Here is a 56,684-nt window from a genome sequence, read left to right as displayed (position 1 = left end):
CGCCGACAGCAGCCGAACCATAACGGCGCATCCGGCCCTCAAGGAGCTTTTGCATGACCCTGCCCCGCCCTTGCCTGCCGCTGAGCCTGCTCAGCCTCAGCCTGGCCCTGCACACCACCCACAGCCTGGCCGAAACAGGCATCGTCCTGGACCCGCTGCAAGTCTCGGAGGCCTACGGTGATGAGGGCTATCAGGTGCGCCAGGCGTCCGTGGGCGGATTCCAGGCAGCACCCGTGCTCGACACTCCAGCCTCTATCAGCGTGTTCAGCCAACAGCTGCTGCAGGACCGCCAGGTGCGCAAGCTCAGCGAAGTGCTGCAGAGCGATGCGTCGGTGGGCGAAAGCTACGCGCCGATCGGCTACTACGAGAACGTCAATGTGCGCGGCTTCGCGCTCGATGCGGCAAACAGCTACAAGGTCAATGGCCAAACCATCGCAGGCGAACAGAACGTAGCGCTGGAAAACAAGCAGCAAGTGGAACTGCTCAAGGGCCTGGCCGGCTTGCAAAGCGGCATGGCGGCGCCCGGTGGTTTGGTCAACTATGTGACCAAGCGTCCCGAAGAGGTACGCAGCCTGAGCATGGCCACCAATGAACAGGGCGAGCGCTACATCGCCACCGACCTGGGTGGTTGGTTCGGCAGCGAACGACAGTTCGGCCTGCGAGCCAACCTGGCCCATGAAGACATCCGCACCTATGTCGAGCATGCCGATGGCAAGCGCGACTTCGCCTCCCTGGCCTTCGACTGGCAGATCAATCCCGATGCCACCTTGCAGTTGGATGCCGAGTACCAGCAGCGCGAACAGCGCTCGGTACCCGGTTATCAACTGCTCGGCGGCAACAGCCTACCCCACGGGGTCGACCCCGAGGACCGCTTGGCCTACCAGCACTGGGCGAAACCGGTACGAATCGATTCGCTGAACCTCGGCGGACGCTTCGAGTACCGCTTCAGCGATGCCTGGACCGGCATCCTCAGCGCCTCTCGCAGCAAGGTGGTGATCGATGACTACAGTTCGTTCGCCTGGGGCTCGAGCGAAGGGGCGTACTTCGGCAGCAACGGTGACTATGACATCTATGACTATCGCAGCCCCGACGACACCCGGCGTACCGATGAAGCGCAAGCTGCGCTCAAGGGCCGCTTCGACGCGCTGGGGCTGGGCCATGACCTGATCGTGGGTGCCAGCGCCCAGCGCCGTACCCTCGACCAACGCCCGTACTACAACGAGTGGCTGGGCAGCGGCAACATCAATGAGGAGGCACCGGCGCTCGATCCCTCGGACAGGGCTATCGGCTCCAGCAGCCGTCGCCTGGACAGCCGCCAGTACGGCCTGTTCATCAACGACCTCATCACCTTCAATGAGCAATGGCAGACCGTGGTCGGCGCCCGCGAAGTCCGCCTGGACGAAAAAACCTGGGACGAAAACCGCAACGCCGGCCGCCACACCCGTGGCTACCAGTTACTGCCCAATGCCGCGCTGATCTACAAGCCCCGGCCGGACACCACCCTCTATGCCAGCTACAGCAAAGGCCTGTCTGCGGGCGGGACAGCGCCCTGGTTCGCCAGCAACGCCGCCGAGATCCTCGCCCCGACCCTGTCGCGCCAGCTTGAGTTGGGCATCAAGCGTGACTGGCAGGGCCTGAGCCTGAGTGCGGCGCTGTTCCAGATTCGCCAGGCCTACCAGTACGCACGCCCGGACGGTGCTAACGGCTTCACCTATGTGCAGCAGGGTCGGCAAAAGAACACCGGGCTGGAACTGGGCGCCAGTGGCTGGCTGACCTCGCGGTTGCAAGTCCATGCCAGCGCCGCCGCCATCCGCGCCCGGGTGCAGCACAGTGGCACCGATGCCTATGAAGGGCATCAGGCGCTCAATGTGCCGAACCTGCGTGCCGCCGTGCAGGCCGACTACAGCCTGCCGATCCCCGGCCTGGCCCTGCTCGGCGGTGCCCGCTACAGCGCGAGCAAGTACGCCAACCTGGCCGGCACCGTGGAAGCCGGCGGCTACACCGTGTTCGACCTCGGCAGCCGCTACAGCACCCGCATCGCGGGCTATGACACGGTACTGCGACTGACCGTCGACAATGTGTTCGACAAGCGTTACTGGCGGGATGTGGGGGATTACCTGGGCGACAACTACCTGTTCCAAGGTGCGCCGCGTACAGCGCGGTTGTCGGCGTCAGTGAGCTTCTGATTAGCCTGCCCCGGCCTATTAGCGGGCAAGTCGGGACACCGACCGCCGCTTCTACCATCCCCCTGCAAAACCATAAATCCGGGCATGTAGGAGCGGGCTTGCCCGCGATGGCGCGCGCAGCGGCCCTGAATACAGGCATTACGGCTTAAGCAAACCAACACCGCAACAGCACCGCCTGGACACGGAAAAACAAAAAGCCCCCGGACCTTTCGGCACGGGGGCTTTCGTCGAATGTGGCGGTGAAGAAGGGATTCGAACCCTTGATACAGTTTCCTGTATACACACTTTCCAGGCGTGCTCCTTCAACCACTCGGACACTTCACCGGATCTCTTCAAGCTGTTCAGCCTGTCGAGGCGCGCTAATGTAGTCGAATCCTTTCCGGATGGCAAAGGTTTTTTTCAGAATTTTCATGCGCTTAAGCCAATGCGGTGAAAATCCAAGGCTGATAAGGCAATGCTGCCAATCTATCCAGCGCTTTTGCAGCCGCCACAGGCCGCCGCCCAGCCGGCAAGGCGTGGGGGGCGATGGCTGACCAGCCAGTCAGTCTTTGCGCTTTACCTGACGTCGAGGGCTAAGTAACGTCAGCACCACGCACCTAAAGGACTCTGTCATGAGCGAGCTGATTACCTACCACGCCGAAGACGGCATCGCCACCCTGACCCTGAACAACGGCAAGGTCAACGCCATCTCCCCGGATGTCATCGCGGCCTTCAATGCCGCGCTGGACCGCGCCGAGCAAGACCGCGCAGTGGTGGTCATCACCGGCCAACCGGGCATTCTCTCCGGTGGCTACGACCTCAAGGTGATGACTACTGGCCCCAAGGAAGCGGTCGCCCTGGTCACAGCCGGCTCCACCCTGGCCCGGCGCCTGCTCTCGCACCCCTTCCCAGTGATCGTCGCCTGCACCGGCAACGCCGTGGCCAAGGGCGCCTTCCTGCTGCTCTCGGCCGATTACCGCATCGGTGTCGAAGGTCCTTACAAGATCTGCCTGAACGAAGTGCAGATCGGCATGACCATGCACTATGCCGGCATCGAACTGGCCCGCGACCGCCTGCGCCGCTCGGCCTTCCATCGCTCGGTGATCAATGCCGAGGTCTTCGACCCGCATGGCGCGGTGGATGCCGGCTTCCTGGACAAGGTGGTGCCTGCCGAGCAGTTGCAGGAAGCGGCCCTGAACGCCGCCCGCGACTTGAAGAAACTCAACATGCTGGCCCACAAGAACACCAAGCTAAAGGTGCGCAAGGCCCTGCTGGACAGCCTCGACGAAGCCATTATCCGCGACCAGGAACACCTGGGCTGACATTGCCCATCACAGCCCCGGGTAGGCGCCAGCGCCCCATCGCCAGCTGACGCTGGCGCCTACCCGGTTGTACCAGTAGCGGTATAGGCCATGGCCACCGCATCAAGGGTTTGCCCCCACGAGTGCACACCCGTACACTGCGCCGCGACTGTCTGGTGTGAGTCGTATCATGCTTTATCTGATTCGCATGCTGCTTCTGGGGCTGCATTTTCTTCTCGTTGGTGCGCTGGGCCTGGCAATCGGCCTGTTGCGCCCATTCAATCCGGATAACAGCCGCATCTTCGCCCGGCTCTACAGCCGGCCCGCGACCTGGCTGATGCGCCTGCAGGTCAAAGCCGAGGTCGGCCCCTTGTGGGACCAGCCGCCGGGCTGCGTGATCGTCGCCAACCACCAATCCAACTTCGACCTTTTCGTCCTCGGCCAAGTCGTGCCACAACGTACCGTGGCCATCGGCAAAAAGAGCCTGGGCTGGATCCCCTTGTTCGGCCAGCTGTTCTGGCTGGGTGGCAATGTGTTGGTCGACCGCAGCAATGCCTACCAGGCCCGCCGCGCCCTGCAAACCACCACGCGGATCCTGCGCAACGACACCTCGATCTGGATATTCCCCGAAGGTACGCGCAACCCGGGCAACCAGTTGCTGGCGTTCAAGAAAGGCGCGTTCCACATGGCCATCGAGGCTGGCGTGCCGATCGTGCCGGTATGTGTCAGCCGCTATGCCCGGCGCCTGAGCCTGAACAGCTGGCGGCGGCGCAAGGTGATCGTCCGCTCCCTGCCCCCCATCGCGACCGCGGGCCTGAGCCAGCAGGACATCCCGTCCCTGATCGAACAGTGCCGCACGCAGATGCAGCACTGCATCGAGCACATGGAAAACGAATTGCGACACGAGTGATGTATTGCGGGTGCCAGCCGCAAAATTGAGAAGGCACTGGCGAAGTTGCTCTCTTGCCGTCTGCAGCCCAAGCTGTATGCCGTGATCAACCGAATAAGTGAGCAACCATGGGTCGAGTCGTCGCAGCGGCGGTGTACAGCGCCGGCAGAAAGGTCACCAATATCCGCCTCGACGAAGGCAGCGAGTGGGCGAGCAAGCCCGGGCACTTCGTCTGGATTGGCCTCGAGGAGCCCAACGCCCAGGAACTGGCCAACCTGCAACGTCAGTTCAACCTGCACGAACTGGCAATCGAGGACGCGCTGGAAAAGCACAGCCGGCCCAAGCTGGAAACCTTCGGCGACGCCCTGTTCATCGTCACCTACTCGCCGGTGCGCCATGAGGGCAAGCTGGAGTTCATCGAAACCCATATCTTCGCTGGCAACGGCTACATCATCACCTGTCGCAACGGCCACTCCAAGTCCTACGCCCTGGTGCGCCAACGCTGCGAAGCCCGACCGCTGCTGCTGGAGCATGGCGAAGATTTCGTGCTCTACGCCCTGCTCGACTTCGTCACCGAGAACTACCAGCCGGTCAGCGAAGCGATCCATGGAGAGATCGAAGAACTGGAGCAGAGCGTGCTCAGCGGATCGCTCCAGGAAGAAGACATCCGCCGCCTGCACAGCCTGCGCCGCGACATCCTGCGCCTGCGCCGCTATGTGGCGCCGATGGTGGAGGTCAGCGAAGAACTGCAGCGCCTGAGCTTCCCCTTCATCGACAAGAACATGCGCCCGTACTTTCGCGACGTGCAGATCCACGTCACCCGGCAGATGGAAGACCTGGTCAGCATCCGCGACATCGCCAGCCAGACCATCGAGATCGGCATGCTGCTGGAGTCGTCACGCCAGAGCATCGTGCAGCGCAAGTTCGCCGCCTGGGCGGCGATCCTGGCCTTCCCGACCGCAGTGGCCGGGATCTACGGGATGAATTTCCAGAACATGCCGGAACTCGGCTGGCACTACGGCTACTTCGGCGTCCTCGGCGTCATCGCCGTGGGCTGCTCCGCGCTGTTCGCCAGCTTCAAGCGTTCCGGCTGGCTCTAGGCCACACTCTGCTTGCTGGCGGCCTGGCCGACGAAACGCAGCATCCACTCCCCGACCAGGTCACCCTGGTGCGCCTGGTCCAGGCTGGCCACGGCCTTCTGGTAGACCTCCTCGCCCAGGTTCTGCTGACGCAAGTCGAGCAGCGCCCGCGAGTAATCGTGGACGAACTCCGGGTGCCCCTGGAAGCACAGGACCTGGTCGCGGATGTGATATGCCGCATAAGGGCAGAAGTCACTGGAGGCAATCACGGTGGCCTCTTCCGGAAGGTGGGTGACCTGGTCCTGGTGGCTGATGAGCAAAGTCAGTTCGGAGACGCTCGGGTCCATCCAGGGGGCATGGGCCGCCAGTTGGTAACGGTGAACACCCACGCCCCAGCCTTGCGCGGCGCGCTCGGCCTTGCCGCCCAGCAACAACGCCAGCAACTGGTGCCCGAAGCACACGCCCAGCAACTTGTCGCCGCGCTCATAGCGCTCCAGCAGGTAGGCCTTGAGGGTCTGGATCCAGGGGTCGGTACCGAACGAATCGGCCTTGCTGCCCGTCACAAGGTAAGCATCGAAGACTTCATCGTCTTCGGGGTAGTCGCCATTCATCACGTTGTAGACATGAAATTCGGCGGCGATCGGCTGACGCGAGAACAACTGCTCGAACATCCTTCCATAGCCGTGGTACTGCTCGACCAGCTCAGGTCGCAGGACATCGGTTTCCAGGATGCAGATGCGTAACGACATAGGGATAGTCCTGAACGACATTGACGGGATTACGCTGTAGAGCCTGCCGCGAAAGGGCCGTACAAGCAAGTAGGATGCTCTGACGAACGGTCGCCGGTCACGGATTGAGGCATGGAAGGGCCGCGCCTCTCTAGACAGAGGGATGCTCAGAGGGTGGCCCTTTGCCTCATGCCAATATGCAATCAAAAGCAAAGCAACTAAAACAAAGGGTTCTAAAACATGGATGACCTACGCCCTACTGTTGGTTGTATACCCACACATAAGAGGCAGGCAGTTCGGGCGCCCGGGGGCGCCGCTGCAATCGACCCGCACCATGACAAGGAAGCCATCAGGCATTCAGGAATAACAACAAAAAGGCGGTTTGCCATGTTCAGACAACCCAAATTACGTCAAGCCGGGCTCATTCTCTTCGCCACGACCTTGCTGCTGATACTGCCGAACCTCTCGCGCCTGTTCGGTTGAAAGGCATGTGGCCTATCCAGGCGGACCACAGGTAATCTGCCGACCCTGACGGTTGGAGATTACCTATGCGCGCAAGCCTCGCCCTGCTGCTCACCTTGCTTTGCCTGCCCTTGTCGGCGGCACAACTGACCCTGGAGCTGGGCCAGGGCAGCCGCCAATGGCAGACCGAGGCCCTGCTCGTACATCCCGCTGCCCAGGATATCCGGGTCGAGCAGGATGTCACTTACAAGCGAACCATGCACTACCGCGCCATCCCCCTGTCCACCTTGCTAGAAGGCGTTAGCGCCAACGATCACCTGCAAGCGGTGGCGCTGGATGGCTTTGCCGCCGAGATGCCTGCCGGCCCGCTGTTACAGAAAGGTCCCGCCCGCGCTTGGCTGGCCATCGAAGACCCCGCCCAGCCCTGGCCCACCTTAGGCAAGGACAAACCAGGAGCCGGCCCCTTCTACTTGGTCTGGACCAACCCACAGGCAAGCAGCATCCGCCCGGAGCAATGGCCCTTCCAGGTCGCCAGCATTCGTCGCCTGGCACCGGTGGCCGAACGTTTCCCAGTCTTGCGCCCAGCCCCTAACCTGGCCACGAACGACCCGATCCGCCAGGGCTTTGCCCTATTCCAGAAGAATTGCATGGCCTGCCACCGACTCAACGGCGCTGGCGACGCACAGTTCGGCCCGGACCTGAACCTGCCCTACAGCCCCACCGAGTATTTCCAGCCGGCCTTTCTGCGCCGCTATATCCGGGACCCGCAGAGCCTGAGGCAATGGCCCCAGGCAAAGATGCCGGGCTTCGCGGAAAACGTGCTCAGCGAACAGGAACTCGATGCCCTGCTCGCTTACCTGGCGCACATGGCGGGACGCAAGCCCTAGTGGTCACTAGGCGACCTGTCGCTCCTGCTTGACGCCCCAACCCTCGACCTCGCCCCCCAGGGGGACGATCACCGACTCGAAGTCCTGTTCGAAGGCGCCAATGCCGCCCTGCGAGGCGTACATCACCTTGCTGAGCTCCAGATGCCAGGCGCCGTCGTCCAGTTCACGGACCTGGGCCTTGAGGGATTCGCCACGGAACTGGCCAGCGGCCCTTCGCGCGCCGGCCTCATCAGGAAACACGGCATAAAACTCAATGGGATGGATGCGGGTGAAATCGAAACCGCCAGCTTTCATCTGGCGAAGGACACTGCTGCTGATGTCGTCGTTCTGGCTGCTCATGAATCGTCCTCCGGCAAAGCAATGGATAGACTTTCAGTGCACTACGCACCTGCAGGGCACGACAGGCGTGCCAGGCAGTTAGAGCGGATGCAAGACGCGAATTGAAACCGACGCGGGCCCGCAGAAAAGGCCCGTGCCTTGCTGCAGCGTAGCGCCTTGGGCTGCGCCACGCCAGCAATCCTTGGGTCAGGGCAATTGCTCGATAGCGGTGATGCAGATGCCGTTCTGCTCTTTGAGCCAACGTGCCGTGGGAGATGGGCTGCGGCCCTGGAAATCATTGAGGTCCAGTTCGTCCATCAGGGGGAACAGGTGCGAGCGGATCAGCCGCGCCGCCTCTTCCTCGCTGGGGGGCTGCTCCGACGCCCATAGCAATGAGGCTGGCTCGCCTTTCTGGTTGGCGAAAGTGACTTCCCACGCTTTCATTGAATAGCCCTCACTCAAAGAACATCGGTGGTGACCTGTACTTGCTTGACCCCCACCTTGCCCGATTGTTCAGCCCGACGGCTCGGCAACAGCAAAAAAAGGTTCTTCACGGATTGCTGGGGGAATCAGTGGGCAACCGGGTACATGCCGGAAGTCCTATGGCGCTCTTGAGATCCCGCGCGGCGCATCGCGACACAAGGCCGCTCCCACATCGATTGCAACGTGCCATGGCCTGATGGACCGAAGTTTTAGTCTTTGTTTGTATGACAGAGGTATCGAGGTGGGCGCAACAAGCCCCTACACAATCTTTCGCCCAGCACCAAGGCTACTGTGGGAGCGGCCTTGTGTCGCGATGCGCCGCGCGGGCGGCGCGGGATCTAAAGAACAGCTCCCGCTAGCCATAAAAAAGAGGCCCGCCGGTCATCCGGCAGGCCTCTGGGTGGTGCAATGACGCTTACTGCGGCGAGCCGTGAACGACCCCGGCAGTGTTGTCCAGCAGGCTCTTGGTCGCCGTCTGGATATAGGCCTCGAGCTTGTTCAACAGCTCGGGCTGGTCCGGGCTCTCGATCAGCTCGGCCTTGAACTCACTGCCCAACTGGTAGCGGTACAGGCGCGGGCTCATGTCCTTGGACTCGATCAGAATACGGTCACCCTCGACCAGGCCCACGATCTGTTCGCTGCCCGACGGCTTGATCATGCCCACGCCAGGGTCGCCCGCCGGCAGGTTGAGCAGGTCGCGGCCCCAGCACTGGTGACGAGTGTCGCCCCCAAGGCGGCCCATGATGGTCGGCACAATGTCGACCTGGGTGCCGACCGTGTGGCTGACCGCACCGAACTTCTCTTGGATGCCCGGCGCGATCAGCAGCAGCGGCACGTTGAAACGGCCCAGGTCCAGCTCGGTGACCTGCTGGTGGTTGCCGAAGCCGTGGTCGCCGACGATCACGAACAGGGTCTGGTTGAAGTACGGCTGCTTGCGCGCCTGCTCGAAGAACTGGCCCAGCGCCCAGTCGGAGTAGCGCATGGCGGTCAGGTGCTCGTCCAGGCGTCCCTGGCCAGTGACCGGCTCGACCGGCAGGTCCTTGGGCAAGGCGTAGGGGGTATGGTTGGAGAGGGTCTGCAGCAGCGCGTAGAACGGCTTCTTGCCGTAGTTGTGCGCCAGCTCCTCGGCCGCGCGGTTGAACATATCCTGGTCCGACACGCCCCAGGTCGGGTCGGAGAACACCGGATTGACGAAGTCCTTGCGGCCGATGAAGGTGGTCATGCCCTGGTTGCCGAAGAACCCGGACTGGTTGTCCCAGGCGAAGTCGCCGTTGTAGACGTACACATCGTCGTAGTCGCGGGCGCTGAGCAGCGCCGGCAGGCCCGACAGCTTGTGCCCGCCCTCGGGGGTCTGCATCAGGTATTCGAAGCCCGGCAGATTGGGAAAACAAGCCATGGTGGCGAACATGCCCTGGTGGGTATGGGTGCCGTTGGAGAAGAAACGGTCGAACAACAGCCCCTCCTTGGCCAGCTTGTCGAAGTACGGGGTGATATTGCCCGGGCTGCCCAGGGCGCCCACCGAGTGGCCGGCGAAGCTCTCCATGAGGATCACCACCACGTTGCGGATCGGCAGGGTATGTTCGGCCGGCGGGGTGAAATCGCGGCGGATGGCAGCGCTGTCGGCATCGACCAGCTTGTCGTTGGGAGTCAACAGCAGGTCGCGTACGCTCTGCTGGGCCACAGCCGGGTCCTGGGTCGCCTTCCAGATGTTCGCGCGGTCCTCGCCGAAGCGGCTCTTGGCAGCGTCGATCAGGGTCAGGGTGCCGTTCAGGCCCAGCTGGTTGACGAAATTGGAGTCGGTGGTGAAGGCATCGCCCCAGCGCATCGGCGGCCCCTGGCGCAAGGTGCCACGAGCGGCTACCACAGCGACCAACAGGATGACCATGAACACCGCCAGGCGGTTGTACCAAGGCGTGCTGACGCGGGTGCCTGCGGGCAGGCTGTAGGCATTGCCGCTACGGGTCAGGCGGTCGATACCCTTGAACAGCAGGCTGAGCAACCAGGTGCCGAAGGCCCAGGCCAACAGGTAGCGGACCACCGGGAAACCGTACCAGAGCATGCTCAGGACGGTCTTGGGGTCTTCCTTGACGTACTGGAATACCAGGCCGTTCAAGCGCTGGTGGAACTCACGGTAGAAGTCCATCTCCATCAGGCCGAGGAACATCACCAGGCTGGAGGTCAGGGTCAGCCACAGGCGGAAGAACCCACGCGCGGCCATAGCCCAGGGAACGAGTGTGGCGAGCAGCAGCGGGATGCTGATGTAGACCACCACCCGCAGATCGAAGCGCAGCCCGTTGAGGAAGCCTTCGGCCACGGTCGCGTAGGGCGTGTCGCCGATCATGTCGCTGTTGTAGGCCAGCAACGCCAGGCGAACCAGGCTGAGCATCAGCATGATCACCAGGCCGCACAGCAGGGTGTAGGCCAGGTGCGATTTGAGGGTCGGCGAGAACGGGTGCAGCACGCCCCGTTGCTTCAAGGCATCCGTGTTAGCCATGAATGGATAGATCCTAGGATTCGGGTTTGCGAGGGGGCGAGAACGCCCAACAGCCTAATGTGCCCAACCGCCATGCCGTGGCATGACAATTAGGCGAACGCAGCATTGCGCGGCGCGGATTGTGGGCAATCGGGTGTGAAAATTTTGTTCACGAGGGCCCGGCGGGCTGAGGCCAGCGAGCCGCAGTACTGGCGTACGCGCATCCTCTTGGTGGCTTTACAAGCGCACATTTCCCCGCGGCCCGGCGATGGCCCAGATGATCAGCCCCAACACCGGCAACAGGAGGATCAGCAGGATCCACAAGACTTTGATGCCCAGGCTGGCGCCGCTTTTCAGAACGTTGATAATCGCCCAGATGTCCAAGACAAGGATGATCAGGCCTACCAGGCCGTTGAAAGTGGAACCCATGCCGCCGCTCCCGCAAGGTCAATTTGTTGATCAGCATAGTCTGCTATCGGCGTGATAGAGGGAATCCTTGGTGACTGGGGAAAACAGCTGGTTACACTGTAGCCATGACATTGTCGATGAGGTCCGCATGCCCCCTGCACACACTCAAAGCACCGCCCCCACCGCCCCCGTTTCGCTCTGGAGCGCTTGGCGGCAACAGGCGCTGAACACCCCCTGGCTCAGCGCCGGCCTTGGCTTGAGCCTGCTGGCCGTGCTGGTCCTGTTGCTGGCCAGCGCCTGGAACGCGGTCCATGGCGAGAATGCCGACAACTTGCGCCTGGCCGTGCTCGGCGGCCTGTCGGGCTTCGCCGCCACCGCCTTGGGCGCGGTGCTGGCTGTCGTACTGCGCGAGGTGAGCGCGCGCAGCCAGGACGTGATGCTTGGCTTTGCCGCCGGGATGATGCTGGCCGCCAGTTCCTTCTCGCTGATCCTGCCGGGCCTGGACGCTGCCCGCGAAATCACTGGCAACGGCCCCGCTGCGGCGCTGACGGTGGTTATCGGCATGGGCCTGGGCGTGCTGCTGATGCTCGGCCTCGACCGCTTCACCCCGCACGAGCATGAAAGCACTGGCCCTTGCGGCCCGCAGGCCGAGCGGATCAGTCGGGTCTGGCTGTTCGTCCTGGCGATCACCCTGCACAACCTGCCCGAAGGCATGGCCATCGGCGTGAGCTTCGCCAACGGCGACATGAGCATCGGCCTGCCCCTGACCAGCGCCATCGCCATCCAGGACATTCCCGAAGGCCTGGCCGTGGCCCTGGCGTTACGCGCCACCGGGCTTTCGACCCTGAAAGCAGCCCTGGTGGCCATTGGTTCCGGTGTGATGGAACCACTGGGCGCGGTGATCGGCCTGGGTATTTCCACCGGATTCGCCATCGCCTACCCGGTGAGCATGGGCCTGGCGGCGGGCGCGATGATCTTCGTGGTGTCCCATGAAGTCATCCCGGAAACCCACCGCAACGGTCATCAAACCGCCGCGACCCTCGGCCTGATGGGCGGTTTTGGCGTCATGATGTTCCTCGATACCGCACTGGGCTGAGAGTGGCGACAGGCTTGCGGGCCCACTCACAGGCTTCGCCAGCGCCCACGAGTTCAGCGTCGACCGTAAGAATCGAGGTATGCAGGAATGCCGCTGGCGATGGGGCCAACCTAGCCTCCCAGATCGTCAGACGTGCACCGCGACCCGCAGCGCCTCCAAGGCCGGCGCTGCGGCAATACCCACCTCACCGCACAGCTCCAGCACCCGTGGCAGATCGTTCTGGCCAACCATCACCATCTGCAACTCGTCATCCAGCAACTGGCTGAAGTTCACCAGCACGTAACCGCCGGCTTCCTTGTTCAGTGCGCTCATCTGTACCTGGATACGGTTCAGCGCGGTCAGCGCTTCGGTTTTCGCCAACTGCTTGGGCTTGAGGTTGAAAGCGATGCTCTTGTCGAAGGAGTCGACGATGCGTTCGAACAGCTCCTGATAGCTGTCGGCCTGGAACAGCACTGTGTCCGGCAGGCTGCCGACCACTACCCACTCCCCCAACGGGATCGGGAAGCTGTCGTCGTAGTTGATGTCGGGGTTGGCGGCGAGAAAGCCTGCCGGGTCGGCGTAGGCCTGGGCGGCCTCCTCGGCGATGCGCTCGATGTCGGCGTCCGGCATGCAGCCGGCACCGATGAGGCCGATGAGTTCGAGCAACTGGTTTTTCATGAAGGGGCCCTGCGACGTAAAAAAGTCGCCAAGGATAGCCGCAAAAGCCCCGCAGCGGTTAGCCGACCAACGCCTGCAGGCGTGCAGCGGTGTCGGCGGCCCCCATGGTCTGGGCAGCGGCAAGGGCGGTGCTGCCACGGGCATCCTGGCGCGCTGGGTCTGCGCCCTGGGCCAGCAGGTAGTCGAGAATCTCGGTGCGGTTGAACATGGCCGCCAGCATCAGCGCCGTTCGTCCATCGGCCGCGGCGGCATCCACTGGCACGCCCTGCTCCACCAGTAGGCGGATCATCTCCAGGTCGCCCTTGAACGCGGCGCCAGCGATTGGCAACTGACCGTTGTCGTTGGCGATCAGAGGGTCGGCGCCATGCTCGAGCAATACCCGTACCGCCTCATGGTGGCCGTGATAGCTGGCCAACATCAGCAGCGTGTCGCCCTTGTGGTTGCGCAGGTTCGCTGCCAGGCCACTTTCCAGCAGGCGCCCGAGCATTTGCGCATCTCCCCGCCGGGCACGGTCGAAGACTTCCTCAGCAAAGGCCGCGGCTTCTTCATCGGTCATGGGAGCGGGTTGGCGTTGGTCGGACATGAGGAACCTCCTGGCATCTTGGAAGGCCCAAGTCTCAATCAGGCAGCACCAGGCTTCAACGGTTCAAAATCAATGACGCCAACAGCCTGAGGCTATGACCTTGCAAAATGCACTGTGCAAAATGCACGACCATGCACAATGCACGGCGGGTCGTTTCCAACAAATACATAACCTATTGATTAAAAAGCAATTTTCAAACAATAAAAGCTGGCACGGTCGCTGCAACCCTCAGTTCATGTCTGCAATCAAACAGTCAGGAGCTGATATGGACCTCATCCAGGAAAAATTCGCCTCGGTCTTCGCCGCCTACCAGGTCACTACCCAGTCTCGCCCTGACGGCGGCATCCTGCTCACCTTGCGCGCCGCCGATGACAAGGTCACCCGCCGCGTCCTGTCCTACGCGCAACTGCACAATGCCGAGCAACTGTCTTGGGCCATCAGTGCCATTCGCCGCGACCTGGCCGAACAGGCCAGCGATCTGCCCGTGATCTCGATGCTGCAGAGCCAGCAGCGATTCGCACTGCCGACGTATCGCTGAGCGGACCTGAGGCCGATAGAAGCACGAGGGCGTTGCCCTCGATTCGTAGGGTGCGCCAGCTCCTACAGAGCCCCTGCATACCTCGGTTCTTATGCTCGACGCAGAGCAGAACTGTAGGAACTGGCTTGGCCAATATGGGCCTTAACAATCATCCAAGCGCGGGAACCGCTCGGCAATCTTGTCACCGGTGAAGGTGGCAACCTCACCTGCTGGCGTACTGAACAGACGGATCGCCACACAGCGCGGATTCTCCCCCATATCGAACCTGCGCCGTACGCCCGCCGGCACGACGATCACGTCATGCTTCTCGCACAGTACGGCGTACACATACTCGCCCATGCGCAAGCTCAGTTGCCCACGCCCGGCAACGAACCAGCACAGCTCGCTGGCATCATGGGTGTGTTCAGCAAGCAGCGCCTGGTGCTCACTGTCGTGGCTGAGCACTGCGTGACTCATATAACCATTCCCTGTCATCAGCGTATCGACCTGCTCCCGGTGGGCCGCGACCGCATCCTCCTGGAAGGCAACGGCCTGCCGGCGCTCGAAGCGCACGCCCTGTTCGGCCAAGGTCGCGGCGATGTCATCGAAGTGGGTCAGCACCTTGTTCGGCAGGTCTGGGCTGGACTGGTGGTAAACGCTCAGGATGCTCATCAGGGGCTGTTCCTAGTTTCTTTCATTCGGGTCGCAATGATAACGGCTGCGGCCAAAGCTGCGACGCTGGCAATACCAAAGGTGAAGTCCGGGCCCAGCCACTTCCAGCTGTAGCCCGAGTACAAAGCGCCCAGAGCGCCACCGGTGCCGGCCAGGGCGGCATACAGGGCCTGGCCCTGGCCTTGCTGGCGGGCGCCGAAGCTGGCCTGTACGAAGGCAATGGCCGCGGCATGGAAGCTGCCGAAGGTGGCCGCGTGCAGGAGCTGGGCGAACACCAGTACGCCAGGCAGGTCGGCGAAGTTGCCCAGCAAGATCCAGCGCAGGGCCGCCAGCAGGAAACTGGCCAGCAGCACCCGGCGCACCGAGAAGCGCGCGAAGATCCGGCTCATGACCAGGAACATCAGCACCTCGGCCACCACCCCCAAGGCCCAGAGCATGCCGATGGTGCCGCGGCTGTAGCCCAAGTGCTCCAGGTGCAGGGTCAGGAAGGTGTAGTACGGCCCATGGCTAAGCTGCATCAACCCCACGCAGACATAAAAGGCGGCGACACCCGGCCCAGCCAGTTGCTTGAGAAAACCGCCGCGGCCGCTGCGCCCGGCCTGCTCCGACGGTTGCGCATTGGGCACCCAGAGGCTGGCCGCGACGATGCCGGCCATGATCACCACCAGCGCCACCGGGTAGATATCCAGGCTCAACCACTCGAACAGGCGGCCCAGGCCGACCACGGTGAGAATGAAACCGATCGACCCCCACAGGCGGACCTGGCTGTAGCGCGAAGTCTGGCCATGCAGGTGAGCGAGGGTGATGACTTCGAACTGCGGCAGCACCGCATGCCAGAAGAAAGCATGCAAGGCCATGACCAGCGCCAGCCAGGCATAGCTCTTGTCGACGAAGATCAAGGAGAAGGTGGCCAGGGTCGCCAAGGCGCCCAGGCGCACGATCAGCAGGCGCCGGCCACTGCGGTCACCGAGCCAGCCCCACAGGTTGGGTGCGACACAGCGCATCAGCATAGGGATGGCGACCAGCTCACCGATGCGCGCCGGGGAAAAGCCCAAGTGATCGAAGTACAACGCCAGGAACGGCGCCGTAGCGCCGAGCAAGGCGAAATAGAACAGGTAGAAACTGGACAGCCGCCAGTAAGGAATCGGCGCCATGGTTCAGCGGCTACCGCGAGAGCGGGCTGGCCCGCGATGGGTCGTGCCGCAGCTCCCGGAGCCTCCCGTCAACGCAGCACCGGCGTAGTCACCCTGACGTCGGCGTTTTGCGCACGGTGGCGCAGGAGGTGGTCCATCAGCACGATGGCCATCATCGCCTCGGCGATCGGCGTGGCCCGGATACCCACGCAGGGGTCGTGACGGCCCTTGGTGATCACGTCGACCGGATTGCCGTCAATGTCGATGGAGCGGCCCGGGGTGGTGATGCTCGAGGTCGGTTTGAGTGCCAGGTGGGCGATGATGGGCTGGCCGGAAGAAATGCCGCCAAGGATGCCGCCAGCGTTGTTGCTGAGGAAGCCATCCGGGGTCAGCTCGTCACGGTGCTCGGTGCCACGCTGGGCGACGCTGGCGAAACCGGCGCCGATTTCCACCCCCTTGACCGCGTTGATGCTCATCAGGGCATGGGCCAGCTCGGCGTCCAGGCGGTCGAAGATCGGCTCGCCCAGGCCCGGCATCACACCTTCGGCCACCACGGTGATCCGCGCGCCGACCGAGTCCTGGTCACGGCGCAGCTGGTCCATGTAGGCCTCCAGCGCCGGCACCTTGTCCGGGTCGGGGCTGAAGAAGGCGTTCTCTTCCACCGAATCCCAGGTCTTGAACGGGATCTGGATCGGGCCCAGTTGGCTCATGTAGCCGCGCACACGGATGCCTTGGGTCGCCAGGAACTTCTTGGCGATGGCGCCAGCGGCCACGCGCATGGCGGTTTCCCGGGCCGAGCTGCGGCCACCGCCACGGTAGTCGCGGATACCGTACTTGTGGTGGTAGGTGTAGTCGGCGTGGGCCGGGCGGAACAAGTCCTTGATCGCCGAGTAGTCCTTGGACTTCTGGTCGGTGTTGCGGATCAGCAGGCCGATCGAGCAGCCCGTGGTGCGGCCTTCGAACACACCGGAGAGGATTTCGACCTCGTCGGGCTCCTGGCGCTGGGTGGTGTGCCGGCTGGTGCCGGGCTTGCGCCGGTCGAGGTCATGCTGCAGGTCGGCCAGGGACAGCTCCAGGCCTGGAGGGCAACCATCGACAATGGCGACCAACGCCGGGCCATGGCTTTCGCCAGCGGTGGTGACAGTGAACAGCTTGCCGTAGGTATTGCCAGACATGCAGGACGCTCCGCGAATCAGCCTGATTTGAACAAGGCCGTCAGTATACGCAGGCGCACCGGGCAGTTCATCCCCGATAACGAACCTTCTGCCTGGGGATGAGTCCAACAGGCATCCTTCCGATAGTGGCTCAATGATGCTGCGCTTCGCCGCCCTGCTCCTCCTGCTCTGCACAAGCCTCGCCCAGGCCGCCGCGCCCACCGTCCTGCAACGTCCGGTCAGCCTCGACACCGGCCAGGGCATGCTGTACGGCAGCCTGCTGCTGCCGCGTGGCGACAGCCCGCCGCCGGTGGTGCTGATCATCGCCGGTTCCGGCCCCACCGACCGCGATGGCAACAACCCGGCGGGCGGGCGCATCGACAACCTCAAACGCCTGGCGCTGCTGCTGGCCCGCCAGCACATCGCCAGCGTGCGTTACGACAAACGCGGCGTGGCCGCCAGTCAGCCCGCGACCCCGGACGAACGCGACCTCAGCGTCGAGCGCTATGTAGCCGATGCCGTGGCCTGGGGCCAGAAGCTCAAGGCCGACCCGCGCTTCGGCCCAGTGATCCTGCTCGGCCACAGCGAGGGCGCGCTGATTGCCAGCCTGGCCGCGGAACAGGCCGGTGCCAGCGCCGTGATCACCCTGGCCGGCAGTGGCCGGCCGGTAGACCAGGTGCTGCGCGAACAACTGGCCCAGCGCCTGGCACCTGCCGAGCTGGCCCGGGGCAACGTGGTGATCGACCGGCTGCTGGCGGGCCAGACCAGCCTCGACGTGCCCGCACCGTTGCGCCAGGTCTTGCGCCCCAGCGTGCAGCCCTACCTGATTTCCCTGTTCCGCCAGGACCCGGCAGCGGCCTTCGCTCGCCTCAAGGTGCCAGCGCTGATCGTGCAGGGCCGCAACGACGTGCAGGTGGAAGTCGAGGATGCCCGCCGACTGCAAGCGGCCAAGCCGGACGCAGAACTGGCGCTGATCGACGGCATGAACCACATGCTGCGTATCAGCCCGAGGGGCATCAGCCAGCAACGCGACAGCTACAGCAATCCCGAGCTGCCGCTGGCCAGTGCGTTGGGAGAGCGGATCGTCGACTTCATCCGGCGCTTGCCGCCGACGTGAAGAGATTGTGCTCAGGTCCTGGCCGTTTCGGCCGATAAGGCGGTATTGAGGGCGATTCGCTGCGGGGCTGTTCGGGGCTGACCCCATCGGCCCAGCTCGATCGCCTGCCTTGCATTTGAGGACCGCTGTGATGAGTGATGCCCCCGCCGCTGCCGAGTCGACCGAAGAGCCGCAAGCACCGGAAACCGCCCCCCTGCCCTGGGCCGATGTAACTGCCGAACATTTCCAGTTGCTGCGCCTGACGCCCCAGCCCACCGACCGCACCAGCGGCGCGAGGCCACTGCGCTTCGTGCAGTTCGGCTATGCCGAGCGGCACAGCAAAGAGCGCAGCCTGCTGCGCCTGGAAATACGCCTGCCGGGGCAAAAGGTGCGCAAGGAGCAGAACCACCTGGATGTCTGGGTCGACCATGCCACGCGCCAGGTTCGGATCGGCGCCGACAACGGCCTGCAGCTCGAACCGCTGAACCGTGGCCTGGGCCGCTTCCTGATCAACCAGGCCGTGCAATGGGCCCAACGCAGGTGGTCGCACTATCGCGTCGAAGGCATCGCCCTGCCGAGCAAGGATGCCCTCAATGAAGACTCCCGCCTGCGCCGCGACCATGTGCTGCACAGCCATGGCCTGGACGTCGAATACTCCGATGCCCAGCACCTGAAGGCGCGTTGCGTGGAAGTGCCTGTCGGGCAGCTCAAGGGCGGCTGGAACAGCGAAAAGGTGCAGCGCATCGACATCATCGATGCCGCGAGCATGCTGCAACAGGCCGAGCAGAACCTGCAGGAGAAGGAAGCACAACTGCGCGAGCGTGATGAGCGCGTGGCCAAGTACCGCCGTGAAGACAGTGGCTTGCGGTTCACCATCACCTGCCTGGTGGCCTTTGCGGTGTTCCAGGCGGGGTTGCTGATCTGGATTGCGACACGCTGATCGGTGAGGTTCGCAACCGGGCAGGAGCCAGCGTCAGCTGGCGATGGGCTGCCCGGCGCCCCCGCTCTTGGCAAGGCGGCGCCTAGCATCGCCAGCTAACGCTGGCTCATACACGCATGCGCTGCCCGCAGGCCCAGGCTCAACTCAGACCCGCGCGGCAAACAACGCCTGGTGCTGCCGGCACTGCTCGGCGGTCAGCATGAACACGCCATGCCCGCCGCGCTCGAACTCCAGCCAGGCGAAATCCACCTCGGGGTAAAGGGCTTCGACGTGGACCTGACTGTTGCCCACTTCGACGATCAGCAACCCCTTCTCGGTCAGGTGGTCCGCCGCTTCGGCGAGCATCCTGCGCACCAGGTCCAGGCCGTCGGCACCGCACGCCAGGCCCAGCTCAGGTTCGTGTTGGTACTCCACCGGCATGTCGGCGAAATCCTCGGCGTCGACATACGGCGGGTTGGACAGGATCAGGTCGAAACGCTGCCCCGGCAGGCCGGCGAAACCATCGCCCTGCACGGTGTACACACGCTCTTCAAGACCATGGCGCTCGATGTTCTTGTTGGCCACTTCCAGGGCCTCGAAGGACAGGTCGGCCAACACCACTTCAGCCTCCTGGAACACCTCGGCGGCGACAATGCCGATGCAGCCGGAGCCAGTGCACAGGTCCAGGATGCGCTCAGGCTCGTTGGCCAACCAAGGTTCGAAGCGCTTCTCGATCAGTTCGCCGATAGGTGAGCGCGGCACCAGCACACGCTCGTCGACCAGAAACGACATGCCGCAGAACCAGGCTTCGCCGAGCAGGTAGGCGGTCGGTACACGCTCTTCGATACGACGCTTGAGCAGGTGCTGCAAGCGCACCCGCTCATCGTCTTCGAGCTGGCAGTCCAGGTAGCTGTCCGCCACCTCCCAGGGCAGGTGCACGGCGCCCAGCACCAGCAACCGCGCCTCGTCCCAGGCGTTGTCGGCGCCATGGCCGAAGAACAGCTCGTGCTCATGGAAGCGGCTGACCGCCCAGCGGATATGATCGCGCAGGGTGCGCAGGCGAGATGTGATCACGACAGACTCCTTTGAAAACAGTCCGAAAGTCTAACAGCCCCGCCGAGGAAATGTTCTCCCAGGCGCACCCTTGGGGCGCCACAGCCCAGCAACCATGCACTTTGCACTGTCAACCATTCACATCGGCGCCAAGGCAGAGGACAATAGGCGGCAAAAGCCCTATCCAAAGGAGCCCTTGATGTCCGTTCCAACGACGATGTTCCGCCTCAGCGGTCGCGACTATCCGCCGGCCAAGCTGAGCCAAGCCAGCCTGGTGATTATCGATGCGCAAAAAGAGTACCTCAGCGGTCCCCTTGCGCTGTCAGGCATGGACGAGGCCGTGGCCAACATCGCCAGGCTGCTCGATGCCGCGCGCAAGGCCGGGCGCCCGATCGTCCACGTGCGCCACCTGGGCACCGTCGGCGGCCTGTTCGACCCCCAGGGCAGCCGCGGCGAGTTCATTCCGGGCCTGGAGCCACGCGAAGATGAGGTCATCATCGAGAAGCGCATGCCCAACGCCTTCAAGAACACCAAGCTGCATGAAACCCTGCAGGAGCTGGGGCACCTGGACCTGATCTTCTGCGGTTTCATGAGCCATTCCAGCGTCAGCACCACCGTGCGCCGGGCCAAGGACTACGGCTACCGCTGCACCCTGGTCGAGGATGCGTGCGCCACCCGTGACCTGGCGTTCAAGGGTGGAAGCATCCCGGCCGCACAGATCCAGCAGAGCGAAATGGCGATCATGGCCGACAACTTCGCCTGCGTGGCCCCCACCGCCAGCCTGATCTGACCGTCCGGCGGCCGGGCGGAACCTGCTGGCAGGCGATGGGTCGAATTCCGGATATCCACTGAGGAAGTCGGGATGAAGCTCTCCGATAGTTTCGATGCCAAGCGCCTGCGACCGCGCGAACCGCGCAACTGGGGTGCGCGCCTGGCCGCCGCCCTCTCAGCCCTGCTGGCCACGCTCGGCGTACTGCTGGCCATGGCCGGCATCGCTGGCCTGCTGGGCAACTACGAGGCGCTGGCCGAAATCAATGCCAACCGCCCTGTCGCCGTGACCCTGACGGTGATCGGCCTGCTGATGCTCTACCTGGGCGTGCGCTTCTGGCGCCGCAGCCGCATCCGCCTGCGCCGTGGCCGCGAGTTGAACCTCTCGCCCCACCTGATGAAAAAGCACGATTGACTGTACGGCGCCAGGGAGTCGCGTAAAATACGCCGCCCACGTGGAGGCCTGCATGCAAGACGACGATTTTTCCCTGTTCCGTAGCGAGGTGCGCGGCGTCAAGCCGATCAAGCACGACCGCGCCGATGTCGGCAAGCCCAAGGCCGACCGCAAGCAACTGGCTGGCCTGCGCCAGGCAGCGACCTTGCGCACTGACCAGGCATTGGTCGTCGATGGTATGTCCGATCAGTTCGTCATCGATGTCGGTGCCGAAGATGCCCTGGAATGGCGCCGCGACGGCGTGCAAGAGAGCCAGATACGCAAGCTCAAGCTTGGCCAGATCGCCTTCGAAGGCAGCCTGGACCTGCATGGCATGACCGTCGAACGGGCCCGCGAAACCCTCTGGGCCTTCATCGCCGAAGCCACCCGCCTGGAAGTGCGCTGCGTGCGCGTCACCCATGGCAAGGCCGCGCGCCTTGACGGCAAGCGGCCGATGATCAAGAGCCACGTCAACACCTGGTTGCGCCAGCACCCCCAGGTGCTCGGTTTCACCTCCTGCCAGGCCCGCCACGGCGGCACCGGCGCGGTGTACGTGATGCTCAAGCGAACCATGCTCGAAGGGCGCGACGAGTAACGCCGCGCTTGCAGCGCCGCCATTGCCGCCGTACCCTTCGCCTTTGCGATTATTCCCACAGGTTAGATCCATGTCCCTGGAACAGAATTACACCGAGATTCTCGGCCAACTCGGCGAGGACATCTCCCGCGAGGGCCTGCTCGATACGCCCAAGCGGGCCGCAAAGGCCATGAAGTACCTTTGCCGCGGTTATGAACAAACCCTGGAAGAAGTCACCAACGGCGCCCTGTTCAGCTCCGACAACAGCGAAATGGTCCTGGTCCGGGACATCGAGCTGTATTCGCTGTGCGAGCACCACATGCTGCCGTTCATCGGCAAGGCGCACGTCGCCTACCTGCCGGCCGGCAAGGTCCTGGGCCTGTCGAAGGTGGCGCGGATCGTCGACATGTACGCACGCCGCCTGCAGATCCAGGAGAACCTCAGCCGCCAGATCGCCGAGGCGATCCAACGGGTGACAGGAGCCGTGGGCGTGGCCGTGGTCATCGAAGCCAAACACATGTGCATGATGATGCGCGGCGTCGAAAAGCAGAACTCGACCATGATCACCTCGGTGATGCTCGGCGCATTCCGCGAGAACGCCGCCACCCGCAGCGAGTTCCTCAGCCTGATCAAGTGATCGGCCTGTTTCCCGAGCCGACCCTATGGGGTCGGCTTTTTTCTGGCTCTTTGCAAACCAGGAGTTGCCCATGATCGTCAAAGCCTTGCGGGTTGGCCTCGGCCAGCTCATCGTGTTCGGCGACTGGATCAGCCGCCCGGCCAAGCGCAAGCGTGATCCGGCGGCCCAGGCCCATGTCGAACAACAAGCACGCAACCTCAGCCTGTACCAGTTCCATGCCTGCCCCTTCTGCGTGAAAACCCGCCGCGCCCTGCACCGCCTGAACGTGCCCGTGGCCCTGCGCGATGCGAAGAACGACCCGGCTCACCGCCAGGCGCTGCTCGAAGGCGGCGGCAAGATCAAGGTGCCGTGCCTACGCATCGAGGAAGCGGGCAAGACCACCTGGATGTATGAGTCCAAGGACATCATCGCGTACCTGGACACGCGGTTCTCGGCGGCCTGAAGATCCTGGGGCTGCTTTGCAGCCCATCGCGACACAAGGCCGCTCCCACAGGCGGATGAACTGCGCCCCGGATGTTGGACACTGATCCAGCTTTTCGGAGGCGTCCAAGGGGCTGAAGCAAATTTCTGTGGGAGCGGCCTTGTGTCGCGATGGGCCGCGCAGCGGCCCCACCGACACTAACTGGCCTCAATCCACCATCGGCACATGCCGTGGATGGCTCGCCACCCGTGCCAGCCAGGCCTGCACCGCCGGGTACTCCTTCAGATCGAACCCACCCTGGTGCGCCACATGGGTGTACGCATACAGCGCCACGTCGGCAATGGAATAGCGGTCCCCAACCAGGTACGGCGTCAGTTGCAGTTGCTTCTCCATCACCTTGAGGGCCTTGTAGCCGCCCTTGTGCAAGCCGCGATACTCCTCCACCCGCTCCTGCGGCAGCCCCAGGTAGAACTGGATGAACCGCGCCACGGCGATATAAGGCTCGTGGCTGTACTGCTCGAAGAACTGCCACTGCAGCACCTGGGTACGCAAGCGCGGCTCGGTTGGCAGGTAGTCGCTGCCATCGGCCAGGAAGTTGAGAATCGCGTTGGACTCCCACAGGCAGGTGCCGTCCGCAAGCTCCAGCACCGGCACCTTGCCGTTGGGGTTCTTGGCCAGGAACTCGGGCGTTTCGGTATCGCCCTTGAGAATATCCACCGGGTGCCATTCATACGGGAGGTCGAGCAGGTGCAGCATCAGCTTGACCTTGTAGCAATTGCCCGACTGGTAATCACCGTAAACCTTGTACATCGCTACTCCCTACCGTGCAGTTGCAGATTCGAGCCCAATAGTTGGCGACTGTACGGCTAAATGCAATGGCTGCTGTATGGCAAGGGTCAAGCTTGTGGGCGGTAGTCTGAAAAAATTGCTTACACCCGTACAAGGATTGACCCCATGACCGATACCACTTCCGCACGCTTGCGGCCCCTGGCAGACAGCTCCCCCTCGGCAGTGGTCGCAGGCTTCATCGCCATGCTCACCGGCTACACCAGCTCCCTGGTGTTGATGTTCCAGGCTGGCCAGGCCGCCGGCCTGACCAGCGCGCAAATTTCCTCGTGGATCTGGGCGCTGTCGATCGGCATGGCGATCTGCAGCATCGGCCTGTCGCTGCGCTACCGCACCCCCGTCACCGTGGCCTGGTCGACCCCGGGCGCGGCGCTGCTGATCACAAGCCTGGGTGGCGTCAGCTACGGCGAAGCCATCGGCGCCTATATCACCTGTGCCGTGCTGGTGCTGATCTGCGGCCTGACGGGCAGTTTCGAGCGCCTGGTCAAGCGCATCCCCGCCTCGCTGGCTTCGGCGCTGCTGGCAGGCATTTTGTTCAAGATCGGCAGCGAGATCTTCGTCGCCGCCCAGCACCGTACCCTGCTGGTGTTGGGCATGTTCTTCAGCTACCTGCTGGTCAAGCGCCTGTCGCCGCGCTACTGCGTGCTGGCGGCGCTGCTGGTGGGCACGGCCCTGTCCGGTGCCTTGGGCCTGCTGGACTTCAGCGGCTTCAGCCTGGAGGTAGCGACCCCGGTTTGGACCACGCCGAGTTTCTCCTTGGCCGCGACCATCAGCATCGGCATCCCGCTGTTCGTGGTGGCCATGACCTCGCAGAACATGCCAGGCGTTGCCGTACTGCGCGCCGACGGTTACCAAGTGCCGGCTTCGCCGCTGATCTCGGCCACCGGCTTCGCCTCACTGTTGCTGGCGCCGTTCGGCTCCCATGGCATCAACCTGGCCGCCATCAGCGCGGCCATCTGCACCGGCCCACATGCCCACGAAGACCCAGCCAAGCGCTACACCGCCGCCGTCTGGTGCGGGATTTTCTACGGCATTGCCGGGGTGTTCGGCGCGACCCTCGCGGCGCTGTTCGCCGCCCTGCCCAAGGAGCTGGTGCTGTCGATCGCCGCGCTGGCGCTGTTCGGCTCGATCATGAACGGCCTGACCGTGGCCATGAACGAAGCCAGGGAGCGGGAGGCAGCGTTGATCACCTTCATGGTCACGGCGTCGGGGCTGACCTTGTTCTCGATCGGGTCGGCGTTCTGGGGGATTGTGGCAGGGGTGTTGACCTTGATGATCCTCAATGGGCGCAAGGCGGGGTGATCGATAGGGCTCTCCATCACACCCTGAAGTGCCCCACCATCCCCTTCAGGTTCGTCCCCAACTGCGCCAGCTCCACGCTGGAGCGGGCGTTGTCCTGCATGGCCAGCGCGGCCTGATCGGCGCTGCCGCGGATCTGGGTGACGCTGCGGCTGATCTCTTCGGCTACCGAGCTCTGCTGCTCGGCCGCCGCGGCGATCTGCTGGTTCATCTGCTGGATCAAGGACACCGCCGCGGCAATGCTGCCCAAGGCGCTTTCTGTCTGTAGCGCATCGGCCACCGCCAGGCGCACCAGTTCGGTACTGCCACGGATCTGCGTCACCGACCGCTCGGCATTGCCACGCAGGCTGCTGACCAGGCGCTCGATCTCCTCGGTCGATTGCCGGGTGCGTCGCGCCAGCGCGCGCACTTCATCGGCCACCACGGCAAAACCACGCCCCTGCTCACCTGCCCTGGCCGCCTCGATAGCCGCATTGAGTGCCAGCAGGTTGGTCTGTTCGGCGACGCTCTTGATCACCTCGAGCACATCGCCAATGGTGTGAATCTCGGCGCTGAGGCTGTCGATACCGTCGCTGGCAGCCTCTGCAGCCGTGGCCAACTGCTCGATACGCTGCATGCTCTGGCGCACCACCAACTGGCCGCTGTCGACCTTGTCATCGGCGGCCTGGGCCGCCTGGGCCGCTTCTTCGGCATTGCGCGCCACATCGTGCACCGTAGCGGTCATCTGTTGCATGGCCGTGGCCACCTGCTCGGTCTCTTCCTTCTGGCTGCCGACTTCGCGGTTGGTCTGCTCGGTCACCGCCGAGAGGGACTGCGCGCTGCCGGCCAACTGCTCGATGCCCTGTTGCAGGCCACTGACGATGCCACTCAAGCCATCACCCATTTGCTGCATGGCCTGCATCAACTGGCCGACTTCATCGCGCCGCACGTGCTCGGTTTCGCCAGTCAGGTCCCCCGCCGCGATACGCTGTGCCCGGGCGATCACACGCTTCAAGGGCATCACCACGGCCCGAGTGATCAACCAGGCCGCCAGCACGCCCACCAACAACGCCAGGGCCGTCGCCAGCGCAATCGCCAGGGCATCGCGAGCCAGCTCAGCCTGCATGGCCTGCTCCTGCTCGGCATAGGCGTGGTCGACCCGTGCCGTGACCTGCTCAGCGCTGGCCTGCAACTGCGCCTTGATGTCCTGCTCCTTGGCCAGCAGGTCGGTGTACTCGTTGAGCTTCTCGGCGAAGCTGGCGATATGCCCGCCCACCTCGCCGAGGACGCTCTGGTAACCGCTGTCGCTGACCACTGCCTTGAGCTGATCGACCAGCTGCGCAGCATCGACCGCCTGGGCGATGCGCCCCTCGGCGACCGGCTCGACACCCTTGCGGCTCTGCTCCAGGCGCACCCGCGCCTCGTCCATGGCCTGCAGCATCAGCCGTGCGACCTGGGCCACCTGCCCGGCCTGCTCGAGAAACTCGGCGCCCTGTTGCCCCTGGGACTGCTTGAGGGTGTAGGTGCCATCATCGGCAAGGCCTGCCTGCAGCACATCGAGATTGTTGGCCACGCTGGACACCGACCAACTGGCCATGTCCAGCGCCAGCTCCTTGCCTTGGGTCAGCTCGACGAACTGCTCGAAGGCCTGGCCATAGGCGCCCAAGTCCTGTTCAGCCTGCGCCAGGGCGGGCATCTTGCGGGCGCGCTCGAGCAACCCCGCCAGGCCCTGGCGCAGGGCCTCGGCTGCCTTGGTATCCGAACGCAGCGCAAAGACCTGCTCGTGCTGGCGCAAGCCGAGCAGCTCAGCATTGAACTGAGCCATCTGCTTGAGAGCATCGAAACGCTGGCTCACGCTCTGCAGCGCCACGACACCGATCACCGCCACCACAGCCGTGAGCAGCAATACCAGAGCAAAGCCCAGGCCCAGCTTGCGGGCCATGCCCAGGTTGGACAGAACACCACGCTTGCTTACCCCCATAGCCTCGCCCTCTCACCGCGTCAGGATGCTTGAAAAGACAAGAGTGGCAATGGCGCCGCCCCCTTCACAAGGGCCTGAAGCCAGAATGATGGCAAATTGATATGCTCCAGTCGTTTTCAGGACGCTCCAGGTCGCCCTCCGTACGCGAAAAAGGCTTGGGCCCGCTGGTCTTGTGCGTAAGCGACATTGATCCGCAACCAGTCGCAAGCGGTACCTTCCGGATCGAAGGCACTGCCCGGCGACAGCAGCACCGAACAGTCCAGGGCAAGCCGGTTGAGGGTGGCGAAATCCCGCCCCGGGGAGTGCGCCCAGATAAACATGCCGCCATAGGGTTCGCTGAACACCTCCCATCCCAAAGCTTCCAGTTGCCCGAGCGTCTTGGCCATGTGCTGCCCCAAACGCAGGCGCATGCGCTGCACGCTCTTGCGGTAGACACCATTGGCCAGCATCTGCGCGACCACCTGCTCGATGAAGCGCGAGGTGCCAATACCACTGACCATCTTCAACTCGGCCAGATGGGCGACCAGCGCAGGCTCTGCCACCAGGTAACCGACCCGCAACGAACTGCTCAATGTCTTGGACAAGCTGGCCAGGTAGATCACCCGCTGTTCGCTGTCGAGGGTCGCCAGACGCGTCACCGGGCCGTCCTGGAAGTCCGCGTAGATATCGTCCTCGATGATCCGCAGGTCATGCTCCCGGGCCAGCTCCAGCAGCCGGTAAGCGACCTTGGGTGTCAGGCTGGTGCCGGTGGGGTTGTGGTACAGGCTGTTGACGAACAGGCAACGTGGGCGATGCTCGACCAGGAGCGCCTCAAGGGCGTGCAGGTCTGGGCCACTGGGGGTACGCGGCAGCGCCAGCATGCGCACTTGATGCTGGCGCAACAGGTTGTACAGGTTGTAGTAACCCGGGCTCTCCACCAGCACCAGGTCACCGGGTTTGAGCAAGGTACGCACCAGCAGGTCCAGAGCATGGCTCGCGCCCTGTGTGGTGAGGATGCACTCCGGTTCGGCCGCAATGCCGATCTGTGTAAGGCGCTTGTGCAGTTGCAGGCGCAAGCTGGCCAGCCCCAGCGGCGGACAATAATCGAACAGATCCTCCAGCCCGCCGCGGCTGACCTGCCGCACCGCCTGGGCCAGCTCCGTGCCTGGCCGCCAGGAGGCCGGCAACCAACCGCAGCCCAGCTTCAGCAAGGCCTCATGGCCTTCACGGAACTGACGCCAGGCGCCATCGTCCGACTCGCCCCAGGGCTGGCGATCGTCCTGCTCCAGGCCAGGCTTGCGTTCAGCGACGAAAAACCCCGCGCCATGCCGCGCCACCAACCAGCCACCCGCGACCAGCCGGTCGTAGGCCTCGATCACACAGGAAGGGCTCACCGCCTGGGCCTTGGCCAAGGTACGGATCGACGGCAACCGGGCGCCGGGGCGCAAGCGCTGCTGCTGGATCCAGGCTTGCAGGCTGTCGGTCAGTTGCTGCACCAGAGGCGTGCTGCTCTGGCGGTCTAGGTCAAGATGCATACGGCAAGTGTTCGCTGATTTTATGCAAACAGTTAATCACAAAACCGGCTGGAGTGTGCCTTGTTGCACTGACAGGCGCGGTGGATAGTCCGGGTATCCCGGCGTGCGGCGGGTGCCTAGCAGATACCTGCACACGGTGCTCCATCACGCCGCCTGACGAAGCAACCCCTGGAGCCCTCCATGCCTACCCGCTACGCCCCGCCCAGACTGGCCTTCGCCCTGTGCCTGATCACCCTGGCGGTGAACCTGCAGGCGCCCTTGTACACCGCCTATGCCGAGCTGTCCGGCCGTGGCGCGGCGGCTACGGCCATGGCCTTCTCCGCTTATGTGCTGGGCGTGTTGCCGGTACTTCTGCTGCTCGGCGGCCTGGCCGACCGGGTCGGACGGCGACCGCTGATTCTCATCGCGCTGGGCCTGTCGATGCTGGCCACCCTGCTGACGATTCTCGCCCCAGGGCTGGAAACCCTGGGGCTGGCACGGCTCCTCCTCGGACTGGGCACCGGCCTGGCCACCGCCACCGCGACCACCTACATGAGCGAGCTGATGCCCGCGAGCGACAGCAGCCAGGCCGCCCACTGGGTCACCGCCAGTACCTCCCTGGGCTTCGGCCTGGGCGCGGCATTGACCAGCCTGTTCCTGTTGCGCGGGCCAAGCCTGACGCCAGGCAGCTTCTACCTGCAACTGCTGCTCGCTGCCCTGGCCCTGGTGGCGGTCTGGCGCCTGCCTGAACGGCGCCCAGCCCGCTCCAGCGCCATGCTGCGCCTGCCCTTTTACCCTGCCGGCAGCCTGGCCTACGGCCTGGCCATTCTGCTGGCCTGGGCCTGTACCGGGCTGGTGATCGCCCTGCTGCCGGGCATTCTCAAACAGCACGGCCTGAGCGACTGGTCCGGCTTCTCGACCTTCTGCGTGATCAGCTGCGGCCTGCTCTTCCAGCCCATCGCCCGGCGCATGCACCACGCCCAGGCCACTCTGCTCGGCCTGCTGATCCTGCCTTGCAGCTACGCCCTGCTGGCCTGGGGCGCCAACAGCGGGCAACTGCCGGCTGTACTGCTCGGGGCCGTGGCCGCCAGCAGCGCCTGCTATGGCTTCATCTACCTGGGCGGTTTGTCGGCGGTGAACCAATTGGCCAGCACCGAGAAAATCCGTGCTAGCGCAGGGTTCTTCCTGATGGCGTACCTGGGCTTCAGTGTGCCGGTGATCCTGGCCGGGTTGCTGAGCGACCGACTGGGGGCCGGCATGGCGCTGATGGTGTTCGGGGTGGCGGTGCTGCTGGGGTGCGCGGGGGTGGCGGCGATGCTGCTGCATACCACGCGCACGGGCAGGCTGGGTGTCCAGCGCTCAGCGTCGGTCCGTTGATATTGACTGCAGGCGGGACCGCTGCGAACACGGGCTCAGATTGCCGTAGCCCCGCCATCCACCGTCAAAGCATGCCCGGTGGTGAATGCCGCACCATCGCTGCATAGATAAAGGACCGCGCTGGCAATCTCCTCGACCTTGCCGATCCGTCCGACCGGGTGCATCGCCGCGGCGAACTCGGCCTTGCGCGGGTCGGCCTCGTAGGCACGGCGGAACATATCGGTATCGATCACCGCCGGGCACACGGCATTGACGCGGATCTGCTTCTTGGCATATTCGATCGCCGCCGACTTGGTCAGACCGATTACCGCATGCTTGGAGGCACTGTAGATACTCATCTTCGGCGCAGCGCCCAGGCCCGCTACCGACGCGGTATTGACGATGGCGCCACCACCCTGGGCGAGCATCAGCGGCAACTGGTGCTTCATGCATAGCCACACGCCCTTGACGTTGACGCCCATGATCGCGTCGAACTCCGCTTCGCTACCTTCCGCCAGGCGGCCCTGCTCGATCTCGATCCCCGCGTTGTTGAAGGCGTAATCCAGCCGACCGTAGGCCTCGACCGTACGGGCCAGCAGTCGCTGCACCTCGGCCTCGCGGGTGACATTGCAGGCCACGAACAGCGCTTGGCCACCCATCTGGCGGATCAGCGCCACCGTCGCCTCGCCGCCAGCCACGTCCACATCCGCCACCACCACGTTCAGCCCTTCGGCGGCGAAAGCCTGTGCCGTGGCCCGGCCAATGCCCGCGCCGCCACCGGTGACCAGGGCGACCTGGCCGGAAAAGGTCATGCTCATCGCTAGCTCCTGCAACAAAGTAATGAAGTCGTGGCTGAGTCTAGTCAGCGCGCCACACGCTTGGGCAGCATCATCAGAAGAGCGGTTGGGCCCTTATCGGTTGCAGTGATTATTCACCTAACGACGGATCACCCCTGTGGATTGCCGTCCATTCGCCGCACAGGAGAACCTTGCCGGCTGGCCGGTAAGGGACTATCAACAAGCAGTGCCTGTCAGTTCGCAGCCCATCGCAGGCTTCGCCAGCTCCCGCAGGATCAGCGTCGATCACAAGCATCGAGGCATGCCGGAACCCTGCAAGAGCCAGCACCAACTGGCGATGCAAGGCACAGCCTTGCCAAGTGCCCCACTTTACGAGAGCCCACCATGACCCAGACCAACCGCCGCTTCCTGCTTGCCAAACGTCCTGTCGGTGCCGTGCGCCGGGATGACTTCACCTTCGAGGAAATCCCCGTCAGCGAACCCGGCGCAGGCCAAGTGCAGGTCAAGAACCTCTACCTCTCCCTCGACCCGGCCATGCGCGGCTGGATGAACGAGGGCAAGTCCTATATCGCACCGGTCGGCCTGGGCCAGGTCATGCGCGCCTTGGGTGTCGGCGAAGTGATTGCCTCCAAGCACCCGGACTACAAGGCAGGCGACCATGTCAGTGGCCCGCTCGGCGTGCAGGACTACTTTGTCGGCGAGCCCCAGGGCCTGCACAAGATCGACCCCAAACTCGCCCCCCTGCCCGTCTACCTCTCAGCCCTGGGCATGACCGGCATGACCGCCTACTTCGCCCTGCTCGAGGTTGGCCAACCCAAGGACGGTGACACCGTGGTGATCTCCGGCGCCGCCGGCGCGGTCGGCAGCATCGTCGGCCAGATCGCCAAGATCAAAGGCTGCCACGTGGTCGGCATCGCCGGCGGCGCGCAAAAATGCCAATACCTCAAGGATGAACTGGGCTTCGACGGCGTCATCGACTACAAGGCCGAAGACGTCTTGGCCGGCCTCAAGCGTGAATGCCCCAAGGGCGTAGACGTGTACTTCGACAACGTCGGCGGCGACATCCTCGACGCCGTCCTCAGCCGCCTCAACCTCAAGGCCCGCGTGGTGATCTGCGGCGCCATCAGCCAGTACAACAACAAGGAAGCCGTCAAAGGCCCGGCCAACTACCTGTCGCTGCTGGTCAACCGCGCGCGCATGGAAGGCTTTGTGGTGATAGACCATGCCAAGGACTACGGCAAGGCCGCCCAGGAGATCGCAGGCTGGCTGGCCAGCGGCAAGGTGAAAAGCAAGGAGGATGTGGTGGAGGGGCTGGAGACCTTTCCTGAGACGCTGTTGAAGCTGTTCAGTGGGGAGAATTTTGGGAAGTTGGTGTTGAAGGTTTGAGGAAGTGAACAGGCCCCAATACCGGCCAGTCAGGTATTGGGGCTATGTTTAAGCCATCACTAGTAAAGTGCCACCAATAGTCGAACTTTAGGTAATTAATAGTAAAACGCCATTGTTTCACCCCTCCTCCAATTTACGCTCTATCAGCCCAAAGTCGACGAACGCGACGCAATTGCTCTGATTCGCGAAATAAGCCTTAATTAGCCACGTTCCCCCCTTTTCAGGTGCCGTTCCTGCCAGAGTACGTAGGGCAAATCCCCTCGAGAAGTGAGGCACCTGTAGGAATCTACCTTGACGCTTATAGGAGCCAACGATTAATCTCGCGGGCTTTAGAACATGGAAGTCTCAGAGCCCGCCAGATTGTCAAGTGGAATCCGGGGCTTTCGTGAAGATGAATTCACCGGCGTGCTTAGGTCTAGGCAGGCTGCTTTGCCTTGCGGTAACCATCTTGAAACCTCGTTCTTCTTTCCAGATCCAAAAATCAGTCATCTTTGCCCTTGTCCTGCGCGAGGCTCGCGCGCGGATCGGCAACCGCCGTATGGGAGCGATCTGGACACTGATCGAGCCTATCTGCCATCTCCTGATCTTCAGCGTTCTGTACACCTACATACGTGGCCGCACAGTCTCTGACGTGGAGTACCCAGTATTCGTCCTCGTCGGCATGGCCCCTTTCCTGCTCTACCGCAATACAGCCTTGCGCTTGATGGACAGCCTGAGGGAAAACCGCTCGCTGTTCGGCTACAAGCAGATCAAGCCACTGGATACCTACGTTGCCCGGGTGATGGTGGAGACCTGCATCAGTGTCACGGTATACGCGATCCTCGTGTTCGGCTTCGCCTGGTATGGCTTCGACATGTCGGTGCACAGCCCTCTGCAATGGGTCGCGACCTTGGCACTCGGCCTATTGTTCGCCTTCGGCCTTGGCATGCTGCTCGCATTGATCACCCATGCTCTTCCCAGCCTAAAGTTAATCATCCGCATGGCCTTCTTTCCCCTCTACTTCATTTCTGGCGTACTCCTGCCAGCGTCATACCTACCGCAAGCAATGATGCCGGTGCTGCTAATCAACCCGTTCCTGCACCTGACCGAACTGATACGCGCCGAAGTACTGCCCCACTACACCCCGGTCAATGGCGTATCCGAAACCTATGTGATCGCGTTCACGATGGTGTTGCTGTTCATCTCCCTGGGCAGCTACCGCGCGCGCCGGCTGCACCTGATTTCCACTAAAAACGGATGAGAGCAGGCCCCCGTGTTCGAACTTAAAAACGTCACCAAGTCCTACCTGACCCCCAAAGGGCGTAGGTATGTCTTCCGCAACCTGTCGCTAGCGATCCCGCCCGGCAAGAACATCGGCCTGATCGGCCGTAACGGAGCCGGCAAATCGACTCTAATGCGCCTACTCGGCGGCGCCGATATTCCCGACTCAGGCACGATCGCCACTGACCGCAGTATTTCCTGGCCGGTCGGTCTGACAGGCGGCTTCCAAGGCAGCATGACCGGTCGCGAAAACATCAAATTCGTCTGCCGCGTCTATGGCGCCGTAGGCGAAGCCATGCGCGAGAAGGTCCGCTATGTCCAGGAGTTCGCCGAAATCGGCGACTGGATCGACGAACCGATCAAGACCTACTCCTCGGGCATGCGCTCACGGGTGGCCTTCGGCCTGAGCATGGCCTTCGACTTCGATTACTACCTGATCGATGAAGTGATGTCGGTGGGTGATGCGCAGTTCAAGCGTAAATGCGCCGAAGTTTTTAAGGAGAAATTGCAGAAATCGAATGTCGTACTGGTCTCCCACTCCATGTCCGAGATCAAAAAACTGTGCGACATCGTCCTGCTAGTACGTGATGGCGGTATCCAGATCTTCGATGACGTCGCCGAAGGCATCAAGGCCTACAACACCTGACCACACACTCACTTTTATCGCAGCACCGTTCCACTTCAAGGATGCATCACATATGAGCAGTACGGGTAAAAACAAAGGCTGGCGCCTGGCGATTGGCATGGTGGTCCTGCCACTGGCCCTGGCCGCGATCTACTACGGCGTATTCGCCATCGACCGCTACGTCAGCTCCGCCCAGGTGGTGGTCCGCCAAGACGGCACTAATCAGGCCGCTCAAGTGCCTGGCCTAGCGACCCTCCTGACCGGCACCAACCCGGCCTCCCGGGAAGAAACTCTCTACCTGCGCGAATACATCGTGTCGATGGATATGATGCTGCTGCTGGAAGAGCGCCTGCACTGGGTCGAACAATACGCCGCCCAGCACAGAGACATCTTTTTCTGGCTGGACAAGGACGCGGAGCGCGAAGACCTGCTCGCCTACTACCAGCGTATGGTATCTGCACACTACGACGAAACCACCGGCCTGCTCCGTGTTGAAGTACAGGCCTTTACCCCCGAACTGTCGGAACAGATGCTGCGTACGATCCTCCAGGCCAGTGAACAGTTCGTCAACGAAGTCAGCCACAGCATCGCACGTGAGCAAATGAAGTTTGCTCAAGGGGAACTGGAAACAGCGCGTATCAACTACGCCGAACGCAAGACTAAACTGCTTGACTTCCAGAACGACAACAAGGTGCTAGATGGCGGCAATACGGCCCAAAGCCGCGCCACGATTATTGCCGACCTGGAAGGTCAATACACCAAAGAACAGGCCGTGCTCACCGAGATGCTGTTCAAACTGCGTGCCGACTCGCCGCAGGTCAAGCAGCAGAAGCAGAAAGTCAATGCGATCACCCAGCAGTTGGCCAAGGAAAAGCGCCTGCTGGTCTCCTCGCCCAACGGCTCGCAGTTGAACGTGGTCGCCTCGCGCTTCCAGCAACTGACGCTGGACGCCGGCATCGCCGAAGAAAGCTACAAGAGCGCAGTGGCCGCCGTAGACAATGCCCGCATCGAGGCCAGCAAGAAGATCCGCACCCTGGTCACCGTGGTCAGCCCCAATAGTCCGCAACTGGCCCTATACCCAGAGCGTCTCTACAACTTGGCAACTATTTTGCTTGGCCTACTGATGCTATACGGCATCACCCGCTTCATCCTGGCTTCGATCGAGGATCATCGTGATTAAATCCATAGCTGTCCCCCACAAGCTCAACCTGAAACTGGCCGCGCTGGCCTTGGCGACCTTGGGGCTGGCCGGATGCGGCGGCACCTTGTCGGGCGCCGGCCCCTACAAGGGCGAGATCGAAAGCAAGACCGAGGCCTATAACCTCGTCGACATCAATGCCAGCACTATCGGCCCGTACATGCGCGGAGCCGTACGCCCGCCACTCGCCAGCGTGACCAAACCCTTGTCACCGGAAGTTCGGCTAATGCCCGGCGACACCCTCAACGTGCTGATCGCCGACACCGCACCAGAAGGTTCGGCGCTGTTTGCACCGCTGGCCACCGGCGGCACCCAGCTCAAGTCCCGTATTGATGCAAAGGGCATGCTATCGCTGCCTTATGTCGGCCGCCAGTTCGTCGCGGGCATGACCCTCAACCAAGTCGAGGACATGATCCGCAGCCAGCTCAAGGGCATCACCACTGACGTGCAGACTCACGTCGAACTGGTCGGCGATCTGTCTGGCTCGGTGCTGGTAGCTGGTGCCGTCAAGGCCCCGGGCCGCTTCAGCACCCTTCAAGGTCCTCTGACCCTGCTGGATGCTGTGAATCAGGCCGGCGGCCCGGTGATGGAACCACACTTGGTCAATGTCACTGTACGTACTGGCAGCCAGGTCCAGCAGTTCAACTATGAGGACGTCCTGGCTGGCAACAACATGGTGCTTCGCCCGAACTCCGAAGTTGTGCTGGACCGTGCACGTCAGCGCTTCGTCGCCATGGGCGCAATTGGCGAGCCAGGCCTGAAAGACCTGCCAAGCCAGCACACCAGCCTGCTGGACGCCCTCGGTAGCGTCGGCGGCCTGCGGGAAGCGAACGCTAACCCCGAAGGCGTGTTCGTATTCCGCATGAGCGAGGGCGCCGACTCAAAACCAACCGTTCTCCGCCTGGATATGCGTGATCCGGCAGCCCTCTTCTACGCTCGCCAAGTCATGATCAAGCCGGACGACACCATTTACGTAACAAATGCCGCCGTTTACGAATGGCAGAAAATTATTTCACCCATCGTTCAAACGTTGATACTTGGCCGCGCACTTTCCAACTAGCTCACGGACAACAATCGCTACGCGATTCACGATCAGGGACTATAAATCAGTATGAAAATAGAATTCCTTACATCTTCAATTGAATTGATCCGCAAAAGCATCACCAATGGAAAAAAAAGCCTCAGCTCTCCACCGACCTATGTAGTTGGATTCAGCAACTGGAAGCAATATCTTCGCAAATACTTCCCTGATCGACACATGTACTTCATCCCCAAGGAAATCACAGAGGAGGAGTTCAGGCGTGAATGGGAAGGGAAAATCCTACAACAGAAGAAAGCTGAGTTTTTTGTCTGGGGATTTAAAGCACCTCAGTTCATTAAGCAGTTCGCAGAGAAAAATTCGAGAAAAATATCCTACGTGGAGGATGGGTTTGTCCGGTCAGTTCAACTAGGAGCATCGCTAACGCCTGCCCGCTCCCTAACAATTGACTCCAAAACACCTTACTTCAACGCTCAACAGGCTTCCGAGCTAGAAGACATACTAAATTCATACGACTTCTCCTCGAACAGCGCACTAATAGCGCGCGCCGAAAGCGCGATATCCAAACTAATAGCTTCAGGCGTTAGCAAATACAACAAAGCAGCCAAAGTCGATATAGCATCGATTTATGGGAAGAAAACCAAACGACGGGTGTTAGTTATCGGCCAAGTGGAAGATGACGCCTCGATCATGCTTGGCTGCGACAAAGCGTTTACCAACAACGATCTGGTAATGCTTGCTGCTGCAGAAAACCCAAATTGCGACATTATCTACAAGCCTCACCCCGATGTAATGGCGGGAAAAAGGCCAAAGCAGTCAAACCCTAATGATGTTAAACACATTTGTCGAGTAATCACTCAAGACATGCCTCTTCCACAGGCATTTCATGAGGTAGATCACGTATATACCATCACCTCTCTTTCTGGCTTTGAGGCCCTGATTAGAGGGATAAAAGTGACAACTATTGGCTGCCCATTCTATTCTGGCTGGGGTGTTACAGATGATCGTCAAAAGAACCCCCGCAGAAAACGGACTCTAACTGTCCCACAAATTTTTGCCGCAGCATACTTGATTTACGCCCAGTATTTCGATGTCGAGACCGGAAAGAAAGTTTCTCTCGAAGAAGTTATAGATGGTATTCTCCACGAGATTGCAAACCCTCCGGTTAAACCTCCAAAAAAGCCAAACAATCCAGTCAAAGCAACCACCCCAGCTAAAGACAAAACAGCTAAACCAACTGCCTCTACTAAAGCTGCAGTCCAAACCAAAACAGCCAAACCGACTGCCCCGACTAAACCTGTAGTCCCACCAGCCAAAGCAGTTAAGCCAGCTATCCCGACTAAAGCTGCAACTCCAGCCAAAGCGACCAACCAGATTAAAGCTAAGATAACTAAACCTACAGCGATACCTTCTCCGCAAGAGCTAGAGCCCCATAAGCCGACAGCGGGCGAGGCTAACAATGGCGCAACGTTGCCAGACTGGTTTAACAGCCGTCCAGGGCATGAGCTCAAGGCGGCGCTAAGCTCTAGCAAACCACTTTATCTATATATACCGTGGATCGCAGGGCATGGCGACTCGTTGATAGATAAGATCGAGCACCCCGAGGCATACCGGATCGCACCATTTGACTTCGTATCAAACCTTGACCAAAATGGAACACGCTTGCAAGTTCTGGGTTTTGCATCTAAAAACCCAGCCCTATACCGCAGGATGCTTATAAACCGTCTAGTGCCGTTAAAAGGAAAAATCAAAGGGATCATTTTCACCTTTGATTGGTCCCCTGTAATGCGCATGATCTCATTCGTCTGTGAAGAACTGGGCATTCCTAGAATTTTGGTCCCGCACGAATCCGTTTTTGTGGATCGGGATAAATACTATTGGGATGTAGCATCAAAAGCCTCAACACCCAAGGCCGATGTAGTACTTGGCTGGGGAAGTCTTCAGCGCGATATTTTTGTTGAACGAGGCTTTCCCGAAAACCTGTTCAAAGCAGTCGGTGCACCAAAGTTTGACGTGCACGTAAACTATCAACCTCTTCTTTCTCGCCCCCAATTCTGTGCACTTTTCGGCCTGGACCCGGCAAAGAAAGTATTAATGTTTGCTTCTCAACCTTTAGATTCACAGCTTAACAAGAAAGAAGCTCAAACATCACAGCGAGCAGCAATAGATGATCTACTAACTGTCGCCAAGGAGCAAGAACACCAAATTCTAGTCCGGCTACCGCCAAATAAAGCCGACATCTTGGATCCCGTTCTAAGAAACAAACTAGCTGAAAGCGGAATAGCTGCTGTAGATGATGGGCAGTGCTACCTAGCCCCCCCAGAAGAAGCGCTCTATCACTCTGACCTAGTGACATCAATAAATAGCACCATGCTATTTGAGTCAACCCTTATCGGTAGGCCTTCACTGTCGTTGAAATATGTATCCTTTGATCAAATTTGGGAAAAGGCCTCTATCCCCGCGGTTGCAAATTTAGAAGAGTTACGGTTGACTCTGCCAACCTTATTGGACCCGGAGTGGAAGCCTTCCGAAGTGGGAATGGTATGGGCCGCGGACATGTTCGGAATCGGCTCGTTCGATGGCCAAGCATCCAAGAGAGTTAAAGAAAATCTAGCTCAGCTGGCAGAGTCCGAAACACCTATTCGGATGCGAGCAACGGCTAAAGAACGTATTTTCAATCGGCAAAGCGTGGATGTAGTGGCGATACCTTCGACCCTCTCGACACTTTCGTCCGTCCAAAAACATTTACTCCCCATGATCGGTGGGCGTACCTGTATTAGTACCTTCGGCGAGCACTATAATGTCAAATCATTAGTGTCTGTTGACGTATTCTTACAATGGGGAATAACTGAGTCCGTCCATAAATTTCGCCAACGAGAACTAGCAGAAGAGCTTGGTCGCCCCGTTCTATTTATTGAAGATGGATTCATTCGCTCCGTCGACATAGGACTTTCAAAGGACCCTGCTCTTTCCATTATCCTAGATGATACAACCGCATATTATGATGCAACAAAAACTTCTCGACTCCAAAGGCTTCTCGCAGGTGAAGGAAAGCTTTCTAGTACGGAGTGGAACCGGGCACACACAGCTATTCAAGCAATAGTTAAAAATCGTATTTCAAAATACAACCACGCACCAGACTTAAAACTCCAACTCGGCCAACCTGGAAGGAAAAAAGTCCTTTTGGTTGATCAGAGATATGGCGACCAGTCCATTACGTCAGGACTAGCATGTGACGAGACCTTCGACATCATGCTGAAAGACGTCCTTGCAAGCAGATCGGACTGTGACATCATCATCAAGCAGCACCCAGACGCCGTAAAAGGCGGAAAGTCAAGTTACTTTAATAATGAGAAACTCGCTTTTGCAAAATACTCGGACAACGTTCACCCTATCCTGTTTGACATAAACCCCCATGCTCTTTTTGATTTAGTGGATGAGGTTTACGTTGTCACGTCGGGCATGGGCTTTGAGGCGCTACTAGCAGGTAAAAAAGTGCATTGTTACGGCGTGCCCTACTATGCCGGCTGGGGGCTAACAGAAGATAAGCATAAGGTTCCATCTCGAAACCGTACCAGATCGCTCGAGGAGGTATTCCACTATGCATACATTGAAAGCAGTCGCTACTATAGCCCAGCTCTTGGTCGGCAAAGTGAAATCGAGGACGTTATCGACTACATAATAAAAAATAGGTAATTACTCTTCTGCGCACCGTTGCATGCTTCATTCTTGCATGCAACGGGCCAGGCCTAGCTTGACCTGGCTAGCATGTTCGCTATTGGTTTTGACCTAATGCCATGATGGCATTATACTACCACCCGAACATCCTATGCACACACCAGGATATAAAGATGTCGATAAATTTTCCGAGCCACGGAATCAAGTACAACCCGGGCAACATTAAAGGCTCATTGCTTGCAGAATCTCCAAGTAGCATGGCAGCAGTAGTCAAGTCAAATTGCTCTATTGGTTATTTATCTTATACCGGCAGAGACTCTGAGATCTATAACACACAAATAGGTCGTTTTTGCTCTATTGCCCCTGGTTTTGTCGCAGGCCCCACGAATCATCCAACAGACCGACTTTCATCTCATTTATTTACTTTTGCTAACAATGGCCCATTTAGCGGCTGCGACGAGTTTTTAGATTGGCGACGAGATCCCCCTCTAGACTCTAATGACGAAAAAGTTGTCATTGGACATGATGTCTGGATTGGAAGAAATGTCACTATTAAACGAGGAATCACAATTGGAACCGGCGCGATTATCGGCGCGGGCTCAATCATCACTAAAGATGTAGAACCATACTCAATTGTTGCAGGCGCTCCGGCCAAAACAATACGAAAGCGTTTTTCGGATGACACCATTGAAACTCTTCTAGAGTTAGAATGGTACAACTATGATCTTAGAAAGTCCGTAATCCCTTACTTCGACCCCAGCGATGTAGCTTCATCGATCCTCATCCTAGAAGATCTTATATATTCCGGCTCGATCAAAACATTGAACTGCGCCACATACAGAATAACATCATCAGGAATTTACGAAATTGCCGAGGACTGACCTTGATCACCGGCAACAACCATGAGAACCCTAGGCATTTTAAGATGATAAAACTTTGGCACACTCTATTTCGCGAGGAGAAATACTCTAACATCGTCGACGATGCAAAAAACCATCCACTAGAGTCACTTTCAAAAGCCGACTTTAACTATTTGGGTTTAGCAGCGCTTGCATCAGAGTCCAGTCAATGGTTCGATGAAATGAATAGCGCCTCAATCCCTGCGGCCTTACAGCCTTACTACAACCTTTATTACGGAGCATCTCTTTACCAATTAAAAGAGTATGAAATCTCATCTAAACTTATCCAAAGCTGCAAAGATATAGTTATTCGCGACGGGTACATTTTTAATGGGACAGGTTGCTCTTGGCTCAGAGGGGTAAACTCTTATATATACAATCTAGATTACTCTCCTCCCCTTTCTCTACCCCCCCCAAAAATACTATTTGACACACCAATTCCAGACCTGTTTGGCAAGTCTATTTATTTTTTGGCCTCAGCGGATAGCGATTACTTCTCAAAGTTTGGCGGAGGCCTAATTAAGAGCTTTACCGAAAACAGAGACGATACATCAATATTGACCATAAGCATTATCAACCCGTCAATCGAAGCAAAGAACTGGGTATCAAAAAATCGAAAAGACCTCATCAAATCCGGAGTTCATTTTCTTTATACATCTGGCCCAAAGAACAAAGCTTATTATGCCAGTAGCCGCTTTCTTCTAATGCCACAGCTATTAAAGACACTAAAAACTGGAATTCTCTCGCTGGATATCGATGCATTATTTGTATCTCGGACCAGCACATTAAGCTTGGCACTGAAAACTCTTGATGCCGCACTTGAGCAGCAAGAGCATAGGTTGCCATGGCAAAGATGCCAAGCCGGCAGAGTTTACTTTGGATACACAGATGCAGGGAAGCACATGTCTGATGTTATATCCAATTTCTGCCGCCGAGTTTACAATGAAACTATTGATCAGTGGTTTCTTGATCAAAACGCACTTGAGTACTATAGGCGCACCCAAGAGCCCCCCCTTACAGCAAAAATCGTTAATTTTTATAAAATCCCTTCAGTTCGCAATGCTATATTCTCACCACCAGGCAGTAAAAAGAAACAGCTTGAGAATAGCCTCTACTGAACTTTTTAAATCTGATTAGTAGCAGCCAGCTGGATGACAGGACCAATTATGTGGCACATTATAAACGCTGTGGTTTTGAGTTTCTTCACCACTCACACCCTGGCTACGGAGCTTGATAGCCCCAGCAAGCACAACAAGCTGTGTCCACTCCCCCATATCAACAGCTCAGATACCAGAATTATGCTAGACGCCAACTGCGAGTACAGTGACACTATAAACATTACAAATAGCAACTCCATACTTGACTGCAATGGCGCAATACTTAACGGACAAAAGAAACTAAAGGCAGGAATAACGATAAATGGACATGGAAAAAAAATAGAAAATGTAACAGTTAAAAACTGTACACTATTAAACTTCACCCACAACGCTGTCGTTATTACAAATGGCGTCTCTCCAAAAAAATATGACTACGACCCTTCAAGACTATATCCTATCTCCCCAAACAACATATCCCTCAAAAACTTAAACATTTATAACAGCGGCTCTGGGGCCGTTTATTTCTACGCCTACACCCACAACTCATCTCTTCGTAATTCCAAAATAGTACGTTCCAAGGAGGCTGGAGTTTACCTAAGCCAAAGCACAAAGAACATAGAAATCTCCGATAATGTGATCGCACATAATGGCCGAACCCCCAAGGAAGTAAATCGTCGAGAAGGCATTGCGGTAGACACATCCGAGCAAAATATTATTCGCAGAAATTTATTCTTAGGAAATGGTGCAGGTGGAGTTTTCTTGTATAAGAACTGCAAGAACGTATCCAACACCAAGACCCCCTCATCCAGTAACCATAACATTATTCGCGACAATGTTTTCCAAGGTGAACCTATCGGAATCTGGATAGCATCTAGGCAGAGCAGAGACCTTTCCACCTGGAATTGCAAAGGACAACCACTTGACTCTAAAGGAAAATACTTCAGCGACTTTTCAGACTACAATGTAGTGACCAATAACAGGTTTTGCAGCGGAAAAATAGGCGTACGAGTAGAGGGCAATCACAACAAAATAACCGAAAACTTCTTCAGCCCAACTCTGTCACACTCGGTACTTGAGCCTTTCTCCAAAAACAATAAGCCAGATGGCACCCCATCCAAAGGAAATTTCGTTTCAAACAACCAAAACCAAGGCTGTTTCTAGCTTTACATCTAAACACCGCATGAATCGTCTCAATTACTACTACACCTCAAAGCCATAGTATTTTGTTTAAACCCAAGAGTCTTGCCCCCTATGCAATACAACTTCTAATTCAGACTACCGAAATCAGGAAGCACTGCATAAACCTAGAAATCTGCAGTATCAAAAAACTACAGTCATAGCCTGCCCAGCCACCTAATTTCTTAATTCCCCACAACTTAATCATAGCGCTCCAGCGATAGCTTAACTCTTGCCCCCTCTGCTTCTATTTTAAAAACAACCACAAACGGCAAGATTGTGCTTTTTTTCAACATTAGCACCTGCCCCTCCTCCGCAAAAATATCTAAATTTTTCTTATGCGCCCACCGTTCTCTTGTGTAACCCGGGACAGTATCCCCTAATAGTATCAACATAACATCAGCCTTCCACAAAGCCACTTTGCAAGCACTGAGATTACGTTACTCTCCCCAAAAAAACACCCCGACTGCCCATCTACTTCCCCACTTCCCATTTGATGGGACATGACATCAAGTGTTATTATTCCACGCCACCTAACAAAAATGGCAATTAGTAAAATCGACCTTCAATCAAAAAGCCTGAGTGCACCCCGCACTCCTTTTTAGCGCCTTTTTTGCAAATATGAAGTGAGCCCTATGATCAAAATTACGCCAAACATCGAATGCTCCAACAGCGCCCCTTTCGTCCTCTTCGGCGGCGTCAACGTCCTGGAATCCCTGGACCTGGCCCTGACTGCCTGCGCTGAGTACGTGCGTGTCACAGAGAAGCTGGGCATCCCTTATGTGTTCAAAGCGAGCTTCGACAAGGCCAACCGTTCTTCCATCCACTCCTACCGTGGCCCCGGCATGGAAGAAGGCCTGCGCATCTTCGAGAAAGTGAAGGCTGAGTTCGGCGTTCCGGTGATCACCGACGTCCATGAAATCTACCAAGCCGCACCCGTTGCCGAAGTGGTCGACGTACTGCAGTTGCCTGCGTTCCTGGCACGCCAGACCGATCTGGTCATGGCCCTGGCCAAGACCGGCAAGCCAGTGAACATCAAAAAGCCGCAATTTCTGAGCCCATCGCAGGTGCAGAACATCGTGCACAAGTTCAAGGAAGCCGGTAACGATCAACTGATCCTCTGCGACCGTGGCACCTGCCTGGGTTATGACAACCTGGTGGTGGACATGCTCGGCTTCGGCGTGATGAAGCGCACCTGCGAAGACTTGCCAATCATCTTCGACGTGACCCATGCCCTGCAGCAGCGCGACCCTTCGGGCGCGGCATCCGGCGGCCGCCGTGAGCAAGTGGTGGAGCTGGCCCGTGCCGGTATGGGCGTTGGGCTGGCCGGCCTGTTCCTGGAAGCACACCCAAATCCAGACCAAGCCAAGTGCGACGGCCCAAGCGCCCTGCCACTGGACCAACTGGAACCCTTCTTGGCGCAAATCAAGGCCCTGGATGACTTGGTCAAATCGTTCCCGGCTTTGAACATTCGCTAACAGCCGTGCCTCTTTGACGCAAGGATTGTAAACATGGCAAGCACAGAACAACGGGTCGCGATTGTCATTCCGGCCCGCTATGGCTCGACTCGGCTGCCCGGCAAACCTCTGGCCGACATTGCCGGCAAGCCGATGGTGCAACACGTCTACGAACGCGCCCAGCAGGTCGCCAATGCCCATGTCGTGGTCATTGCCACCGATGATGAGCGCGTCGCGCAAGCAGTACGGGCATTTGGTGGCGAATGCGTCATGACCTCGCCGGATCATCCATCCGGCACCGACCGCCTGGCGGAGGTCATGACCCAGATCGATGCAGACATCTACATCAATCTGCAAGGTGATGAACCGCTGGTGCGCCCGGCCGATATCGAAGCACTCGCCAGCGGCATGCTGGATGATCCGAGCGTAAAGATCGGCACCTTGTGCCACCCGATCGATACGCAGGAAGCCAGTAACCCCAACACCGTGAAAGTGGTACTGGCCAATAACGGCAATGCGCTGTATTTCAGCCGCTCGCCCATCCCCTACCCTCGCGACGGTGAAGTGGCCAATTACCTTAAGCACGTCGGTGTGTATGGCTACCGTCGCGAAGTATTGGCCGATTACAGCAGCCTGCCGCAACCCATGTTGGAACACGCGGAGAAGCTTGAGCAGTTGCGGCTGATGGCGGCGGGTTATTGCATTCGCGCCTACGTGGTAGAACCTACCGGCCCGGGCGTGGACACGCCGGAATGCCTGGAGCAAGTCCGCGCCCTGATGAGCGGCCAACCCCCAGCGCCGAAGCCGTCGCTCAATGACATCCGCCTGGTGATTACCGATGTGGATGGCGTGCTCACCGACGGCGGCATTTACTACGACGCCACGGGTGAATGCCTCAAGCGCTTCCATGTACGCGACGGCATGGGCATGCGCTTGCTGGAAGAGAACGGTGTTCGCGTGGCGGTGCTCTCAGGGCGTGATTCGGCCACTTTGCGCAAGCGTGTCGCAGACCTGGGTATTACCCTCTGCCAGTTCGGCGTGAAGGACAAGCAGGCCGCCTGCAACCAGTTGATGGCCGAAGCAGGTGTCAGCGCTGCACAAACGGCATGTATCGGTGATGACTGCATCGACCTGCCGGCATTCGCGGCTTGCGCCCTGTCGTTTGCCGTGGCGGACGCACCTGCGTACGTCAAGGCAGCGGCCACCCATACACTGAATGCGGAGGGTGGTACTGGTGCTTTTCGTGAAGTGGCGGATGCCATTCTGTTTGCACAAGGCAAGGATGCAGTGCTAGGTACTGCAGCAGGCTATACGCAGGTAATGGCAAATATGGCGCAGTAAGCTGAAGAGGATGACGGGAATTTCCCCGTCATCCTCAATATAGCAAGGCTTGGACCACGATAGGTCTACGCCCTAAGTGTGATTCAGTCGAAGATTTCAACCACGCCCACGACAGTGTTGTCATCATTAGTGACAGCCAAGGCGCGGACTTTATTGTCGATCATGTAAGCTTCCGCCTCCGACATCTGCGCGCTTTCCTTGATGGTATGTGGATTGCCGGTCATGAACTGGGCAACGTTAGTGTGAATCACGCCTTCATTCTCCAGCAGGGCGCGGCGCAGGTCACCGTCGGTGACGATACCAGCCAGCTTGCCTCCCTCCATGACTACGGTCATCCCCAAACGGCTCTGAGTCATGACCATCAAGCAGTCATGGAAACTAGTGGCCGGTGTTACGACCGGTGCTGGCGAATGCATGACATCGCGAACACGGGTCAACAGTTTACGACCCAAGCTGCCACCGGGGTGATAACGGGCGAAGTCCATCGGCTTAAACTGGATGGCGTCAATCAGTGCAACCGCCAAGGCATCTCCCATAGCCATAGTGGCCAAGGTCGAAGTGGTTGGTGCCAGGTTGTTCGGGCAAACTTCGCGTTCGACAGAAATATCCAGCCAGATATCGGCGTGCTTGGCCAGGGTGGACTTGCCATTGCCAGTCATGGCGATGATCTTGTTACCGAAGGATTTCAAGCTTGGGATCAGCTTGATCAGCTCATCGGTCTCGCCGCTGTAGCTGATCAGGATCAGCACATCGATCGGCTTGAGCATGCCCAGGTCACCATGAAAGGCCTCGGCCGGATGCAGGAAGAAGCTTGGTGTCCCGGTGGAAGCGAAGGTGGCAACCATCTTCTTACCGATCAGGCCGGATTTCCCCATACCGCACACCACAGCGCGCCCCTTGCATCCAAGGAGGAGTTCTACGGCATTCTGAAATTCGCCATTTAGACGGCTGGCCAACTGATTGACAGCCTGCGCTTGGGCGACAAGGGCTTCTTTAGCAATGGAAAGGTGGTTCATTTGACTTTCGTCCTTGAAGATGTTTGCTGAAATTAGGGAATTTTAAGGTTTTTACAAAATTTATCAAAGTCTCTTTTTGCAATACATTTGGCAGATTTGACACCAAGTGCCGTTCCAGACGGATTGACGGCCTTTCAGGAAACTTTTTCGTTGTGCCGATACTCCCTATGACGCAGCATATTGTTACTGAAACCGCGATAAACCGGACAAATGGCACTTACCTAAGTGAAGTTAATGAACACGGACTCCCCCCCACTGCAAGGCTGCAGAACGCTCTACCGTTGGCAACAAGGTCATCTGGAACAACATTTGCTGGCCTTGCTGCCTTACCGGGGCGAACAGCCTCTGAGCGTCACCAGTCAGGATCTCGCATCGAATGCCTCATTCGTCAACTATGTGCGTCACCACCGTGTCCTAGACCCCAACACCGGCCAACAGTTCGATTTGGTGGAGAAATCAATTCGCAAATTCGCTTTCATCGGCAGCCAAGAGGCACGATTCCACCGCACCCAAGGCATGCTCGAAGGCAGCGTGCACTTCCACCACCCGGCCTGCCTGGGGGTCATCGAAACCCCGTACGAGAGCTTGATTTTCACTGAGTTCGTGCGTGGCAAGCCGCCGCGCATGCATGCCATCGCCAAGCAACTGGCGCTGGGTATCGCCGAGCTGGAAAGCCTCAGTCATCGCTACCTGGACGAGCAACCGTGGCACAAGGCCCCGCTGCTCTGGAGCATGGACTTTTACCGCCCCTGGTTCCTGCTACGCCCGCGCTTCAACTTCGCCCGTTGCCTGCCTGAGCTACAGCGTCTGGGACAAAACGATGAACGGTTCGCCGGCCTGACCGACGCCTTCCAGTCATTCACGCCACTGCTCGCCCGACTCGGATCAGCGGCTCGGCGCAGCCCCCGGTGCATCAGCCACATGGATTACCTGCGCAAGAACTTGTTCATCAACAAGGGGAAGTTGCTGTTGATCGACTGGAGCGAGGTGAAGGTTGGCCGCATGGGTTTCGATGGCGGGGCTTACCTGGGCAGTTTGTTTCGGCGCAAGGACATGTCGGTGTTCCTGACAGCACAACGGGAGTTCCTGGATGCCTATCGCGCAGCTCTGCCCCCAAGCTTCGACGTCGACGATGCGCTACGCAACACTCACTACATGTTCTTGCTCAATGCCCTCTTCCATTGCCTGCGCTCAGAGACCATCAGTGAATACCAGGAGAAACAGCGCATGCCGGTACTACGCGAAAAGTATGACTACCTACTCAGCTTGCTGTGAGCCTAGAAAACCTGTTGACTTCCATGGTAACTATGGGCATTTCCGATATTTCATGTATTTTTTGATGGCAATCAGCGCCCCAATTTCCAATTTGTATTACTATCCGCGCGATAATTTTTCCGATGGTCTCCCTATCGGCTCTATCTCACGCCACCCTCTCGAACGGACTTGCGCTCTACGTCTATGGCTGATGTTTCTCCTCGCCCGCGCTTACTGATCCTCTCCAAAGGCGCCCAAAGTATTGCCACGCTGCCTTCGCTGCTGCACGACTATGTGCTGCACAACGGCTCGGTGAAGGATGTCGTGCACGCTGACGTGATCATGGCATGGGGCCGCAAGCCCAGTGCACTCAAGGCCATGGCCGAGGCGGCGAAAAACCAGCGGCCGGTCCTGACCCTGGAGGATGGCTTCCTGCGCTCCGTGGGCCTGGGGGCCGACGACCCGCCGTTGTCGCTGATTGTCGATGATGTTGGCATCTACTACGACGCCAGCCAGCCTTCACGCCTGGAGCAACTGATTGCCACGCCCCTGACTGCCAGCGAAACCGAGCGCGCCCTGGCCCTGCAAACCTTGTGGCAAGAGCAGCGGGTGTCCAAATACAACGACGCCCGCATCGAACCGCTGGAGCTGCCCGCCGACTGCGTGCTGGTCGCCGACCAGACTTGGGGGGACGCATCGCTGCAGGGCGCCGGGCCTGACGATTTTATGGCGATGCTTGCCGCCGCACTGGAGCGCTACCCTACCAGCACGCTGTTGCTCAAGGTCCACCCGGACGTGGTTGCCGGGCGCAAGCGCGGGCATTTCGACTTGGCCGAGCTGGAGCGCAATCCGCGGGTGCAAATCCTGGCGAGCAATGTTCACCCGGCTGAGTTACTGCCACATATGCGCGCGGTGTACGTGATGACCTCGCAGTTGGGGTTCGATGCGCTGATGTGGAATGTGCCCGTGCACACCTGGGGCATGCCGTTCTATGCCGGCTGGGGCCTGACCCATGACCGCCTGCCGGCGCCACCGCGGCGCCAGCCAGCGAGCCTGGCGCAGTTGATCCATGCCAGCCTGGTACGCTACCCGCGCTATGTCTGCCCGGAACGCGGCGAACCCTGTACCCCGGAAGCACTAATGAACTGGCTGGGCCTGCAGCGCCGCCATCGCAGCGCACTACCTGACACTGTCCAGATGCTGGGGTTCAGCCGCTGGAAGGAGCCTCTGGTCAAACTGTTCTTCGACGGTGCCGCCATCCACTTCGTCACTCCCGAGCAGCCCCTGACCCGAGAACTTCCTGTGGTGAGCTGGGGCTGCAAGCATGACGCTGACCTGGTCGAACATCCGCAGCCGGTCAGCCGGGTCGAGGATGGCTTCCTGCGCTCGGTTGGCCTGGGCGCAGGCAAGGCCCGGCCGTTGTCCTGGGTGGTCGACGACCTGGGCATCTATTACGACGCCACGCGCACCTCACGCCTGGAACGGATTTTGCTAAACGAATGCTTCGACGCCAGTCTACTGGCGCGGGCGGAGGCATTGCGCCTGGCTATCTGCCAAGCGGGTCTGACCAAGTACAACCTGCCCGGCAATGCCTGGCAGCGGCCATTGGGTGTGCAGCGGGTGATCCTGGTCACAGGCCAGGTAGAAGGTGACGCCTCGATTCGCTTTGGCGCCCATCGCATTCGCAGCAACGTGCAATTACTGCAGGCGGTGCGTGAGCGCAACCCTGATGCCTGGGTGCTGTACAAGCCGCACCCGGAGGTGCTGGCCGGTACGCGGGCGCAGGGCGAGGACGAAGCGCAGGCCGTGCACTGGTGCGATGAGGTCATTGGCGACGCGCCATTGCAGCAGTTGCTGGAAACCGTGGACGAGGTGCACGTGCTGACCTCCCAGTCCGGCTTCGAGGCGCTGTTGCGCGGTGTCCCGGTGACCACGTACGGCCAGCCGTTCTATGCCGGCTGGGGCTTGACCCGCGACGAAGACCTGCACCCGGATGTGCGGGCCAGGCGTTCACGATTGCTAACTCTTGATGAATTAGTTGCTGGCACACTGCTACTATACCCAACCTACGTAAGCCGTATTACCAATCGCTTCACCACCGCCGAACAGACCCTTTACGAACTACAAAATTGGCATGCGTTGCCGCAGCCAGGAGCAACATCTAGATGGCAGGATTTGATTCGGCGCTTGAGCAGCTTGTTGGGCATAAGACGCCTAAGGAGCTGAAGACGCGCTCAACGCGTCGGTCCCTATCTCCCTTGCCTCAGCACAGTTTTCTGTTTTTGCAGGGCGTCAGCTCGCCGTTTTTCAATCGGCTGGCCAAGGCCCTGCGCGATATCGACCAGCGCGTGCATTGCGTCAGCTTCAATGTCGGCGATGTGCTTTACGGCCCAGGCTCGCGCCGTGCCTTTGCGTCTCGCCCAGACGACCTGCAAGCGTTCTACAGCCAGTGTTTTCGTGACCTGGATGTTACCGATCTGGTGCTGTTCGGCGACTGCCGTCCCGTCCACCGCTGCGCCATCGTTCTTGCCCGGCTGCAGGGTATCCGCGTCCATGTATTCGAGGAGGGGTACTTTCGCCCCTACTGGATCACCCTGGAGCGCGACGGGGTCAACAACAATTCGCGCCTGCCACGGGATCCGGACTGGTACCGCGAAGTGGGCAAACACATTCCCCGCTATCAGAACGGCAATGCCTTCAATTTGTCGTTCACAGCCCGTGCTGCCCATGATGTGCTGTACCACGCAGGCGGCGCGCTGAACAAAATCTGCTTCCCGCATTACCGCACCCACGCGCCGTTCACTGCGCCGACGGAATATGCCGGTTTCATTCGCCAGGGTGTGCGCCTGCTGTGCGCTCGTCGCCGTGACGATGCGCTAGTGGAAGACGTGACCCGGGAACGCCAGCCGACCTTTCTGTTGCCGCTGCAACTGGACAGCGATGCGCAGATTCGCGACCACTCGCGTTTCAACAATATGTCTGAGGTGATCGAGCACGTAATGGCCTCCTTCGCCGCGCATGCGCCCGGTGAGGCACGGCTGTTGGTGAAAAACCATCCGCTGACCCCAGGGCTGGTGAACTACCGCAAGATTACCGCCGCCCTGGCCAGCCAGTACGGCGTGACCGATCGGGTCGACTTCATGGAAAGTGGGCATATGCCCACCCTGCTCTCGCACATCGCTGGGCTAATCACCGTGAACAGCACCGCCGGGGCTTCGGCACTGCTGCACAACCGCCCGACCTTCGCCTTGGCCGAGCCGATCTACGCCTTGCCAGGGCTGACTCAGCAAAGCGGGCTGGATGATTTTTGGCTGTATCCCGAACCACCTGACAAAACCTTGTTCCAACGCTTTCGCAATACTGTCATCCACACCACCCAGATCAATGGCGGTTTCTATACCCGCAGCGGCATAGACATGGCCGTGGCGAACTGCCTGGAAGTGTTGATGGCAAAAACCTCAAGAATCGAAAAGTACCTATGACCGATACCACATCGCCTCGCTGCGTTCTCATCACCGGTGCCACAGGCGGTATTGGCGGTGCCCTGGCACCGGCCTATGCCGCGCCAGGGGTGACCCTGATTCTGCAGGGCCGCCGCCAGGACCGCCTGGAAGAGATGGCCAGTGAATGCCGCGCACTCGGTGCCCGGGTACTGCTAGAAGCGCTGGACGTGCGTGACCTGGATGCGTTGCGGGCCATGGTGCGCCGGGTCAGCGAGGCCGAACAGCCAGACCTGGTGCTGGTCGGTGCCGGGCTCAATACCGCGGTGGGCAGCAACGGTGAGGCCGAGTGCTGGGATGACAGCCGTGCCTTGCTTGAAGTCAATGTGATGGCGGCACTGGCCACGGTCGAGGCCGCCCTGCCCGCCATGCGCGCCCGGGGCCATGGCCAGATTGCCCTGTTCAGCTCCCTGGCCGGCTGGCGTGGGTTGCCGGTGACGCCTACCTACAGCGCCAGTAAAGCGGCGATTCGTGTCTACGGCGAAGCGATCCGTGACTGGCTTGCCCCTGAAGGGGTGAAGGTCAATGTCATCGTGCCCGGTTATGTCGAGTCGAAGATGTGTTTCGAAATGCCCGGCCCCAAGCCGTTTCTCTGGACCGCTGAAAAGGCGGCCCGGCGCATCAAGCGCGGATTAGCCGCGAACCAAGCGCGCATCAGCTTCCCGTTCCCGCTGAACCTGGGCACTTGGTTGCTGGGAATCATGCCATTGCGCCTTTCTTCGATGATCTTGCGCGGGCTGAAGTACAGTGATTGAAGTCTCCCTCCTGCCTATTGCGCTGATCGGTCTGTTGCTGACCGTGCTGATCGAACGCCTGTTGACCCCTCGACCGAACCTGCGCCGCCCGGTGAGTTGCTGGCTGCTGCATGCTGGCTTGTGGTGCGTGGGCCTGGCGTTGCTGTTCGGGTTGACCGGGCGGGCGCTGTTCAGTGGCATCAACCTGCTGTTGCTGTGGTTGCTGATCGTGCTGGTCAGCAATGCCAAGTACCACTCCTTGCGCGAGCCGTTCGTGTGTGCGGACTTCGAGTATTTCAGCGATGCGGTGCGCTTTCCGCGCCTGTACCTGCCGTTCTTCGGATTTGCCAAGGCGGCGCTGCTGGCCGTGGGGTTTCTGGCTTATCTGTGGGCGGGGCTGAGCTTCGAGACCCCGGGCGCGCGCCTGGACGCGCTGCTGCTGGGGGCATTGGGCCTGTTGTTGCTGCGCCTGGGCCATCGCCGGGTGGCCCCGACCTTCGATGCCGAGGCTGATGTGTGCCATTGGGGGCTGGCGACAAGCCTTTGGCGGTATTTCTGGGCGGCGCGGGAGCCGGTGGACCCTGCGGGGTTGGGGTCGCCGTTTGCTGCCGGGCTGGCGCAAGCGGTTGGGGACGGTGGTGGCCTGCATGCTTCAAGTTCCGAGGCTGTAGGAGCGGGCTTGCGCGCGATAGGGCCAGCACAAGCGCCTCATTGCGCAACGGACACCCCCCACCTCCCTCCTCTACCCGATCTGATCTCGATACAGAGCGAATCGTTTTTCGATGTGCGCGATTTGTGGCCTGGGGTCAGGGCCGAGGTGCTGGGCGAGTACGACCGCCTTGCCAGAGAGTCCCTGGCCCGCGGCAAGCTGCAGGTGGCCGCGTGGGGCGCCAATACGGTGCGAACCGAGTTCGCCTACCTGACCGGTATCCCCAGCGACCGCCTTGGCGTGCACCGCTTCAACCCGTACCGGGTACTGGCACGACAGGGGTTGCCGAGCCTCGCCAAGCACCTAAAGGCCCAGGGCTATCGCACCATCTGCATTCATCCTTACAACGGCAGTTTCTATGGCCGTGACAAAGTGCTGCCGGCGCTGGGTTTCGATGAGTTCATCGACGTGCGCAGCTTCAATGCGACGCAAAAGGCCGGGCCTTTCATCGGCGATTGCGCCGTGGCCGAAAAGATCCGTGAACTGCTCCAGGCGCCGAACCGTCATCAGCCGCTGTTCATCCATGCGGTCACCATGGAAAACCACGGGCCACTGCATCTGGAGCAGGTCGATGCGACCGAATTGCCCAATTGGTTCAATCGCCCGCTGCTCGCTGGGATGGATGACTTGGCGCCCTATCTGCGTCATATCGCCAATGCCGACCGCATGCTTGGCATGCTGCATGACACCTTGCTCGGGCACCCACGGGAAGCGCTGTTGTGCTTTTTTGGCGACCATGTGCCGATCCTGCCTGAGGTCTACCGGGCCATCGGCACCCCGGACGGCGATACCGACTACCTGATCTGGTCAAACCGTCGCCAACCCGGTGCCAGCCCTTGTCCGATCAGGGTCGAAGCGCTGTCCAGCTGCCTGCTCAGCTACGCCCAGCATGAGCCCTGTCCTGTCTCTGGCGTGGCCTGAGGTCGTGGTGAAGATTGTCCTCGGGTCGAGCCTGGCGCCAGAGCAGACTAACGACCCTGCGCTGGCGCAAGTCGTGACGCAAGGGCGCGGCTCGCTGGCGTTCATCCTCGGTGATATGGCCTGCCGCCAGCGCCTGCTCGGCAAGAGTGTCCATTGGGACCGCGTGCTGCTGGCACTCGAAGACAACCAAGCAGTGGGTTATGTCGCCTTCAAGCATCATCGAAGAGGCCCGTTCGCCCTGCGCTTGCAACCCTTTGTCCGTGAGTTCGGGCGTGTTCAGGGCTGGCTACGCTTCGTCGCGTTCTGTTTGAGCGAATACCGCGAATGGCGTTATCCCTTCCTCCTGTACGGCTTGCGTGTGGACAAAACAGCCCGTAACCAAGGGACCGGGTCAGCGTTGGTACACGCCTGCTGCGAGCATGCAGCGGCCAATGGCTTCAAGGATGTTTTTCTCGAAGTACCATTGGCCAACGAACGGGCGCGGAATCTGTACCTGCATAATGGTTTCCGGCTGTTGCGCCAGCGCTGGCTGCCTTGGCCGCCGGTACGCGCCATGCACCGGCGTTCGGAGTCGATCCAGTGAGCGGCGTGAACAGCCCGCAGGTCGACCTGCAGCCGCTGGTGGACGGGCCCGGCTGGATCGGCATCATGTCCCAGTGGGTCGCATGGAAGGTGCTGCACTTGCCGCAATTCCTCGAGCCGGAAGGACCGCCCTTCTGGCTGTGGCGGCGCGGTCGCCAGGCGCCCAAGGGGCTGAAGGCCATCGCCGGTATCGGCTACAAGGACTCCTCGGCCCAGGCACGGGTGCTGTGCCAGCGCTGGGGCTTGCCTTATATCGCCATCGAGGACGGCTTCCTGCGGTCCTCATCCCTGGGGATCGAGGGCGACACACCGATGTCGCTGGTGGTCGACCCCGTGGGCATACACTATCTGGCCGACCGCCCTTCGCTGCTGGAAAACATTCTCCAGGATCCGGATTGCCTGAGCGCGGACGAACTGGACAGCGCCCGCCAGTTGATTGCCCTGATGCGCAGCAGCGGCATCGGTAAGTACAACAACGCCCGGGACCTGGCCGCTGACGACCCGCTGGGCCGCGAGCGCCCCTTGGTGCTGGTGGTGGATCAGACGGCAGGCGACTACTCGATTCCCGGCGGCGGTCTGTGCGAGGCCGATTATGTGCGCATGCTCGATACGGCCCTGGCGGAAAACCCCGACGCCGAGGTGCGGGTGCGTATTCACCCGGATTGCGTGGGTGGGCAAAAGCCCAGTTGCCTCCTGGCTGCGGCCACAGCGCGCGGCGCCGCCCTGGAATCCCGGCCTGTGTCCTGGGCTTCCCTGGCCCGGCGAGCCCGCCGGGTGTACATCGGCACCAGCCAGGCCGGGCTGGAGGCCTTGATCCAGGGGGTACCGGTCACCTGTTTCGGCCTGCCCTTCTACGCGGGCTGGGGCCTGACTGACGACCGTATGCCAATCCCCAGACGTCGCTCACGGCCGGATCTGGTGCAATTGGTGGCTGCCGCCTACGTGCGCTACTGCCGCTATGTCGACCCGCTCACCGGCCAGCTCACCGATGCCCTGACCGTCGCTCGCCAACTGGCACGGCAGAAGGCACGGGATACCGAGTTCGCCGGCGAAATCACCGTACTGGGGGTCAAACGCCACAAACAGCACAATATCCGACGCCTCTTCGCCAGTCGCTGGGGCCGCTTGCGGTTCGCCGAAGACAGCCCCGTGCTGGTGCCGAAGGTTGCCGCCGAGGGTGGCAAGCTGCTGGTCTGGGCCGGCCGGGAGCCCGCCGACCTGCAGGCTCGGGCCAGTGCCGCCGGGGTACCCTTGTGGAGGGTCGAGGACGGCTTCCTGCGTTCAGCCGGGCTGGGGGTGGACAATATCCCGGCACTGTCGCTGGTGCTGGATCGCAGCGGCATTCATTTCGATGCCAGCAGCGCCAGCGACCTGGAGCAGTTGCTGCAAGCCAGTGATTTCGACGACGCCATCCTGGCCGAGGCAGCGCGGCTGCGCGCCCGCATAGTCGACAGCGGCGCCAGCAAGTTCAACCTGCGCCACGGGCCGACCGCTTCGGTCCTCGCCCCTCCTGGCCAGCGGCGCATCCTCGTGCCCGGGCAAGTGGAGGACGATGCCGCGCTGCTGCGCAGCAACAGCCCCCTGCGTGGCAACCTGCAACTGCTCGAACAGGTCCGCGCCGACGCACCGGATGCCTGGATCGTCTACAAACCGCACCCCGATGTCGAGGCCGGCAAACGCCGGGGCGCGCTAACTCCAGAACAGTTGGCCGGCCTGGCAGACCAGGTGCTGGCCGGCGTGGACATCGCCGGCCTGTATGGCCAAGTCGACGAACTCCACACCTTGAGTTCCACCGCCGGTTTCGAAGCACTGCTGCGCGGCCTGCCGGTGGTGACCTATGGCACGCCCTTCTATGCCGGCTGGGGGCTGACCCGAGATCACCAGCCTTTACCGCGACGAACCCGGCGCCTGACCCTGGACCAGTTGGTAGCCGGCGCCCTGTTGCGCTATGCGCGCTATGCCGACGTCCAACAAGCCCTGCCCTGCGATGCCTGGCACGCCCTCGCCTGCCTCTCGGCCCCACGCCCGCCGCGGCTGGCCGAGCACCCGCGAGTGGCGCCGCTGCTCAATTACTCTCGGACCATGCTCGGCTACGGCCGGCCACTGGCCCCATCAAAGGACTAGACCATGCCTGTTTCGATCAAGGACCTCGGCC

51 protein-coding genes, 1 tRNA gene and 1 pseudogene (1 of these 53 only partly in view) are annotated in these 56,684 nt (G+C 60.3%); 35 read left to right on the top strand and 18 right to left on the bottom strand.

The genetic code is table 11. The features are described 5' to 3' along the window. The first annotated feature begins 53 nt into the window (after nt 1-53). A complete protein-coding gene (locus tag ACYU03_RS07655) occupies nt 54-2,186 on the top strand; it encodes a TonB-dependent siderophore receptor (protein WP_461889439.1) in 2,133 nt (710 codons plus the stop codon). Between the two features lie 234 nt (nt 2,187-2,420). Here ACYU03_RS07655 and ACYU03_RS07650 read toward each other — a convergent pair. Then, a tRNA-Ser gene (locus ACYU03_RS07650) sits at nt 2,421-2,510 on the bottom strand. A 287-nt stretch (nt 2,511-2,797) separates the two neighbouring features. On the opposite strand from ACYU03_RS07650, the gene ACYU03_RS07645 reads away from it, so the two are divergent. The 3 genes from ACYU03_RS07645 (at nt 2,798) to ACYU03_RS07635 (ending at nt 5,455) form a co-directional block, all read left to right on the top strand. Then, nucleotides 2,798-3,487 (top strand): crotonase/enoyl-CoA hydratase family protein, encoded by a 690-nt coding sequence (locus tag ACYU03_RS07645; RefSeq protein WP_461889437.1) that lies wholly within the window; start codon nt 2,798-2,800, stop codon nt 3,485-3,487. A gap of 169 nt (nt 3,488-3,656) precedes the next feature. Next, nucleotides 3,657-4,376 (top strand): lysophospholipid acyltransferase family protein, encoded by a 720-nt coding sequence (locus ACYU03_RS07640; RefSeq protein WP_461889435.1) that lies wholly within the window; start codon nt 3,657-3,659, stop codon nt 4,374-4,376. Nucleotides 4,377-4,483: 107 nt separating this feature from the next. Then, on the top strand, nt 4,484-5,455 hold the full coding sequence (locus ACYU03_RS07635; protein ID WP_461889433.1) for a magnesium and cobalt transport protein CorA: 972 nt from the start codon (nt 4,484-4,486) through the stop codon (nt 5,453-5,455). Here the strand turns inward: ACYU03_RS07635 and ACYU03_RS07630 are convergent. After that, on the bottom strand, nt 5,452-6,183 hold the full coding sequence (locus ACYU03_RS07630; RefSeq protein WP_461889431.1) for an amidotransferase: 732 nt from the start codon (nt 6,181-6,183) through the stop codon (nt 5,452-5,454). The genes ACYU03_RS07635 and ACYU03_RS07630 overlap by 4 nt on opposite strands. Nucleotides 6,184-6,710: 527 nt before the next feature. On the opposite strand from ACYU03_RS07630, the gene ACYU03_RS07625 reads away from it, so the two are divergent. Further along, on the top strand, nt 6,711-7,511 hold the full coding sequence (locus ACYU03_RS07625) for a cytochrome c (RefSeq protein WP_461889429.1): 801 nt from the start codon (nt 6,711-6,713) through the stop codon (nt 7,509-7,511). A 6-nt stretch (nt 7,512-7,517) separates the two neighbouring features. Here the strand turns inward: ACYU03_RS07625 and ACYU03_RS07620 are convergent, their stop codons facing one another. From ACYU03_RS07620 to ACYU03_RS07605, 4 genes are all read right to left on the bottom strand, one after another. Next, on the bottom strand, nt 7,518-7,850 hold the full coding sequence (locus ACYU03_RS07620) for a ribonuclease E inhibitor RraB (protein ID WP_461889427.1): 333 nt from the start codon (nt 7,848-7,850) through the stop codon (nt 7,518-7,520). A 186-nt stretch (nt 7,851-8,036) separates the two neighbouring features. Further along, a complete protein-coding gene (locus tag ACYU03_RS07615; RefSeq protein ID WP_461889425.1) occupies nt 8,037-8,273 on the bottom strand; it encodes a hypothetical protein in 237 nt (78 codons plus the stop codon). 454 nt (nt 8,274-8,727) lie between these two features. Beyond that, nucleotides 8,728-10,806 carry an LTA synthase family protein gene (locus ACYU03_RS07610; protein ID WP_461889423.1) on the bottom strand — a complete coding sequence of 693 codons (2,079 nt, stop codon included), beginning with the start codon at nt 10,804-10,806 and terminating at the stop codon, nt 8,728-8,730. Nucleotides 10,807-11,022: 216 nt separating this feature from the next. Next, nucleotides 11,023-11,214, bottom strand: a complete 192-nt coding sequence (locus ACYU03_RS07605) for a PLDc N-terminal domain-containing protein (protein ID WP_461889421.1) — start codon at nt 11,212-11,214, stop codon at nt 11,023-11,025. A gap of 127 nt (nt 11,215-11,341) precedes the next feature. On the opposite strand from ACYU03_RS07605, the gene ACYU03_RS07600 reads away from it, so the two are divergent. Beyond that, nucleotides 11,342-12,289 (top strand): ZIP family metal transporter, encoded by a 948-nt coding sequence (locus ACYU03_RS07600; protein WP_461889419.1) that lies wholly within the window; start codon nt 11,342-11,344, stop codon nt 12,287-12,289. A gap of 126 nt (nt 12,290-12,415) precedes the next feature. Here ACYU03_RS07600 and ACYU03_RS07595 read toward each other — a convergent pair whose 3' ends face one another. Continuing rightward, on the bottom strand, nt 12,416-12,946 hold the full coding sequence (locus ACYU03_RS07595; protein WP_461889417.1) for a hypothetical protein: 531 nt from the start codon (nt 12,944-12,946) through the stop codon (nt 12,416-12,418). Between the two features lie 58 nt (nt 12,947-13,004). Then, the gene (locus ACYU03_RS07590; RefSeq protein ID WP_461889415.1) at nt 13,005-13,529 is read right to left on the bottom strand and encodes an ankyrin repeat domain-containing protein; all 525 of its coding nucleotides are present in this window, start codon (nt 13,527-13,529) and stop codon (nt 13,005-13,007) included. Nucleotides 13,530-13,794: 265 nt separating this feature from the next. Between ACYU03_RS07590 and ACYU03_RS07585 the strand changes: the two genes are divergently transcribed. Continuing rightward, complete coding sequence (locus tag ACYU03_RS07585; RefSeq protein WP_461889413.1) at nt 13,795-14,067, top strand: DUF3509 domain-containing protein; 273 nt, start codon at nt 13,795-13,797, stop codon at nt 14,065-14,067. A gap of 141 nt (nt 14,068-14,208) precedes the next feature. On the opposite strand, the gene ACYU03_RS07580 is transcribed toward ACYU03_RS07585, so the two are convergent. From ACYU03_RS07580 to aroC, 3 genes are all read right to left on the bottom strand, one after another. Beyond that, nucleotides 14,209-14,718, bottom strand: a complete 510-nt coding sequence (locus ACYU03_RS07580) for an acireductone dioxygenase (RefSeq protein ID WP_461889411.1) — start codon at nt 14,716-14,718, stop codon at nt 14,209-14,211. Continuing rightward, nucleotides 14,718-15,872, bottom strand: coding sequence for an MFS transporter (locus ACYU03_RS07575; protein WP_461889409.1), 1,155 nt, complete (start codon nt 15,870-15,872; stop codon nt 14,718-14,720). The genes ACYU03_RS07580 and ACYU03_RS07575 overlap by 1 nt, the downstream gene beginning before the upstream one ends. Nucleotides 15,873-15,940: 68 nt before the next feature. Continuing rightward, nucleotides 15,941-17,026 (bottom strand): chorismate synthase, encoded by a 1,086-nt coding sequence (aroC, locus tag ACYU03_RS07570; protein ID WP_461889407.1) that lies wholly within the window; start codon nt 17,024-17,026, stop codon nt 15,941-15,943. A gap of 133 nt (nt 17,027-17,159) precedes the next feature. Between aroC and ACYU03_RS07565 the strand changes: the two genes are divergently transcribed. Both ACYU03_RS07565 and ACYU03_RS07560 read left to right on the top strand, forming a co-directional pair. Then, nucleotides 17,160-18,122 carry an alpha/beta hydrolase gene (locus ACYU03_RS07565; protein ID WP_461889405.1) on the top strand — a complete coding sequence of 321 codons (963 nt, stop codon included), beginning with the start codon at nt 17,160-17,162 and terminating at the stop codon, nt 18,120-18,122. Between the two features lie 130 nt (nt 18,123-18,252). Beyond that, entirely contained in the window at nt 18,253-19,041 is a 789-nt protein-coding gene (locus ACYU03_RS07560) for a hypothetical protein (RefSeq protein ID WP_461889403.1), read from the top strand. Between the two features lie 144 nt (nt 19,042-19,185). On the opposite strand, the gene prmB is transcribed toward ACYU03_RS07560, so the two are convergent. After that, nucleotides 19,186-20,094: a 50S ribosomal protein L3 N(5)-glutamine methyltransferase gene (gene prmB, locus ACYU03_RS07555; RefSeq protein ID WP_461889401.1), complete on the bottom strand. Its 909-nt coding sequence runs from the start codon at nt 20,092-20,094 to the stop codon at nt 19,186-19,188. 178 nt (nt 20,095-20,272) lie between these two features. On the opposite strand from prmB, the gene ACYU03_RS07550 reads away from it, so the two are divergent. The 5 genes from ACYU03_RS07550 to ACYU03_RS07530 all read left to right on the top strand — a co-directional run bounded on the left by ACYU03_RS07550 (nt 20,273) and on the right by ACYU03_RS07530 (nt 22,927). Continuing rightward, on the top strand, nt 20,273-20,863 hold the full coding sequence (locus ACYU03_RS07550) for a cysteine hydrolase family protein (protein WP_461889399.1): 591 nt from the start codon (nt 20,273-20,275) through the stop codon (nt 20,861-20,863). 72 nt (nt 20,864-20,935) lie between these two features. Continuing rightward, the gene (locus ACYU03_RS07545; RefSeq protein ID WP_461889397.1) at nt 20,936-21,256 is read left to right on the top strand and encodes a hypothetical protein; all 321 of its coding nucleotides are present in this window, start codon (nt 20,936-20,938) and stop codon (nt 21,254-21,256) included. Nucleotides 21,257-21,308: 52 nt separating this feature from the next. Beyond that, nucleotides 21,309-21,869: a Smr/MutS family protein gene (locus ACYU03_RS07540; RefSeq protein WP_461889395.1), complete on the top strand. Its 561-nt coding sequence runs from the start codon at nt 21,309-21,311 to the stop codon at nt 21,867-21,869. Nucleotides 21,870-21,939: 70 nt separating this feature from the next. Then, entirely contained in the window at nt 21,940-22,485 is a 546-nt protein-coding gene (folE, locus tag ACYU03_RS07535; protein WP_461889393.1) for a GTP cyclohydrolase I FolE, read from the top strand. A gap of 70 nt (nt 22,486-22,555) precedes the next feature. Beyond that, nucleotides 22,556-22,927: a glutaredoxin family protein gene (locus ACYU03_RS07530; RefSeq protein WP_461889391.1), complete on the top strand. Its 372-nt coding sequence runs from the start codon at nt 22,556-22,558 to the stop codon at nt 22,925-22,927. A 186-nt stretch (nt 22,928-23,113) separates the two neighbouring features. Here the strand turns inward: ACYU03_RS07530 and ACYU03_RS07525 are convergent, their stop codons facing one another. Continuing rightward, a complete protein-coding gene (locus tag ACYU03_RS07525; RefSeq protein ID WP_461889389.1) occupies nt 23,114-23,716 on the bottom strand; it encodes a glutathione S-transferase family protein in 603 nt (200 codons plus the stop codon). 144 nt (nt 23,717-23,860) lie between these two features. Here ACYU03_RS07525 and ACYU03_RS07520 point away from each other — a divergent pair, with 144 nt between their 5' ends. Continuing rightward, nucleotides 23,861-25,054 carry a benzoate/H(+) symporter BenE family transporter gene (locus tag ACYU03_RS07520; RefSeq protein WP_461889388.1) on the top strand — a complete coding sequence of 398 codons (1,194 nt, stop codon included), beginning with the start codon at nt 23,861-23,863 and terminating at the stop codon, nt 25,052-25,054. A gap of 16 nt (nt 25,055-25,070) precedes the next feature. Here ACYU03_RS07520 and ACYU03_RS07515 read toward each other — a convergent pair whose 3' ends face one another. The 3 genes and pseudogenes from ACYU03_RS07515 to ACYU03_RS07505 all read right to left on the bottom strand — a co-directional run bounded on the left by ACYU03_RS07515 (nt 25,071) and on the right by ACYU03_RS07505 (nt 28,525). Further along, a complete protein-coding gene (locus tag ACYU03_RS07515) occupies nt 25,071-25,934 on the bottom strand; it encodes a methyl-accepting chemotaxis protein (protein WP_461891415.1) in 864 nt (287 codons plus the stop codon). Further along, nucleotides 25,932-26,156 (bottom strand): annotated as a pseudogene (locus ACYU03_RS07510) (HAMP domain-containing protein); the annotation flags it as partial. The pseudogene ACYU03_RS07510 and the gene ACYU03_RS07515, both read right to left, overlap by 3 nt. Before the next feature lie 971 nt (nt 26,157-27,127). Further along, entirely contained in the window at nt 27,128-28,525 is a 1,398-nt protein-coding gene (locus tag ACYU03_RS07505) for an aminotransferase-like domain-containing protein (protein WP_461889386.1), read from the bottom strand. A gap of 180 nt (nt 28,526-28,705) precedes the next feature. On the opposite strand from ACYU03_RS07505, the gene ACYU03_RS07500 reads away from it, so the two are divergent. Beyond that, nucleotides 28,706-29,881, top strand: a complete 1,176-nt coding sequence (locus ACYU03_RS07500) for an MFS transporter (RefSeq protein WP_461889384.1) — start codon at nt 28,706-28,708, stop codon at nt 29,879-29,881. 35 nt (nt 29,882-29,916) lie between these two features. Here ACYU03_RS07500 and ACYU03_RS07495 read toward each other — a convergent pair whose 3' ends face one another. Next, nucleotides 29,917-30,678 (bottom strand): SDR family oxidoreductase, encoded by a 762-nt coding sequence (locus ACYU03_RS07495; protein WP_461889382.1) that lies wholly within the window; start codon nt 30,676-30,678, stop codon nt 29,917-29,919. A gap of 363 nt (nt 30,679-31,041) precedes the next feature. Here ACYU03_RS07495 and ACYU03_RS07490 point away from each other — a divergent pair, with 363 nt between their 5' ends. From ACYU03_RS07490 to kdsB, 11 genes are all read left to right on the top strand, one after another. Next, the gene (locus ACYU03_RS07490; protein ID WP_461889380.1) at nt 31,042-32,043 is read left to right on the top strand and encodes an NADP-dependent oxidoreductase; all 1,002 of its coding nucleotides are present in this window, start codon (nt 31,042-31,044) and stop codon (nt 32,041-32,043) included. Between the two features lie 448 nt (nt 32,044-32,491). Continuing rightward, the gene (locus ACYU03_RS07485) at nt 32,492-33,283 is read left to right on the top strand and encodes an ABC transporter permease (protein WP_461889378.1); all 792 of its coding nucleotides are present in this window, start codon (nt 32,492-32,494) and stop codon (nt 33,281-33,283) included. Nucleotides 33,284-33,295: 12 nt separating this feature from the next. After that, nucleotides 33,296-33,949, top strand: coding sequence for an ABC transporter ATP-binding protein (locus ACYU03_RS07480; protein ID WP_461889376.1), 654 nt, complete (start codon nt 33,296-33,298; stop codon nt 33,947-33,949). Nucleotides 33,950-34,001: 52 nt separating this feature from the next. Further along, entirely contained in the window at nt 34,002-35,108 is a 1,107-nt protein-coding gene (locus ACYU03_RS07475; RefSeq protein ID WP_461889374.1) for an ABC transporter permease, read from the top strand. Then, on the top strand, nt 35,101-36,186 hold the full coding sequence (locus ACYU03_RS07470) for a polysaccharide biosynthesis/export family protein (protein WP_461889372.1): 1,086 nt from the start codon (nt 35,101-35,103) through the stop codon (nt 36,184-36,186). Before ACYU03_RS07475 ends, ACYU03_RS07470 begins: the two co-directional genes overlap by 8 nt. A gap of 51 nt (nt 36,187-36,237) precedes the next feature. Next, nucleotides 36,238-39,861, top strand: coding sequence for a capsular polysaccharide export protein, LipB/KpsS family (locus ACYU03_RS07465; RefSeq protein ID WP_461889370.1), 3,624 nt, complete (start codon nt 36,238-36,240; stop codon nt 39,859-39,861). A gap of 155 nt (nt 39,862-40,016) precedes the next feature. Continuing rightward, nucleotides 40,017-40,724, top strand: coding sequence for a CatB-related O-acetyltransferase (locus ACYU03_RS07460; RefSeq protein WP_461889368.1), 708 nt, complete (start codon nt 40,017-40,019; stop codon nt 40,722-40,724). A 2-nt stretch (nt 40,725-40,726) separates the two neighbouring features. After that, the gene (locus ACYU03_RS07455; RefSeq protein WP_461889366.1) at nt 40,727-41,860 is read left to right on the top strand and encodes a hypothetical protein; all 1,134 of its coding nucleotides are present in this window, start codon (nt 40,727-40,729) and stop codon (nt 41,858-41,860) included. A 48-nt stretch (nt 41,861-41,908) separates the two neighbouring features. Continuing rightward, nucleotides 41,909-43,000 (top strand): right-handed parallel beta-helix repeat-containing protein, encoded by a 1,092-nt coding sequence (locus tag ACYU03_RS07450; protein WP_461889364.1) that lies wholly within the window; start codon nt 41,909-41,911, stop codon nt 42,998-43,000. 650 nt (nt 43,001-43,650) lie between these two features. Beyond that, nucleotides 43,651-44,493, top strand: coding sequence for a 3-deoxy-8-phosphooctulonate synthase (gene kdsA, locus ACYU03_RS07445; RefSeq protein ID WP_461889362.1), 843 nt, complete (start codon nt 43,651-43,653; stop codon nt 44,491-44,493). A gap of 33 nt (nt 44,494-44,526) precedes the next feature. Continuing rightward, complete coding sequence (gene kdsB / locus ACYU03_RS07440) at nt 44,527-45,813, top strand: 3-deoxy-manno-octulosonate cytidylyltransferase (RefSeq protein ID WP_461889360.1); 1,287 nt, start codon at nt 44,527-44,529, stop codon at nt 45,811-45,813. Between the two features lie 83 nt (nt 45,814-45,896). Here kdsB and ACYU03_RS07435 read toward each other — a convergent pair whose 3' ends face one another. After that, nucleotides 45,897-46,829: a KpsF/GutQ family sugar-phosphate isomerase gene (locus ACYU03_RS07435; RefSeq protein WP_461889358.1), complete on the bottom strand. Its 933-nt coding sequence runs from the start codon at nt 46,827-46,829 to the stop codon at nt 45,897-45,899. A gap of 234 nt (nt 46,830-47,063) precedes the next feature. Between ACYU03_RS07435 and ACYU03_RS07430 the strand changes: the two genes are divergently transcribed. From ACYU03_RS07430 to ACYU03_RS07395, 8 genes are all read left to right on the top strand, one after another. Continuing rightward, complete coding sequence (locus ACYU03_RS07430) at nt 47,064-48,104, top strand: phosphotransferase (protein WP_461889356.1); 1,041 nt, start codon at nt 47,064-47,066, stop codon at nt 48,102-48,104. A 183-nt stretch (nt 48,105-48,287) separates the two neighbouring features. Beyond that, nucleotides 48,288-50,309: a capsular polysaccharide biosynthesis protein gene (locus ACYU03_RS07425; RefSeq protein ID WP_461889354.1), complete on the top strand. Its 2,022-nt coding sequence runs from the start codon at nt 48,288-48,290 to the stop codon at nt 50,307-50,309. Then, the gene (locus ACYU03_RS07420; RefSeq protein ID WP_461889352.1) at nt 50,249-51,565 is read left to right on the top strand and encodes a capsule biosynthesis protein; all 1,317 of its coding nucleotides are present in this window, start codon (nt 50,249-50,251) and stop codon (nt 51,563-51,565) included. The genes ACYU03_RS07425 and ACYU03_RS07420 overlap by 61 nt, the downstream gene beginning before the upstream one ends. Then, nucleotides 51,562-52,338, top strand: coding sequence for an SDR family NAD(P)-dependent oxidoreductase (locus tag ACYU03_RS07415; protein ID WP_461889350.1), 777 nt, complete (start codon nt 51,562-51,564; stop codon nt 52,336-52,338). The genes ACYU03_RS07420 and ACYU03_RS07415 overlap by 4 nt, the downstream gene beginning before the upstream one ends. Then, nucleotides 52,331-53,947, top strand: a complete 1,617-nt coding sequence (locus ACYU03_RS07410; protein ID WP_461889348.1) for an LTA synthase family protein — start codon at nt 52,331-52,333, stop codon at nt 53,945-53,947. Before ACYU03_RS07415 ends, ACYU03_RS07410 begins: the two co-directional genes overlap by 8 nt. A gap of 4 nt (nt 53,948-53,951) precedes the next feature. Then, on the top strand, nt 53,952-54,530 hold the full coding sequence (locus ACYU03_RS07405; protein WP_461891414.1) for a GNAT family N-acetyltransferase: 579 nt from the start codon (nt 53,952-53,954) through the stop codon (nt 54,528-54,530). Nucleotides 54,531-54,595: 65 nt separating this feature from the next. Beyond that, complete coding sequence (locus tag ACYU03_RS07400) at nt 54,596-56,653, top strand: capsular polysaccharide biosynthesis protein (protein ID WP_461891413.1); 2,058 nt, start codon at nt 54,596-54,598, stop codon at nt 56,651-56,653. A 3-nt stretch (nt 56,654-56,656) separates the two neighbouring features. Then, nucleotides 56,657-56,684 carry the 5' end (the start) of a phytanoyl-CoA dioxygenase family protein gene (locus ACYU03_RS07395; RefSeq protein ID WP_461889346.1) on the top strand. The gene runs 1,016 nt beyond the window's last position, so the window shows 28 of its 1,044 coding nt (coding positions 1-28); the start codon lies at nt 56,657-56,659; the stop codon falls past the right edge of the window.

This window comes from Pseudomonas sp. X10, from assembly GCF_054889225.1.
This window is presented reverse-complemented; position numbering and strand designations above follow the sequence as displayed.

Excerpts from the sequence above, each read along its gene's own strand:
- ACYU03_RS07655 (WP_461889439.1), top strand. The coding sequence starts at position 54 with ATGACCCTGCCCCGCCCTTGCCTGCCGCTGAGCCTGCTCAGCCTCAGC.
- ACYU03_RS07645 (WP_461889437.1), top strand. The coding sequence starts at position 2,798 with ATGAGCGAGCTGATTACCTACCACGCCGAAGACGGCATCGCCACCCTG.
- ACYU03_RS07640 (WP_461889435.1), top strand. The coding sequence starts at position 3,657 with ATGCTTTATCTGATTCGCATGCTGCTTCTGGGGCTGCATTTTCTTCTC.
- ACYU03_RS07635 (WP_461889433.1), top strand. The coding sequence starts at position 4,484 with ATGGGTCGAGTCGTCGCAGCGGCGGTGTACAGCGCCGGCAGAAAGGTC.
- ACYU03_RS07630 (WP_461889431.1), bottom strand. The coding sequence starts at position 6,183 with ATGTCGTTACGCATCTGCATCCTGGAAACCGATGTCCTGCGACCTGAG.
- ACYU03_RS07625 (WP_461889429.1), top strand. The coding sequence starts at position 6,711 with ATGCGCGCAAGCCTCGCCCTGCTGCTCACCTTGCTTTGCCTGCCCTTG.
- ACYU03_RS07620 (WP_461889427.1), bottom strand. The coding sequence starts at position 7,850 with ATGAGCAGCCAGAACGACGACATCAGCAGCAGTGTCCTTCGCCAGATG.
- ACYU03_RS07615 (WP_461889425.1), bottom strand. The coding sequence starts at position 8,273 with ATGAAAGCGTGGGAAGTCACTTTCGCCAACCAGAAAGGCGAGCCAGCC.
- ACYU03_RS07610 (WP_461889423.1), bottom strand. The coding sequence starts at position 10,806 with ATGGCTAACACGGATGCCTTGAAGCAACGGGGCGTGCTGCACCCGTTC.
- ACYU03_RS07605 (WP_461889421.1), bottom strand. The coding sequence starts at position 11,214 with ATGGGTTCCACTTTCAACGGCCTGGTAGGCCTGATCATCCTTGTCTTG.
- ACYU03_RS07600 (WP_461889419.1), top strand. The coding sequence starts at position 11,342 with ATGCCCCCTGCACACACTCAAAGCACCGCCCCCACCGCCCCCGTTTCG.
- ACYU03_RS07595 (WP_461889417.1), bottom strand. The coding sequence starts at position 12,946 with ATGAAAAACCAGTTGCTCGAACTCATCGGCCTCATCGGTGCCGGCTGC.
- ACYU03_RS07590 (WP_461889415.1), bottom strand. The coding sequence starts at position 13,529 with ATGTCCGACCAACGCCAACCCGCTCCCATGACCGATGAAGAAGCCGCG.
- ACYU03_RS07585 (WP_461889413.1), top strand. The coding sequence starts at position 13,795 with ATGGACCTCATCCAGGAAAAATTCGCCTCGGTCTTCGCCGCCTACCAG.
- ACYU03_RS07580 (WP_461889411.1), bottom strand. The coding sequence starts at position 14,718 with ATGAGCATCCTGAGCGTTTACCACCAGTCCAGCCCAGACCTGCCGAAC.
- ACYU03_RS07575 (WP_461889409.1), bottom strand. The coding sequence starts at position 15,872 with ATGGCGCCGATTCCTTACTGGCGGCTGTCCAGTTTCTACCTGTTCTAT.
- aroC (WP_461889407.1), bottom strand. The coding sequence starts at position 17,026 with ATGTCTGGCAATACCTACGGCAAGCTGTTCACTGTCACCACCGCTGGC.
- ACYU03_RS07565 (WP_461889405.1), top strand. The coding sequence starts at position 17,160 with ATGATGCTGCGCTTCGCCGCCCTGCTCCTCCTGCTCTGCACAAGCCTC.
- ACYU03_RS07560 (WP_461889403.1), top strand. The coding sequence starts at position 18,253 with ATGAGTGATGCCCCCGCCGCTGCCGAGTCGACCGAAGAGCCGCAAGCA.
- ACYU03_RS07550 (WP_461889399.1), top strand. The coding sequence starts at position 20,273 with ATGTCCGTTCCAACGACGATGTTCCGCCTCAGCGGTCGCGACTATCCG.
- ACYU03_RS07545 (WP_461889397.1), top strand. The coding sequence starts at position 20,936 with ATGAAGCTCTCCGATAGTTTCGATGCCAAGCGCCTGCGACCGCGCGAA.
- ACYU03_RS07540 (WP_461889395.1), top strand. The coding sequence starts at position 21,309 with ATGCAAGACGACGATTTTTCCCTGTTCCGTAGCGAGGTGCGCGGCGTC.
- folE (WP_461889393.1), top strand. The coding sequence starts at position 21,940 with ATGTCCCTGGAACAGAATTACACCGAGATTCTCGGCCAACTCGGCGAG.
- ACYU03_RS07530 (WP_461889391.1), top strand. The coding sequence starts at position 22,556 with ATGATCGTCAAAGCCTTGCGGGTTGGCCTCGGCCAGCTCATCGTGTTC.
- ACYU03_RS07525 (WP_461889389.1), bottom strand. The coding sequence starts at position 23,716 with ATGTACAAGGTTTACGGTGATTACCAGTCGGGCAATTGCTACAAGGTC.
- ACYU03_RS07520 (WP_461889388.1), top strand. The coding sequence starts at position 23,861 with ATGACCGATACCACTTCCGCACGCTTGCGGCCCCTGGCAGACAGCTCC.
- ACYU03_RS07515 (WP_461891415.1), bottom strand. The coding sequence starts at position 25,934 with ATGGGTGATGGCTTGAGTGGCATCGTCAGTGGCCTGCAACAGGGCATC.
- ACYU03_RS07505 (WP_461889386.1), bottom strand. The coding sequence starts at position 28,525 with ATGCATCTTGACCTAGACCGCCAGAGCAGCACGCCTCTGGTGCAGCAA.
- ACYU03_RS07500 (WP_461889384.1), top strand. The coding sequence starts at position 28,706 with ATGCCTACCCGCTACGCCCCGCCCAGACTGGCCTTCGCCCTGTGCCTG.
- ACYU03_RS07495 (WP_461889382.1), bottom strand. The coding sequence starts at position 30,678 with ATGAGCATGACCTTTTCCGGCCAGGTCGCCCTGGTCACCGGTGGCGGC.
- ACYU03_RS07490 (WP_461889380.1), top strand. The coding sequence starts at position 31,042 with ATGACCCAGACCAACCGCCGCTTCCTGCTTGCCAAACGTCCTGTCGGT.
- ACYU03_RS07475 (WP_461889374.1), top strand. The coding sequence starts at position 34,002 with ATGAGCAGTACGGGTAAAAACAAAGGCTGGCGCCTGGCGATTGGCATG.
- ACYU03_RS07465 (WP_461889370.1), top strand. The coding sequence starts at position 36,238 with ATGAAAATAGAATTCCTTACATCTTCAATTGAATTGATCCGCAAAAGC.
- ACYU03_RS07460 (WP_461889368.1), top strand. The coding sequence starts at position 40,017 with ATGTCGATAAATTTTCCGAGCCACGGAATCAAGTACAACCCGGGCAAC.
- ACYU03_RS07450 (WP_461889364.1), top strand. The coding sequence starts at position 41,909 with ATGTGGCACATTATAAACGCTGTGGTTTTGAGTTTCTTCACCACTCAC.
- kdsA (WP_461889362.1), top strand. The coding sequence starts at position 43,651 with ATGATCAAAATTACGCCAAACATCGAATGCTCCAACAGCGCCCCTTTC.
- kdsB (WP_461889360.1), top strand. The coding sequence starts at position 44,527 with ATGGCAAGCACAGAACAACGGGTCGCGATTGTCATTCCGGCCCGCTAT.
- ACYU03_RS07435 (WP_461889358.1), bottom strand. The coding sequence starts at position 46,829 with ATGAACCACCTTTCCATTGCTAAAGAAGCCCTTGTCGCCCAAGCGCAG.
- ACYU03_RS07430 (WP_461889356.1), top strand. The coding sequence starts at position 47,064 with ATGAACACGGACTCCCCCCCACTGCAAGGCTGCAGAACGCTCTACCGT.
- ACYU03_RS07425 (WP_461889354.1), top strand. The coding sequence starts at position 48,288 with ATGGCTGATGTTTCTCCTCGCCCGCGCTTACTGATCCTCTCCAAAGGC.
- ACYU03_RS07420 (WP_461889352.1), top strand. The coding sequence starts at position 50,249 with ATGGCAGGATTTGATTCGGCGCTTGAGCAGCTTGTTGGGCATAAGACG.
- ACYU03_RS07415 (WP_461889350.1), top strand. The coding sequence starts at position 51,562 with ATGACCGATACCACATCGCCTCGCTGCGTTCTCATCACCGGTGCCACA.
- ACYU03_RS07400 (WP_461891413.1), top strand. The coding sequence starts at position 54,596 with ATGTCCCAGTGGGTCGCATGGAAGGTGCTGCACTTGCCGCAATTCCTC.